This window comes from Pedobacter mendelii, assembly GCF_014635725.1.
GTDB lineage: Bacteria > Bacteroidota > Bacteroidia > Sphingobacteriales > Sphingobacteriaceae > Pedobacter > Pedobacter mendelii.
In genome coordinates this window covers 173,015-213,674 of the sequence record NZ_BMDJ01000010.1, presented here as the reverse complement: position 1 = coordinate 213,674, position 40,660 = coordinate 173,015, and the positions used below count along the sequence as shown (strand labels likewise).

The window sequence follows — 40,660 nt, the reverse complement described above, 5'->3', positions numbered from 1 at the left end:
CATCATTCAATATAACGAGGGTATTGCGGTAAACGACAATACACCAATGACATTAAGTTTTGTGGTATCTGCTCGTAAGCTAAAGCTCGGCAACGCAGAACACGAAAATGATTGGCCAAAGGCTTAATTATTCCATTTGTTATTAGTTGCTGGCTGCAAAGCTGGCACTAATAACTTTTTTAGAGTAATATAATGAGCTAATTATGGCTACCGATTTAAAATACATTAAGCTGTTTAATTCTTGCACAATTTCTCAAGTAAAATCTGTTGAGATTAGCCAGATTGTTGACGATAAAATCTTAAATAACAAATCGAGATATACCGCAGTTAAGAATAAATTATTAAACTTAACGGAATACAATTTTCGCAGTATTTGCTTTGTAACCGAGCCTGATGATTTTTTCCTTAAAAGAAATCCGAAAATCGGGAACAGTTTTTTTAGCAGAACATTTTTAGATAATAGTGTTTTCTCTGAAAGTAGTGGGATTAATCAATATACCAAGGCAATAGTATGAAAATAGCAGGCATTTTATTTTTTTCTCTGGTATTTCTATTTTTTTCATACAGTTCAAAACATGAAGATGAAAGACAAAGTAAAGCATATAAGGCTGATTCTCTTATACAAGATAATAAAAGCATTGGGCCCACTGAAACAGATTCACTTGAAAAATTAGCGGCTAAAATGCTTGCCTCAAGAGAAAGTTATCTTAATGATGGGAATACCGAAGCTGAAGAAATTTTTATTAAAGGACTCATCAGTGCGCTCGAAAAGCCTAATGCTTTTGAAAATGATTTTGCCAGGTTAAAAGCATATAAGATTAATATATTAATTGCCGATGATAAAAAGCTTAAGGTATTTTACTGGCTTTCGCCCTACTCGGGCTCTATGTGGCATGTGCAGAACATTGTTCAGTATAAAAAAGAAAATAATGTACTTACCGCAATCTCATTTAACAATCTTTATAAAGATAAAGACGATGAAGGGAGCCCAACTCCATTTTTTGAACATATATACAGTTTAAATACTGCTCCTCAAAAAACATATCTCTTTACGGGGTATGGCCAAATGAGCGGAACGGAACCCTATAGCGTAAGCCATACATTAGTAATCAATCATCCAGAATTTAGCATTGAGAAGCCATTGTTTAAACTGGGTAAAGCCGTTAAAAATCAATTGTTTGCTTCTACCGATCTTAAAGAAGGTGATTATAAAGAGAAGTTGCGGCCCAATTGGCCATGAAATATAATCCTAAAGATAAAACCATCAACTATCCCGAGGTTAACGAAACAAAAACGAATCTGTTTCTAATGGAAAAAGAAACGTTTTAACCTTTCGTGATGGAATGTTCAGGTAGTCATAAACTATTATTGAGTTGATATGGAAAAGAAATTAATAACCGAAATTAACATCGAAGATAAGGCCATAACGCATTTTGCTTCATTCAATCTGCAGCAACAATTTAATGATCATCATTATTTCGAATTGCGGTTTAATCATGATCAAATGGGTGCACCAGGAATGATCAGCTTAAATGATAGTCGTGATTTTGTAGGCAAAACCCTTTCCGCTTCATTTGGCTATGATTTGAGTAACTTACAAGAGTTTGCCGGTTTGGTAACTAAGGTAGAATTGGCTCAGAGCCATGGCTATCATGGCGTTTTGATTGTGAGCGGCTACAGCCCAACCATTCTAATCGATCGTGGTCCTGATTTGGGCTCTTATTTAAATAAAGATTTAAATGCAATTGTAGGTCTTGCAACTTCAGATGTTCCACAAAACGACCTTAAAATTGTAGCAAAAGCTTCCAGAAAAGCAACCATTGATTATTTAATACAATATAGAGAAAGTGATTTTGATTTTCTTAATCGTCTATCAGGAGAGTACCACGAGTGGTTTTTTTATGATGGTAAGCAGTTGAATTTTGGTAAACCAGATGAGCAGAAGGAAATAGCCCTTTTTTATGGTCGTGACGTACAAAACCTACAATATGCCATGGAAATTGCGCCTATAAAAAACAAACGCTTTGCTTATAACCCAAAACAGGATGAGATGCTGCACAGTGAAAGTGCTGCTACAGCGAACGGTTCTCCAGATTTGGATCACGCTATCCAGGCTTCCAATACAACATATAGTAAAATATATAATCAGCCCTCATTAATTCGGGTTGATAATAGTATCGATATTAAAAGGCATGTAGATAATGAAGAAAAGGCAAATATTAGTGAACTATTAAAAGTTACAGCTAGTGGCGATAATGCATCGCTTGGAGTAGCTAGTATTGCCGAAATTACCATGAGCATCAGAAAAGAACTCTCTTTTGATACCGAAAGTTTAGGCAAATTTTTAATCACCAATATTAACCATAATATAGATGGCACAGGAAAATACTACAATACCTTCGAAGGTATTGTGGCTACAACCGAACGTATTTTAGTTAAAAATTTTACTAAGCCAAGCCCTGATATGCAACTGGCGGATGTGGTAGATAATGCAGATCCGAAAGGGCAAGGTCGTGTTAAAGTGAAATTTAAGTGGGAATGTTTAACTAATGATGTAACAGAATGGCTGCGGGTAATTACACCCGATGCCGGAAGCAGCGATAAGGTAAGTAAAAACAGAGGCTTTTCTTTTGTTCCCGAAGCTGGCGACCAGGTGGTTATTGCTTTTGAAGAAGGGAATGTGGCCCGACCGATTGTATTAGGTAGTGTCTTTCATGGCAAATCGGGTTCGGGTGGTGGCGATACCAACAAAACCAAATCATTAACTACTAGAAGTGGAAATACCATCATCATGAACGATAGCGATGGTAGTATTAATGTTAAAGATCCAAGCGGTAATGTAATTACCATGCATGGCAATGGGCAGGTTACGCTAACTGCGCCTAATTCATTTACCATTAATACCAAAGATTTTATTGTAAACGCAAGCAATAGTATTGCGATTAACGCACAACCGGGCGAGCAAGGAGGTGGCGAAGGAACAATAGCCATAAGTGCAAAGAAAACAATTGCAGCAACAGCTGATACAGAGGGTATTACCATTGACGCAACCACTATGGGCGTTGCAATTACAGGTAAAACCGATGTAAGCCTGAGTAGTAGCGATGCTTCGGCAAGTGTACTGGCAGGAACTGAAAATATTACCACTGGAACAGATATTGTTGTGGTTGGTGGTTCTACCATCCGAATGAGTTCAGCAGATACCGATATCACTTAATTTGTATCTTTTATGGAAGAGTTAGAGTATATCACCGCCAAAGCCATGATCCAGTGCACCGAAGGAAGTGTACCAGGATTGTTTACGCCTACTTATAACGCAACCACAAAAATCAACAGTTGCCTGGTTTCTACTAAAATTGATAAAATTTCGATAACCAATATCCCGACTTTTATCGTTTGTAAAAAAACACAAAAACCATGTGTGCCTTCGAGTACGGAGTGGCAGGACACTTATCCGGTAAAAATTAAAGGTGCCCAAACACTAATAGGAAAAAGCTGCATGAATTGTGGTGTTGGTGGCAAAATTGAGTTTTTAACCAGCGGACAAATCCCTTTATCACCTGAAGAAGAAGACGAGTTAAATGGCATGCGTGATGATGCTCAAAAAGCATACGATAAAGAGCAGGAAGAGAAAAATAAACCCTGGTGGAAAAAAGCCGGAGAATTTGTTGTGGATTGTGTTCCAATAGTTGGACCAATTGTAAGTTTGGTTAAAAATGTTAGTGAGGGGAATTGGGGAATGGCATTATTGGATGTTGGTTTCCTTGCCTTAGATGTTGTTGGTGTTGCTGGTGCCCCATTTACCGGTGGTGCTTCGCTTGCAGGCAGTACGGTTGCTAAGGTTGGCATTAAACAAGCTGTAAAAGCTGGTGCAAAACAAGTTGCCAAAAAACTAAGCAAAGAAGCCCTTGAAGCTGCAGCTAAACAAGCAGCCAAACAGATAGAAAAGCTAAGCTTAAAAAGTTTAACAAGAGGTAAGCTTTGTGTTTTCGCTTGTTTTCCTGCAGGTACGCCCGTAGCTGTTAAAGACGATTTAAAAAATATAGAAGACATTAAACCGGAAGAGGAAATTTGGGCCTGGAGCGAGAATACAGGCGAATACGCATTAAAAAAGGTTTCTAGGATTATCGAAAGTGAAACAGATGTACTGGTTAGGCTTAACATTGGCGGGGAAATAATTGATACCACACCAACGCACCCTTTTTACAGCGACGGGGAGTGGGTAGATGCTGGTGCACTTGAAGCCGGAGATAAAGTGATGTTGTTTAGCAATAAGGAAGAGACGGTCATTAATGTAGATTATGTTATCGAAAACAGTAATTCTGAGACTTCAATAAGTAGTAAAAAGACAAAAGTTTATAACTTTGAAGTAGAAGACTTTGAGACTTTCCACGTAGGCAACATTAAAGTGTTGGTGCATAATGGTGCGAAAGGCATGTGCATTAAAGAAACTATAAAAAAAGTTAGTAAAAGGCTTCAATATTTGGGTCGTACTCCTGGCAAAAATTCTAAAACCGGACGTGAGGTTTTTGAAAGAATGAAAAGTGAAGTACCTCCTACGGCAAGAGAATTGCCTAATGGGCAAAAAATATTTAAAGATTCTAAAGGCGATTGGCATGACATTAGCAAAGCAGATATGGCTCATCAAACTGATGCGGTAAGTTGGTGGAACAAAACTGGGAGAAATTATGGCGCTAAATCTAAAGAGGTAAGAGATTGGATGCTTAATTCTAAAAATTACAAATTGGATCATTATTCTATTAACCGATCCCAAGGTGCTCAAATTGGAGAAACTTATTTAAACCCATTAAAAAAATAAAATTATGATTGAAGAAAAAATATTTGAAATATTGAATCTTGCAGATGGATATCAAAAAATGGATAATTCATCTAAGAAAATGTCATTAGAGTTCATGGAGAAAGAATGGGATAATCTTCCAGATGAAAAATATATCACATCCGAAACTAGTATTATTGCGCTGATGATGATTAATGAATATATGTATTTTAAAGATTTCGAAAAGGCAAAAAAATGGGCAGATATTTTATCAAAAAATAGAAAAGGGTCAAATACAGGAGGTAATGAGATGATACTTGGTAAAATATATTTTGAAGAAGGAAATTTTGAAACCGCCAAGCACTATTTTAATGATGCTTATGAAAAGTCTAAAGGGAGGGAGTTTCAAGACGAAGACCCAAAATACCTTGATTTTTACCGCAATCCTGAAAAATACATGAAATAGCTACCATGAAATTACCAGATTAAATGTGCGTAAAGATTACTACGTTTTCAGAGAGAAGAAATGTCAAATGGGTAGAAAAGTACATCTTCCTCCTTTATAATCTAATTATACAATGAACATGGATGTAAACGAAAAAATTTTTGAACTATTTGACCATATTGATCAATATGCTCTTGAAAACGATACAGTCCTATTAAAGGAGCTAACACATTTAGATAATGAGTGGGACAAACTTCCCGAAGATAACTGATAGAACCCTTTTAGCCATATCTATGATGGATGTAAGTTAAAAATTTTGACCTAGCCACAAAGTGGAAATATATCTATTTATATAAAGAAACACACCAAGAGATGATTGATCTATATCTTGGTGAGCTTGCTTTTTTGAAGAAAAAGATGAGGATGCTTTTGAAAAATTCAAGAATGCAGATAAATTAAGCAATGGTAGTGTATTGAAAGAGCCTCCTGAATTTTTAGATTTGTTAAAAACCCAGATAAATATATTAAATAAGAGACCAATTGAAAAAAAATCACCTCTTAAATCAATATTATGGAATTACCAGACGAAATATACGATAAGATTACTACCCTTTCAGAAAGAGGAGATGATTACGCAGAAAAGGAGCAATTCACATCCGCTATAAACCAGTACAATGAGGCTTTAGATTTGTTACCTGAACCTAAAACTGACTGGGAAGCTGCCACGTGGTTATATGTTGCGCTGGGTGATGCTCTGTTCAACAAACAAAAGTTAAATGAAGCAATGGATGCCTATCAAAAAGCATTAATGAGCCCCGATGGAACGGGTAATCCATATATCTGGTTTTCTATCGGTCAGGTTTATTTCGAAGAAGACAATCTAGACAAAGCCAAGTCTAACTTTATGAGTGCTTATATGTTGGATGGAGATGAAATATTTAAAGATCAAAACCCTGCCTATTATCAACTCATCAAAGAAGAAGCGGAGAAAGGGTTAACTTCAAATACCCATATTCAAACAGATCAACCCCAGAAAGGGTGGCTACCACCAGATTGGAATAAAAATTAACAAAAAAGCAACCAAGGTTGCTTTTTTGTTAGAGGTTATAAGTGCACATAAAATTAGAAATAAGTAAAGTTGAAGTTTGATAGATAATTATACATTGTAAGAATTACGTCCCTGAAGATCCGGCGCTAACATGCCATATCCGTGGTGGTAGATGTGATTTAATCAGGTAAAAGAATCAAATAATATCAGAAATAGAAAGCAGTATAAAAACGAACAATCACCAAAAATAATTATAAGGAATACATCACTTGATTTACCATATTCAAAGACAGATCGTTTTGAAACACAATCAAACAGGTTTTCGATGTCAAAAAAAACCTGCAAATGTTTGATTTACAGGTTTTTGTAATCATTTGATGTTGATGTTTGTAGCCCGCAGGGGAATCGAACCCCTATTTCCAGAATGAAAATCTGGCGTCCTAACCGGTAGACGAGCGGGCCATTTTGATACACGAATTACAATTTTGGACTTACGATTTACAAGTAATCTAAATTCGTCAATCTACAATCGTATTTCAATTTGGTAGCGGGGACACGACTCGAACGTGCGACCTTCGGGTTATGAGCCCGACGAGCTACCAACTGCTCCACCCCGCATTATGTTGTATTTTTAGGGAATACCAACCCTCACTGTTTACAGTACTGAAACTGATTATAAACCTGCCAAACTTAATAAAGGCGGTTCGTAGCCCGTAGGGGAATCGAACCCCTGTTTCCAGAATGAAAATCTGGCGTCCTCACCCCTAGACGAACGGGCCATTTTGATTTACGATTTACAATTTTGTATTTACGATTTATATGCAATCTAAATTCGTAAATCTACAATCGTAATTCAATTTGTAGCGGGGACACGACTCGAACGTGCGACCTTCGGGTTATGAGCCCGACGAGCTACCAACTGCTCCACCCCGCACTCTATACAACTCGTTTTTTCTATTGAATTAAATCCTTAACTCTATTTCCGAATTGGAATGCAAAGATATAATTCGTTTCTTTGTGCTGCAAATTTTTTTTAATAAATATTTTAATGACGCATAAAGCAGGTTTTGTTAGTATAATAGGCAAGCCAAATGTTGGTAAATCAACACTCATGAATGTGCTTGTGGGCGAGCGACTTAGCATCATTACGCCTAAAGCTCAAACCACCAGACACCGCATTTTAGGCATTGTAAATGAAGATGATTATCAGATAGTTTTCTCTGATACACCAGGTATAATTAAGCCAAAATATAGTTTGCAAGAGAGTATGATGAGCTTTGTTAACGGATCTTTAACCGATGCAGACGTACTTTTGTTCGTAACCGACATTAACGAAGCCCATGATGAAGAGGATGTTTTGGAGAAAATCATTAACAGAAACATCCCAACAATTGTACTGATAAACAAGATCGATAAAGCTTTGCAAGAACAGGTTGATGAGAAGATTGCTTACTGGCAGGAAAAGCTAAACCCCGTTTCTATTTATGCAATTTCTGCTTTGCACAAACATAATGTAGACGGATTATTAGAAAGAGTTTTAGAAATGCTGCCTGAACATCCACCATATTATGATAAAGAAGAATATACAGATCGCTCAGAACGTTTCTTCGTTTCTGAAATTATCCGCGAAAAAATCTTCCTTAATTATCAAAAAGAAATTCCTTATAGCACAGAAGTTATTGTTAAAAGCTTTAAGGAAGAAGAAATGAAAAATGGAAAAGGTTCCATGATAAGAATTACTGCCGAAATTGTAGTTGAAAGAGATTCTCAAAAAAATATCCTTATCGGTACAGCAGGCAGCATGCTAAAAAAAGTTGGTACCGAAGCCCGCATAGAAATTGAGAAATTTTTGGATAATAAAGTTTTTCTGGAAATGTTTGTAAAGGTAATTCCAGACTGGAGAAGTAAAAAGAACTACCTAAAAAGCTTTGGTTACGATAATTAACCGTACCTTTGCAGCCCGAAATAAATCGGTTAGTAGTTGATAGTCAATGGCTGATAGCCAAATAGTTTAAGCAGCTTGCCTAAACATCCCGACCATTAACTATAAGCCATTAACTATCAATAAACAATACCATGAGTAACATTATAGCCATCGTAGGCAGGCCGAACGTAGGCAAAAGCACACTTTTTAACAGATTAACGGAAAGCCGTAAAGCTATTGTAGATGATATTAGCGGTGTAACCCGCGACAGGCATTATGGTACTGCCGAATGGACAGACAGACAATTTACTGTGATTGATACAGGTGGTTATGTTGCAAATTCTGAAGATGTTTATGAAGTAGCCATCCGCGAACAGGTTATAATTGCTATTGAAGAAGCAAGCGTGCTTATTTTTATGGTTGATGTAACCACTGGCATAACAGATTTAGACGACGACATAGCGCAAGTACTACGTCGTAGCAATAAGCCCGTTTTTGTAACAGCCAACAAAGTTGATAATACTGCTTTACATAGCGAAATAAGCACTTTTTATGGGTTCGGTTTAGGAGAAGTTTTTCCGCTATCGTCAATGACGGGTTCTGGAACAGGAGAGTTATTAGATGAAATAGTAAAGCATTTTGAAGATATCCCTGAAGAGGAAAACCAGTTGCCAAAAATTACCATTGCTGGTCGCCCAAATGTTGGTAAATCATCTCTAGTAAATGCTTTAGTTGGCAAAGAACGCAATATTGTTACGGCAAATGCAGGTACAACCCGCGATTCAATTAAAATTCATTACAACCAATTTGGTCATGAATTTATGCTGATTGATACTGCGGGTTTGCGTAAGAAAACAAAGGTAAAAGAAAACCTGGAGTTTTATTCTGTAATGCGTACCATTAAGGCTATAGAAGAGGCTGATGTTGTTATCTTAATGATTGATGCTGTCGAAGGTATTGAAAGCCAGGATATTAATATTTTCCACCTTGCAGAGAAAAATAAAAAAGGCATTGTTATTTTGGTTAATAAGTGGGATTTGGTTGAGAAAAACACTCAAACTATGAAAGCATTTGAAGAAGAAATACACGAACGCATTCGCCCATTTACCGATGTGCCAATTGTATTTACTTCCGTATTAAACAAACAACGTATTTTTAAAGCAATTGAAGTAGGTTTAGAAGTTTATAAAAACCGAGGTAAAAAAGTGCCTACATCGAAATTAAATGATGTAATGTTACCTTTGATTGAAAAATTCCCGCCTCCGGCATTAAAAGGCAAGCACATTAAAATTAAATACATTACCCAAATTAATGCGACTTCACCAATGTTTGCCTTTTTCTGCAATTTGCCGCAGTACATTAAAGATCCGTATAAACGTTTTATTGAGAATAAATTAAGAGAAAATTTTGATTTTTCAGGAGCCCCAATCCAGATTTATTTCAGACAGAAATAAGTTAAAGCTGAAGGACTAAAAGTCAAAGCAAAATTTAGGCGTAAAAATAATTAGAGCAGGGCTGCATTCCATAAGGAAATGCAGCCCTGCTTTTTTTGTTAAGTTATTTGCATGGCACGAAGGATCCCCACCTTCTGACGGAAGGTTTTTCCTTGCTCTTATAGAACTTTTACCTGCCAATGATAACATTCCAATAATCACCGAAATTAAACACCATCAACAAACGGTCTTCACCCTGAATTTATTTCAGGGTCTTAATAATAAGGCGGCATAGTATTTAAGATGCTAAACTAAATTCAGCATGACGAGCGCAAAACCTGAGGTGCGTAGGTCCAAATAATTCAACGCTGAATTCTTATATTCGCGGCATGCAAATCCAGGTTTTAAACAGTCAGCATTCAGATTTAGATACCATATTTCAATTTTACGATATGGCGGTAGAGCATCAGAAAAAAGTTTTCAATAAACACTGGCAGGGTTTCAATAAGGAATTAATCGAAACTGAAATTACAGATAGCAGGCAATATAAAATACTTGTTGATGATGAAGTTGCTTGCATTTTTGCTATAACTTTTGATGATAAATTGATTTGGGGCAATAGAGATAAAGATTCCATTTACATCCATCGGATTGTAACACATCCTGAGTTTCGTGGTTATTCTTTTGTAAAAGAGATTATCAAATGGGCAAAAGTATTTGCTGCTAAAAACGGCATAAAATTCATCAGGATGGACACTTGGGCTGATAATGATAAACTTTTAGAATATTATACAAGTTGCGGGTTTGATTATGTTGGCGTTGTAACAATGGAGCAAACTGAAGGCTTACCAAAACATTATGAAGGCATCAGTTTAAGTCTTTTTGAGATTAAAGTCTAAGTGCTTCGTCTAACCTTCAATTTCCAGTTAAACATTCCTTCACCTTTGGCAACTTTTACAAAAGTATTCTTATCTAATATGGAATAAGATGCTAAGTTACCAATTGCAATAGATACCGAAATGGTTTTAACTTCGGGTTGGTCGATTGCCCATTTTACGATTCTGCCAACGGCCTCTGTCAGGTAACCTTTTCCCTTAAAACCTTCATAAGTCCCATAACCGATTTTGATCTCTCCATTGGCTTCAGGTTCACCGGTAAAACATAAATCGCCAATTATTTTATTTTCTATTTTTGATATTAATGTCCAAAGTGTGTTGAACAAATAATTTTTATTTAGATTGAAAACTTTGGGTAAAATGGATTGTTCTAAAGCTTCTTTAAGTTCAGTGGAGATGATATTAGCTGAAGCTTCTAATCTTAATTCCTCTTCCAAAGAATTATCATTCTCAATGCTTTTTACGAGTTGATTGTGAGGCTAAGGTTGCAGAATTAATCTTTCTGTTTCTAACGTACGCTGTTGGCATGAAGTCGAAGCGAACATAGGTTTTTCATTTAATTTCTAACAAATCATGTCTTATCTATCCAAAATTATATTCATAAAAAAAGCCTCAACAAGTTGAGGCTTAAGAATTCTGATTTACATCAGAATGCACAGTATAATTTAAACCGTTTCTTCCGAAGCGAATTTTGCTGAAGCGAAATCGCGATTCATGCGTGCAATATTTTCTAAAGAAATGCCTTTAGGACATTCGGCTTCACAAGCTCCTGTATTTGTACAGTTTCCAAAACCTTCTGCATCCATCTGTGCAACCATACTTTGTACACGACGGTAACGCTCTGGCTGACCTTGAGGTAATAAAGCTAACTGAGATATTTTCGCCGAAACAAAAAGCATTGCAGAAGCATTTTTACAAGTTGCCACACAAGCACCGCAACCAATACAGGCAGCAGCTTCAAAAGCAGCATCAGCTTGCATTTTAGGAATAGGTAAACTGTTTGCATCTTGTGCATTACCAGTGTTTACCGAAATAAAACCACCAGCGGCAATAACTCTATCGAATGCAGAACGATCAACAGTTAAATCTTTAACTACCGGAAATGCCGCAGCTCTCCAAGGTTCAACAACAATGGTATCGCCATCTTTGAAAGAACGCATGTGCAACTGGCAAGTGGTAACCAAATCTTTTGGTCCGTGCGGACGGCCATTTATAAACATTGAGCACATTCCGCAAATACCTTCACGACAATCATGATCAAATACAACCGGTTCTTCACCTTTATTGATGAGTTGCTCGTTTAATACATCGAACATCTCTAAAAAAGACATATCTGGTGAAATTTCGGCCAATTTATAATCAACCAAAGCACCTGCGGTTTTGTTATTTTTTTGACGCCAAACTTTTAGCGTTAAATTCATATTTCCTGTACTCATGATATTGAGATTTTAGGCATCAACCACTAGAATCAAGTAGTGAGTATCAAATATCAAGACAGTTTGCAATCTTGATATTTGATACTTAAATCTTGATACTCATGTATTGATACTATTTATAACTTCTTTGTGCTACTTTAATATTTTCGAACTTTAACTCTTCTTTATGAAGCTCAAAGTTTACACCTTCTTTAAATTCCCAAGCTGCAACGTAGGCATAGTTAACATCGTCACGTAATGCTTCGCCTTCTTCAGTTTGGTATTCTTCACGGAAGTGGCCACCACAGCTTTCGTTACGGTCTAATGCATCAATACACATTAACTCACCTAGTTCGATAAAGTCGGCAACACGACCAGCCTTTTCTAACTCTGTGTTTAATTCATCAGCAGTTCCCGGAACACGAACATTACTCCAAAACTCAGCACGTAATGCTCTAATATCTTCTATCGCCTCTCTTAAACCTTTTTCACTACGAGACATTCCGCATTTTTCCCACATAATATGGCCTAAACGTTTATGGAAATGATCCACCGTTTTAGTTCCTTTAATGTTGATTAATGTATTTAAAATGCCTTTTGCTCTTTCTTCAGCCTCCACAAATGCAGGATGATCTGTCGGAATTGCTTTAACAGAGATTTCTTTTGACAAATAAGCTCCGATAGTGTAAGGAAGAACAAAATAACCATCAGCTAAACCTTGCATTAATGCAGACGCACCTAAACGGTTAGCACCATGATCAGAGAAGTTAGCCTCGCCAGTACAATATAAACCAGGAACAGATGTCATTAAATTATAGTCAACCCACAAACCTCCCATTGTATAGTGAACTGCAGGATATATACGCATTGGCGTTTCATAAGGATTTTCTCCGGTAATTTGCGCATACATATCGAACAGGTTACCATATTTCTCCTTAACCACAGCAGTACCTAAACGCATGCAAGTTTCCTTATCAGGATTGTGAATACCGGCTTTTGAAGCTTCAATTTTACCGTAACGTTCTGTGTTTGCTTTGAAATCCAGATAAACAGCTAATTTAGAAGCCCCTACACCATAACCAGCATCACAACGTTCTTTAGCTGCACGAGAAGCCACATCACGAGGTACTAAGTTACCAAACGCAGGATAACGACGCTCCAAATAATAATCTCTTTCATCTTCAGGAATTTCTGAAGCTTTACGGTTATCATCTTTCTTTTTCGGAACCCAAATACGTCCATCGTTACGTAACGATTCAGACATTAGGGTTAATTTTGACTGATGATCACCAGATACAGGAATACAAGTAGGGTGTATTTGCGTGTAGCAAGGATTTGCAAAATATGCTCCTTGTTTGTGCGCTTTCCAGGCCGCGGTAACATTACTTCCCATTGCATTAGTAGAAAGATAGAAAACGTTTCCATATCCACCTGTTCCTAAAACTACCGCATGACCAAAATGCCGCTCAATTTCGCCTGTAATTAAGTTACGGGCAATAATACCACGGGCTTTACCATCGATCTTAACAATCTCAAGCATTTCATGGCGAGTATACATTTCCACTTTGCCCATGCCAATTTGGCGTTCTAAAGCAGAGTATGCACCCAATAATAATTGCTGCCCAGTTTGACCTGCAGCATAAAATGTACGTTGAACTTGTGTACCACCAAATGAACGGTTATCTAACAAGCCACCGTATTCGCGGGCTAAAGGAACCCCCTGAGCCACACACTGATCTATAATATTTGTACTTACTTCTGCTAAGCGATGTACATTTGCTTCTCGCGAACGGTAATCACCACCTTTAATCGTATCATAAAACAAACGATAAGTGCTGTCACCATCATTTTGATAGTTTTTTGCAGCATTAATACCACCTTGAGCTGCAATAGAGTGGGCTCTTCGCGGAGAATCCTGGAAGCAAAAACACTTAACTTTATAACCCATTTCGGCTAAAGTAGCAGCTGCTGAAGCTCCTGCTAAACCTGAACCAACAATGATTACTTCTATACTTCTTTTATTTGATGGATTAACCAAAGCCACTGATGACTTGAATTTGGTCCACTTGCTGGTTAATTCGCCTTCCGGTATATTTGAATTAATATCTGACATATCTTTCGTGCTTAAAATTATTGAATAAAACCGAAGTGAAATGCGATCGGCATCGCTGCGAATAAAATCGAAATAATAATCGAATACCAAATACCTGCACCCTTAATTATACCGTTATATTTAGAATGATTCCAACCCATTGTTTGGAAAGCAGAAGCAAAACCGTGTAATAAGTGGTAACATAAGGAAATCATTGATAAAACATACAAACCAACAATTAATGGATTTTGAAAGGTAGCTTTCATAACCGCATATAAATCTTCATGCCCATTTGCATCAACAGTTGGTATGCCTGTGAAACGAGAAACAACCCAAAAGTTTGATAAATGAACAATTAAGAAGATAAGCAATAAAGTACCAAGTAAGCCCATTGAACGGCTATACCATTTACTATTTGCTTTGCCATCATTTACTGCATACTTAACCGGCCTTGCTTTATTATTTTGCAACGTTAACCTTAATGCCTGAAAAATGTGCGCAAGCAGGCCAATCATTAAAACAACTTCACCAGCTCTGATAATCCAATTAGTAGCCATAAAGTGTGCACCAATATTAAACGTTAAACCACCATCGTTAAGGAAAATTAACGCGTTAATACCACAATGTACAATTAAAAAGAGTATCAGGAATATACCTGTAGCACCCATAATAAATTTCTTTCCAATAGAAGAGGAAAAAGCATTTCCGAAACCACTCATTTGATTAGGATTTATATCTAAATTTCTTGCAAAAGTATCTAATTATGAGTTTAATTTATAAAGGATTAGGACAAAACGTCGATAAAAAATTTATTTAGAAACATTCTAAAGCAATGCAGAATAACAAATGCAAATTATTCCTATATTGAGTAAAAAATTTTAAAAGAAACATTAAGGTATTAAAATATTTGAATTGATGAATTAAGAATAGCGTTTTATAAAAAAGATCTTAATGCCTTAATGTTAAAAATTCAGATCCAATAAAGTACATAGAAATTTAACTTAATTAATATAGCCTTTTTTTATAAAAAAATTTTAATGCTTTAATGTTAAAAAAATGAACTCAAGCAAAATTAATGAACGCTATGACTAAAAGACAAGTAAAACAATTATCCTACGATATTACGGGCTATGCTATAAAGGTTCATAAGGCATTAGGACCAGGACTACTAGAAAGCGTTTATGAAAAATGTTTAAAGTTTGAGCTGGAAAGAAACGGTCATCATGTAATACAAAAGGCCATTGTACCTATTGAATATGATGGATTAGAATTAGATATTGATTTGAAGGTAGATTTATATGTTGATAATTGCATCGTTATAGAACTTAAGACCGTTGAAAATATCCTTCCAATTCATGAAGCACAGATATTGACTTACATGAAATTACTTTGTGCACCACAAGGTCTTATTATTAATTTTTATACAGATAATATTACAAAATCCTTAAAGCCTTTTGTTAGCAATTTCTACAATATTTTACAAGATTAAAACACACGGTCAAAAATTTAGGCACAAAAAAAGTCCCGATTTACATCGGGACTTTTTACGATTTATGTGTTCGAGTTTTCTTAAGCTACTTTAACATTTACCGCGTTTAGGCCTTTTCTACCTTCTTCTACATCGTAGTTTACGGTATCATTCTCGCGAATGTTGTCGATTAAGCCTGAAGCATGAACAAAAATTTCGGCATCGCCATTAGATGGAGTGATAAATCCGAAACCTTTAGTTTCATTAAAAAATTTTACTGTTCCTTGTTGCATTATATTGTATTTTAATTTGTTTCAAAGATAAACTTAAATCCCTATAAATCAATTTTTTATTTTCTAAATAAGTAAAATATGTTAAATATATTGATTAACTGGCCTTTAGAGGCTATTTAGCTGGCCAATTTAATATATCTGCACCTGAGAATCGCCTGGTTTTATGAGCAATAATAAATCAATTCCTGGCTTTTCTCATAATTTATTAATAAATCATCAGTTATCTTAACCATAAAAGTTTCATTATAATTACCTTGAATATCATAACTCAAAATCAGCAAATCGCCAACAATTTCATGTAAAACCAATTTCGGACTTATATAGTCAATCGAAACTACGTGACCAGCTTTATTCAACAAATCTGAGGCGTAAATATGAAATTCAGCCCAATCAAATAAAATTGAATTTCCATTCATATCATTTAGTACAGGTATTTTATTATCTAAAGATTCAATTGTATTTATCACTGCATAATGCACTTTTTGATGTAAAGAATTAGCTTTTTCGTTCGCTAAACACATTTGCGAAAACGTATGCAAGCTTTGTCCTAAACTATATAATTTTGATTTCTTTTGAAATTCCTTGTAAGTATCGTGAAAAATTCTGCGCTCAAAATCTGTTCTGCACATAAAGTTAAAATACTGTTTCGAGCTGAGGTTAATATAAGCTAAAGCCATAATATTAGGTTTTAATTGCTGATTCAAATATGCTTAATAAAAATTTTTAAGTGTTTAGAGTGTCGGTAAACACACTTAATCAATCGGTAAATGCAAAACTAAATTGTTATTAAGAACTTAGAATGAACATCTCTACATACAAAACGAGTTAATTGTTCAAATCGCTTCATACTGATGAAATAAAAATGACCTGAAAGGCAAATTTATTCGCTTTTCGGTTCTTAATATACTCCATAAGCCTTATCAGCTGGGGAAAACACTGTGCAATAAGCAAGCATATCAACAACAAAATAAAGACAGATGCTTAAGTCGGGTTTAATACTCGCTACTGTCACGCTTATATAAATCAGAATAGTTCTAAGAACCAACTAACAAGTTGCAGAATTATTAATAGAACGGTCGTCAATTGCGAGGTATGTTATTCCATTGAATTTAGAACTTTCGTGGCAAGAAAGATGAAATGAATTCAGCATGAGGCGTAGGTAAAGAAAAGTTTAAAAATAAAAAAGCTTCCTGATTTTACACCAGGAAGCTTTTTTAAACTATTTTTTTAATTAATTACTGCGCAGGGAAACTAAAGTTAAAAGTTCCTTGTTCGCTGACACCAGACATATAAACCATATTGTTCCTAGTTTGTGGCAAAGCTTTTTGCACATCGCCAACTGAATTTACTGGCTGACCATTTACCTTGGTAATAATTAAGCCTTTCTCAACACCGATGTTATCAAAGGCTTTTCCGGTAGTTACCGAATTTACAACAACACCACTGTTAACACCATATTTAGATTTCTGCGCTTGCGTAGCAGGTATAAACGTTGCACCTAATTTAGATACCTCTACGCTCTTAGTTGCCGCAGTTTTGGTGTTTCCACCTAAACTTGCTTCATCTTTTAAGGTAATACTAAAATCTCTTAATGTTCCATCTCTAAGCACGCTTAACTTAACCTTATCACCAGGATTCAACCTTCCTATTCTCTCTTGTAAATCAGGTGAATCGTTAATTACTACACCATCAACCTTTTTAATTACATCACCAGCTTTAATGCCTGCCGCAGCACCGCCACCACCTTCTACAACATCATTAACATATAAGCCGCTAACTTCTTTGCTATTAATTTCTGCAGGATTATCTGCACTTAATGGAACGAAACTCACACCAATATAACCCCGTTTTACTGAGCCATATTTCATAAAATCATCAACAACTTTACGAGCTAAATTAACAGGAATTGCAAAACCATAACCTTGGTTATAACCACTTTGCGATGCTATTGCAGAGTTAATTCCAACCAATTCGCCATTTGCATTAACTAAAGCACCACCACTGTTACCTGGGTTAATGGCAGCATCTGTTTGAATAAAGGATTCTATACTTGTATTTGCTGGGCGGTCTGGTCTTTTACCAGTACGTTGGTATTCACGATACTCTTCTTCAGTAATCTCACTACCCTCCTGCTCACGACCAATAATACCAATGCTTCTGTTTTTAGCACTTACAATACCTGCAGTAACTGTTGTATTTAAATCTAATGGAAAACCAACTGCTAAAACCCATTCTCCTACCTGAACATTGTCTGAATTACCGAATTTCACAACTGGTAAATTGGTTGCATTTACTTTAATTAAAGCTAAATCCGTATTCGGATCACGCCCGATAACTTTAGCCTCAACTTTGCGTCTATCGGTTAAAATTACTTCAACTTTGTCAGCATTTTCAACAACGTGGTTATTCGTAACGATGTAACCATCCTGACTGATAATTACGCCAGAACCCGACGCTGCTCTAGGCTGGCGTTGCATTTGGCGCCCTCCTCCACCAAAAAAATCTTCCATCATATCCATTGGAGAAGACCTTTGACTCTTGCCTGATGATGAATAAGTTGTTTTAATGTGAACAACACCCGGTGCAACTGCCGCTGCCGCTTGAGTAAAATCGGCAGTTCCTGCAGATGAAACTTTTAGTGGGTTATTGGCAAAGTATAAATTCTGTTTTTCTGAAATTGTACTTCCTATTTGGTTACGCTCAAATAGTTTGTAACCTCCAATAGCTGCTGCTCCACCTATAAAAGCAGCTAATACGGTAATTCCTAATATTTTTTTCATGTGTTTAATAATTGTTTTTAAATCCCCTATTATATTTTAAGCCATATTGCTGGCCAATTGTTTGCTTATAATATTTTATTGCTAATTTATAATGGTTGCGAAGGCATTTATTCATTTTGATTTTAGCAGGATGCCCAGGCAGTTTTTATCTGCTCAAATTTTCTTTTACTTGTTTACTCAAATTTAATACCATATAAACGATATTTGTATCTCCAAAGCACCTCATTCTATGTTAAAAAATGTTAAATTAAAAAACATTAGGTATGAAGTAGCATTTGCAACTCAAATATTGCATTAAAAAATGAAGGTTTCATGAAAATTAATTTCTTTAAATATCAAGGCGCAGGCAACGATTTTATTTTGATAGACCACACTATGAGTCCTTTAAAAAATATCGATAACAATTTAATAGAGCAGCTTTGTCACCGCAGATTTGGTATTGGAGCCGATGGATTGATGTTTATTACCAAGCATAAAAACTATGATTTTGAAATGCATTATTTTAATGCTGACGGTAAATTAGGCAGTATGTGTGGCAATGGTGGAAGATGTATAGTTGCTTTTGCTAAATACTTAGGCATAATCCAAAAGGAAACTACCTTTTTGGCAGTTGATGGTCCTCATTATGCCAGAATTTCAGAAAGTGGTGATTGGGTAGATTTAAAAATGATTGATGTTGATACTATAACCAATGATGGAGATGCATTCGTTTTAAATACTGGCTCTCCTCATTTCGTAACATTGCAAAGCGATTTAAAAGATTTTGATGTATTCACCAATGGAAAAAAAATTCGTTACAATTCTACTTATACCGAGAAAGGTATCAACGTAAATTTTATAGAAGATAAAGATGACCATTTATTCGTTCGAACTTACGAGCGTGGTGTTGAGGATGAAACTTATGCATGTGGAACTGGCGTTACAGCTGTAGCAATAGCGATGGCAAAATATAAAAATCAAATTGGCCACCTTGAAACAGATATTAAAGTTTTAGGTGGCGATATAAAAGTAGAATTTGACTACGATGGACATAATTTTACCAACGTATTTTTATGTGGCCCAGCCAAATTGGTTTTCGAGGGAAAAGTAGATTGAAGTTTTAAACATTATCTAAATTAGCCATGTTCATTGCTAATAAGGCAATGGGCAATGGAGAAATTTTTGACCTAGATTTACAACACTTACATAGATTTTGCAACTTCGCTTGAGATGACTTTGATAATCACTGTGGTAAACAAAGCCTCGGCTACTGTGTACTTTTCACACTTACAAACTCATAATTGCCTAATTTCCTAAACAATTATTGATAACAAAACTGTACAAAACAATCAATTTTAACAGGTTTTAACATCTGTCGCAATTTATTTACACATCATTTACAGACCATAAAATCACCCTAAATATCTTTAAAACAACTGTTTACAAGTGTTTCGAACTAATTTTTAATCAAAAATAAATCAATCGATTGATTAAATGACAGAATTTGGACAGAACTATTTTTATTTAGGCTTTATTTTTGGTCACAAATAGCGAAAATCAAAAATAAAATTTTGACTACTTTATTAAAACCTGAAAATTAAATTTAAACACACACAAATAGTCCATGAGAAAAGTAACAACTCTCTTTTTTAGCATGAGCATTGGTATGCTTTTAGCATCCTGCGGAAATAATGATGATGCAAAAAAAGCAGCTGCTGCAGCCGCTGCCGGCCCACAAGCTTACCCCGTTTTTACAGTTAACGCACAAACAACAGAATTAAATTCGGATTATCCTGCAACAATCGAGGGTATTCAAAACATCGATATCCGCCCTAAAGTTGATGGTTTTATTCAAAAAATATTAATAGATGAAGGTGCAGTTGTTAAAAAAGGGCAACTGCTTTTTACCATCATGGCTCCTCAATACGAGCAAGAAGTTAGAACAGCAAGAGCAGCCATCAGTAGTGCTGAAGCAGATGTTAATTCAGCTCAATTGCAGGTTAATAAAACCAAGCCTTTGGTTGAGAAAGACATCATCAGCAAATATGATTTAGATGCGGCTCAACTTACTCTACAAAGCAGAAAAGCTGCATTGGCACAAGCTAAAGCATCTTTAGCAAATGCACAGGTAAATTTAAGCTACACTTCAATTACTAGTCCGGTTGATGGCGTAGTTGGAAGTATCCCATTTAGAAATGGAAGTTTAGTAAGCAGTTCGAGTACGGAGCCGTTAACTACAGTTTCAAATACATCTAAGGTTTATGCTTATTTCTCGCTAAACGAAAAACAGCTTTTAGATTTTTCAAGTACTTATAAAGGCAATACTTTAGCACAACAAATGAAAAACATTCCTCCAGTTAGTTTAGTATTGGCAGATGGAACAGTTTATGCTCAAAACGGAAAAATTGAATCAATCAACGGCCAGATAAATACAGCTACAGGCTCAGCTAGTTTAAGGGCAACTTTTCCCAATCCAATTTCATTATTGAAATCGGGTGCAAGTGCATCGGTTAGAATTCCTCAGAAAGTTGAGAATGCTATTTTGATACCTCAAAAATCTACTATTGATTTACAAGGCAAAAAATTCGTTTATGTTTTAGGTGATTCAGCAAAAATTATCAGTACTGAAATTCAGATTATGGATTTAGCTAAAGATAAATTTTATGTAGTAACTAAAGGTTTGAAAGTAGGAGATAAAATTGTTTTAGAAGGTTTCCAATCGCTAAAAGATGGTGTTAAAATCAAACCTGAAGAAAAAAGTGCCGATTCAGTTTATGCTGATATAAAAAAATAACAAATAATCTTTGTAATCACACTTGTAATCGTTATTAATTATGTTTAAGAAATTTATAGAAAGGCCGGTGTTATCAACGGTTATATCCATCATCATCGTAATTCTCGGTGTTTTAGGTTTAGTTACGTTACCGGTTTCACAATATCCAGAAATTGCACCTCCAACGGTACAGGTTTCTACATCATACCAAGGTGCCAATGCTGACGTAGTAATGAGCAGCGTTGTTGTTCCACTTGAAGAACAAATAAATGGTGTGGAAGACATGACTTACATGACTTCTACAGCCAGTAATGACGGTACAGCTACCATAACCGTAAATTTTAAATTGGGCACAAATGCCGATTTAGCGGCTGTAAACGTACAAAACAGGGTTGCCAGAGCAACTAGTTTATTACCTGCCGAGGTTACAAAATCGGGTGTAATTACCGCTAAAAGACAGGCAAGTAATGTGTTAATATTTGGTCTGTATAGCGATGATCCGTCTTACGATCAAAAGTTTTTACAAAATTATGCCAACATCAATATTATTCCACAAATTAAACGTATAAATGGTGTAGGTGATGCAAGTGCATTCGGTACTTTAGATTATACCATGCGTTTATGGTTAAAACCAGATGTAATGGCAACCTACGGTTTGGTACCAAGTGATGTAAATGCTGCATTGGCAGATCAAAACGTTGAAGCTGCTCCAGGTCAGTTTGGTGAGTCGGGCGACCAGGCATTTCAATACACTTTAAAATATACCGGTAGATTAAAAGATGAAACACAATTTGGCAATATCATTATCAAATCTGATGCAAACGGACAAATTCTTCGTTTAAAAGATATTGCAAGGATTGAATTGGGTGCACAAAGTTATGCTAGTAGTGTTAAATTTAATGGCAAGCAAGCTTTAGGTATCGCAATTAACCAAACTGCTGGTTCAAATGCGAAAGAAGTAATCGAAAACTCTATTAAAACTTTAGATGAGGCCCAGAAATCTTTTCCTAAAGGTGTGCATTATTCAACTTTGGTTAACGTAAACGATTTCCTGGATGCATCAATTGAAAAGGTAATCCATACCTTAATCGAGGCATTTATTTTAGTTTTCCTAGTTGTATTTATCTTTTTACAAGATTTCCGCTCTACTTTAATTCCAGCAATTAGTGTTCCTGTAGCAATTATAGGTACATTCTTCTTCTTGAGTTTGTTCGGTTTTACAATTAACTTACTAACCTTATTTGCACTTGTACTCGCTATAGGTATTGTTGTAGATGATGCGATTGTGGTTGTAGAGGCCGTCCATGCGAAGCTGGATGAAGGTTATACCGATGCCAAGAAAGCAACCATTGATGCAATGGACGATATTAGTGGTGCAATTATCTCCATCACTTTGGTAATGGCAGCGGTATTTATCCCAGTGAGTTTTATTCAGGGTTCATCAGGTGTATTTTACAAACAGTTTGGTTTAACGCTTGCGATTTCGATTATTTTGTCAGCGATTAATGCATTAACTTTAAGTCCGGCTTTATGTGCATTATTTTTAAAACCGCATACCGAAGATCATGAAAAAAAGAAAAATTTCTTAGAGCGTTTCTACTCCGCTTTTAATACTTCTTTCGATGCGGTAACGAGAAAATACAAAAAATCAGTTGGTTTTCTTTCTCACAAAAAATGGATAGTTGGTTTAGGAATTGCTTTTTTTACCATTGTGTTGGTTTGGACAATGAATACCACACCTAAAGGTTTTGTACCAAATGAGGATTTAGGCACCGTATACTCTGATATTTCCTTACCGGCAGGAACATCACAGGAAGAAACGGATATTGTTATTTCTAAAATTGACAGTATAGCGCATACTATTCCTGAAATTAAGAACTCTTTAAGAGTTATTGGTAGAAGTTTAATTAGTGGCTCAGGAAGTTCTTACGGGATGGTTATTGGGAGGTTAATTCCTTGGGATGAACGAAAACGCGATGTAAAAGCCATTATTGGCGAGCTTTTTGCCAAAACTGCAAATATTAAAGGTGCTAAAATTATCTTCTTTGCGCCACCAACTATTCAAGGTTTTGGTACTAGTGGAGGTTTCGAATTCCAATTGCAAGATAAAACCGGCGGTGATATTAAAAAATTTAATGATATTGGTAATGGGTTTTTAGCTGCTTTGAGTAAACGTCCTGAAATTCAATATGCTTCAACTTCATTTAACCCTAACTTCCCTCAATATCAAATTGATGTTAATGTTGCGAAAGTAAAACAAGCCGGCTTAACCGTTGCCGATGTTTTAGGTGTAATGCAAGGTTATTATGGTGGTGTTTACGCATCAAACTTTAATAAATTCGGTAAGCAATTTAGGGTAATGTATCAGGCAGATGCACAATATCGTGCAAATGAGCAAACCTTAACCCGTGTTTTCGTTCGAAATAGTTTAGGACAAATGGCTCCGGTTTCTGAGTTTATCACATTAACCAAAGTTTATGGACCACAAGCAATTTCACGTTTTAACTTATTTACATCAATTGCAATAACTGGTAACCCTAATGCGGGTTTCAGTTCTGGCGATGCATTAAAAGCAGTACAGGAAGTAGCTGCACAAAGCTTGCCTGCTGGTTATGGGTATGAGTTCTCAGGATTATCCCGTGAGGAAATAAGCGGAGGAAGCCAAACGGTATTCATCTTTTTATTATGTATAATCTTCGTTTATTTCTTATTAGCTGCACAATACGAAAGTTACATTTTACCATTGGCCGTATTAATTTCATTGCCAATCGGTTTGGCTGGCGTATTCGTTTTCGATAAAATTTTTGGCGTAGACAATAACATTTACACTCAAATAACACTCATTATGCTCGTTGGTTTATTAGCAAAGAATGCAATTCTGATTGTAGAATATGCTGTAGATAGGCGTAGAAAGGGAATGAGCATTGTTAACGCAGCTATTGATGGCGCAACTGCACGTTTACGGCCAATTTTAATGACTTCTTTCGCCTTTATTTTAGGATTATTACCATTGATGCTTTCATCAGGCGTTGGTGCGTCAGGTAATAAATCAATCGGTACAGGTGCTGTAGGTGGCATGCTTGTAGGAACATTATTCGGTGTATTTGTAATTCCTGCTTTGTTTATTGTTTTCCAAAGTCTTCAAGAAAAAATAAGCAATAAATCGCCTTTTGAAGAGGGTATTGAAAAGGAACAAACGGCTGAAGAATATGAATTAGCCACTGCTAACAGTAAACATTAATTTAACAGAACATGAAATTCAGATATAGGTATTCAATTATAATCGGTTTTACCATACTAACGTTAAGTGCCTGCGTAACAAAAAAATACGAGCGCCCACAACTTACAAGTGATGGTTTATATCGGGACAACAACACTACAGATACAACTACCATTGCAAATTTGCAGTGGAAAAGTTTGTTTTCTGATACAACTTTACAATCGCTGATTCAGCAAGGAATTAATCAAAACTTAGATTTAAAGCAAGCGATTGAACGTATTAAAATTGCCGAAGCTACTTTAATACAAAGTAGAGGAGCATTATTGCCAAGTTTGCAGGCCGATGTAAACGTAACAGATAATAAAGCATCGGCTGCTGCACAAAACTTTCCTGCAGGCATAAATATTAACCTCGAAACGCAAACTTACAAAGCGCAGTTAAGTACCAGCTGGGAAGCTGATATTTGGGGTAAATTAAGCAGTGCAAAACGCAGCGCCTTCGCAACTTTATTACAAAGCGATGCGGCAAAAAGAGCCGTTCAAACCCAGCTAATTGCTACCATTGCCAATAACTATTATACCCTTTTAGCACTTGATAAGCAATTGGTAATTACCGAGCAAACCATTAAAAACAGAATGCAGGATGTAGAAACAATGAAAGCTTTAAAAGAGGGTGCAGTGGTTAATGGTGCGGCAGTTGTTCAAAGTGAGGCGAATTTATACGCAGCTCAAGTAACCCTTCCCGATTTAAAAAGAAGTATAAAAGAAGCTGAAAATGCTTTAAGCATAATTTTAGCTAAAGCACCAGGAAGCATCAATCGTACAACATTAGACCAACAAATGCCTTATAGCAATTTACAAACAGGTATTTCGGCACAGCTTTTACAAAATCGACCTGATGTTATTGCCGCAGAATTTGGCTTTAGATCTTCATTCGAGGATACTAATGTAGCTAAGGCTTATTTTTATCCTGCATTAACCTTAACAGCTTCAGGTGGTCTTTCTAGTTTACAATTGCAAGACTTTTTCAGCAAATCTATCTTCTATAATTTGGTTGGAGGTTTAACGCAGCCAATTTTTGCTAAAGGTGCAAACAAAGCTCGTTTAAAAACTGCAGAAGCAAATCAGCAAATAGCATTTTATACTTTCCAGCAAACATTACTAACCGGCGGACAAGAGGTTTCTAATGCATTATACGCATACCAAACGGCAGCAGAAAAAGAAGAAACACGAGCTAAACAAATTGCATCATTAACCAAAGCAGTAGATTTTACTAAAGAATTATTACGCTACAGTTCTGCAACAAATTATACTGATGTTTTAACATCAGAGCAAAGTTTGCTAACGGCTCAGCTAAATGGCATTAACGATAGATTACAAAAACTACAATCAGTAGTTGAATTATATCGTGCTTTAGGCGGCGGCTGGAAATAAAAGTTCAATAATTAAACAGCAAAGGAGGATGTCTCATAAATCAATTTATCTCTTTACCTTGTCAAGTTGAGCTTGTCGAAACGCCTTAAAAGGCAGTTTTGCAAGTCCTTCGACAAGCTCAGGATGACACTTCGTATTTATGAGACAGCCTATTTTATTTTAATGTGGACTAAATCTAACACATAAAATATCGATCTGTGTTTATGTGGCAAAACAAATTGAAAACCGATTGCCACAGAATCTCAGAAAACAAAGAAGTCAGATTCATTTTAAGCTGTATCTATATTGTCATAAATACAGCCCAAACTGAATTTTTTATTCCTATTTCAGCTACTTCTTTTGATGTAACATTAAAATATTGTAAGTTTAAAGTTTTTCAAGCGGGTAGCTTGTAAAAAATTTTAACTCAATCAATGTTACGCGTCGATAGCTCTAAAAACTGTAAAGTTGTTTACTCTTTGTGCAAACATGAGTATTTAGGCTATTTAATTGAACCTCATGTTGTTCAACTAAATCCACAAGGCGATTTCTCTTTTACTTATCAAAGAATTTTTACGCACACAGCCGAAGAATTTAACGCCTGTTTAAGCGAAACCGATTATAAGCTGATTAAAATTTTAGATGATATTGAACAAGATTCGCTCATCAAAAAACATTATAAAAAATTAATCAGACCAACAGAATTTTTCACTAAAATTTTCGACAATAAATTTTATGAAAGCGTTCGGCCTAAAATTGAAAAAAAGCTTGCTGAAGCCTTAGAAATTTTAAAGATTAAAGATGAGCTTTATTTGATGGATAAAGATGGCTGGCCTGTAGAGCGTAAAATAACATTAGCATCAGAACCAGCTTCAATACTTTTCCATTTCCGTAGAAACGAAACAGAAACACGTTATTTTCCAACAATTAAGTATCAGAATTTGCGAATCGAGTTTATGTTTAAAGAAGCGCAAATCATCAGCAATAAACCTGCCTGGCTTTTGCTAAATGATATTTTATACTTTTTCGATCAGGATATTGAAGGCAAAAAATTACAACCTTTTTTAGCCAAAAGATACATCGCAATACCAAAATCTACAGAGGCAACTTATTTTGAAAAATTTGTTGCCCCATTAATAGAAAAGCACCACGTTTACGCAGAAGGTTTTGAAATTAAAACCGAACAATTCGAAGCAATTCCGGTGTTAAAAGTTTTCTATGTCGATGGTGGATTATCGCAAATACAACTTTATTTTAAATATGGAGAATATGTTTTTCCTTTAGAAAATGCTCACAAAGTTACCGTTCGACTGGAAAAAAAAGATGATAATTACATTTTCCACCGAATAAAACGTTCTGCCGAATGGGAGAAAAAACAACTAAACTTACTTTTATCGCTTGGACTTAAAAAAGCAAGTGCTTTGTTTAGTAATCTAGAGGTAATTTCTGCAGATGAAAATCCAAGTTATGCTGCCATAAACTGGGTAAATGAACACATTGAAATTTTAGAAGCATCGGGATTCGAAATTGAGCAGGCAACAGGACAAAAACGTTTTGTTTTCGGTGCCAGCAAAATTGATTTAGAAGTAAAGGAAAGTAACGACTGGTTCGATATTAATGCTGTGGTTTGGTTTGGAAAATATCAAATTCCATTTCTCTCATTAAAACAACATATTTTACATAAACGCCGAGAATTTATGCTGCCTGATGGTGAAGTGGCAATTATTCCCGATAAGTGGTTTACGCAATATGGAAGCTTATTCAGTTTGGCCGAGACTGGAAAAAACTTAAAATTAAAGAAACATCATATCGGTTTAATTAATGATTTGGCTGAAGATAGTTTAGCAAACGTAACTTTAGAGCGTAAACTTCAACGACTAAACGACTTCGAAGATATTGCTGATACACAAATGCCAGTTCATTTTAAAGGCAGCTTACGAGAATATCAAAAAGCAGGCTACAACTGGTTCAGCTTTTTACGCGAATATAATTTTGGTGGTTGCTTAGCCGATGATATGGGTTTAGGTAAAACCATTCAAACCTTGGCAATGTTGCAAAAAGTTAAAGAAGACGATCAACTTATATCAATACAAACAACATCATTAATCATTATGCCAACCTCACTAATCTATAACTGGTTAACAGAGGCAAAAAAATTCACACCCAAACTTAAAATTTTAGCCCATACTGGCACAAGCAGAAATAAAGACGTTGCAAATTTTGCAAACTATGATATTGTAATTACCACTTATGGTGTTACCCGGGTTGATGTAGACGATTTGAAAAATTTCTATTTTAACTACATTATTCTTGATGAAAGTCAGAACATTAAAAACCCAGCTTCAAAATCATTTAAATCAGTTAGAGCGTTAAAATCAAGACATAGATTAATACTGAGTGGTACACCTGTAGAAAATTCGGTGGGCGATTTATGGTCGCAACTTACTTTTTTAAACCCTGGTTTATTAGGCACGCAAGCTTTTTTCTATGAAGAGTATGTTCAGGCAATCGAAAAGAAAAAAGATGAAGAGAAAGCACGTAAACTTCAGTCGATTATTAAACCATTTGTACTGCGCAGAACAAAAGAACAAGTTGCAGCCGAGCTTCCTCCAAAAACAGAACAGGTAATTTATTGCGACATGAGCGAAGATCAGGCAGCGTACTATGAAAAAACAAAATCTGCTTATCGGAACGATCTTTTGCAAAGTATGGATGATGGAACTTTCAAACAAAAGCAGGTTCAGCTTTTGCAAGGTTTAACTGCGCTACGCCAGCTGGCAAACCACCCTGTAATGATAGACGGCAGCTATATTTCAGATTCAGGTAAGTTCGAAAATGTAATTCATACTTTAGATAATGTACTTAAAGGCGGACATAAGGTTTTAGTTTTCTCTCAATTTGTAAAACACTTATATATTTTTAAAAAACACTTTGAAGCAGAAAATATTCCTTTTGCCTATTTAGATGGATCTACACGAAACCGAGGTGAAATTGTATCTGAATTTCAACAGAATGAAGATTTAAAAGTTTTTTTAATTTCGATAAAGGCTGGCGGAGTGGGTTTAAACCTTACTCAAGCAGATTATGTTTTCATTTTAGATCCTTGGTGGAATCCTGCTGTTGAGCAACAAGCAATAGATAGAACGCATCGCATTGGTCAGGATAAAAAAGTATTTATTTATAAATTTATTGCTAAAGATACTGTTGAAGAAAAAATTCTTGCCCTACAGAAGAGAAAAAAATCTCTTGCAAATTCTTTAATCACCACAGAAGAAAGTTTCTTTAAATCCTTAAGTAAGGATGATATAAGAGATATTTTGAGGTAAGTTAGTCTGATGTAAATAATTTGTTATTTACATTGAAAAAAGTTTACCACAGAAACACAGATTTCCACAGAAATTAAATACATTTAATACTCAAAATAAATTGCCACAGAAGCACAGATTTTCACAGATTACATTTGTGAAGAAGTAATTTACACATAATGAAGTACTCCCTATTAAATCAATAACATCCAGGTTTGAAATTTAATAATAATATATGAGTACAAATGATTACGATTTCCCCTTAAAAAAAGAAACGGATTTAATAATTGGAGCAGCGTTTGAAGTTCATCGAAACCTTGGCTGTGGATTTCTAGAAATCATTTACAAAGATGCCCTTTGCTTGGAATTAGATAGTAGAGGCTATTATTATGAAAGAGAAAAACTATACCCTGTTTATTACAAAGGTGAACGATTAGCCCATCATTTCTACGCAGATTTAATAATATTTGATTCCGTTATCTTGGAAATAAAATCTAAAAGTGGAATTGCAAATGAAGACTTAGCACAAACATTGAATTATCTAAAATGCTCAGATTGTAAAGTAGGCCTAATTTTAAACTTTGGGAAAGCAAGCTTAGAAATTAAAAGGGTTATTTTGTAGTCATTTCTATCTGAGTTTAACAGTTTGTTCAATTACATATTCCGTGAAAATCTGTGCTTCTGTGGCAAAAGAAATAATTCATTTTAATTTATTCAACATATAACTAAACATCAATATTCCTGTGGTAAAAGTTTTTTCAATTACATATTCCGTGAAAATCTGTGCTTCTGTGGCAAAAGAAATAAGTATTTAGCATCTCTGCAAAAATCATTGTTCCTGTGGCAAAACAATTCCAATCAATAACTTCAAAACTTTTTAATTAACGTAAAACTCATTTACTTTTAATCTGTTATACTATTAAATAAAGATTACTATCATGACAAACGAAGATTTAAACAACACAATACACAACGTGAAAGAAGCTTGGAAATATCCAGAACTTTATCAAAATGTTAGTCGCTCTGAACGTTGGCTTTCGGGTGCTGCAGGCACTTATCTATTGTATAAAGGCATAACAGGATTATTTTCGCATCCGGTAATTGGTTTAACTGGTGCAGCAATTGGTGCTGGCTTATTATATAGAGGAATTACTGGTTATTGCCCTGTTCGTGATTTATCTCAACAAGAGGAAGAAGGCTTAATACCAGACGAAGTTGTAGTAACAGAAACCTATGTGGTTGATGACCTTGCATAAAAATTGCTCACTATATTTTAGTTTACTGATAAATCGGTTAACTTTATAAAAGTTAATTTATACTTATGAGCAAATACGCATTATTGTTTATTCCAGCATTCTTTTCAATGCGAGCTATGGCACAGGATAAAAAAATCGACCCAGCCAAAGATCCTAAAACTACAGAAGTATGGGAACCTATTCCGAAAACTGTAACTCCTGGGAATTTCCCTCAGGATGCACCTTCTGATGCAATCGTTTTATTTAACGGTAGAAACTTAGATGCATGGCATTCGGTAAAAGATGCAACCAAACCCGCTGCATGGACAATCGACGATGGTTTTTTTACTGTTAAAAAAGGGACAGGAAATATAGAAACCAACAAAAAATTTACTGATTACCAGTTACACATGGAATGGAAAATTCCTACTAATATTTCAGGAGAAGGGCAAGCACGTGGAAACAGTGGTGTGTTTTTAGCCTCAACTGGTAGTGGTGATGATGGTTATGAAATCCAAATTATGGATGCATACAATAACAAAACTTACGTAAACGGACAAACCGGAAGCGTTTACAAACAAGCAATTCCATTGGCTAATGCAAATAAAAAACCAGGCGAATGGCAGTATTACGATATCATTTGGAACGCTCCCCGCTTTAATGAAGATGGTAGCCTGTTAAAACCCGCAAGTGTTACATTATTTTTAAACGGTGTACTACTTCAAAATGGATATATTTTAAAAGGCGAAACAAGATACATTGGCGCACCAGAGTATAAAAAACATGGTCCAGCAGCAATTAAATTGCAAGATCATGGCGACCCCAGCCCGGCAATAAGCTTTAGAAATATTTGGGTTAGAGAACTTTAACCTTAATTACAATATAAAAACCCTGCAATATTTAAAATTGCAGGGTTTTTATGTTTTAGAGGTTAATGAGTATTTTTAATAATTTCCATATAAATATCTCTACTTATCATTTCAGCACCTAAACTCATTAAATGCTCGTTCGGCAATTGACAGTCAATTAAATCTATATCCGTTTTACTTAAATAAATCAGCGCAGCTTTAGATGCATTACTTACATGGCTAAACATACTTTCTCCGCAAAAAACACGGTTAATTTTTAATCCGTACAAACCTCCAACAAGTGTATCATTATGCCAAACTTCTACACTGTGAGCAAAGCCATTTTTATGCAAATTAACATATGCATTCTGCATCTCGTTTGTAATCCATGTTCCGTTTTGACCTTCCCTTGGCGTTGATGCACAGTTTTTTATCACTTCAGTAAAAGCTTTATTAACCGTAACTGTAAAAACTTTTGTGTCAATTATTTTTTTCATGCTTTTGCTTATTTTAATCCTTTTCGGATAGATTACGCACCGAAGATGCGGCGAATACCAAAGAATTGGCTCTCCATCATTAAACCAAGGAAATATTCCGTTTGAATAGGCTAAAAGCAATCTTTCTAAACTCAAATCGCCGCCAATTGCAAGCAAACCATCCTCTTCTGCCAAGGCAGGATTTGGGAAACTGAAGTCATTATCAAGCAATTGAAAAAACATATGTAAAAGTAATAAATCAAATAAATATTAAACCACTGCGTTTTAAATAAGTCATACTATTAAAACAGTCATTATGAGCCCGAAAGATAATTTCTATAAAGTAAAACATCTTTACAACCGTGCTGGCTTTGGTATTTCTTACACCGATTTACATAAACTGAGCAGAAAAAACATCACTAAAGTTATTGATGGTTTACTCAAAGAACAGAAAGAAACCGATGATATTACATTAATTGATTCAGTTGCCTCAAAACAACAACTTTTAATGCAGGCAGGTTTATATTCCAAAAAGGATTTAACCGACGATGAAAAGAAACAACGCCAGGAAATTGTTCGCATGCAGAACGAAAAAAGCCGTGATTTAAATGTTGCTTGGGTTGAGAAAATGATTAATACACCAAATCCGCTTCGCGAGAAGATGACACTTTTTTGGCATGGTCATTTTGCATGTAGAAGCAACAACCCAATGTTTGCACAACAGCTAAATAATATCCAACGAGCTAATGGATTGGGGAGTTTTAAAACTTTGTTGGTAGAGGTATCGCAATCCCCGGCAATGCTTCAGTATTTAAATAACCAGCAAAATAGAAAAGGAAAACCGAACGAAAATTTCGCCCGGGAACTAATGGAATTATTCACTTTAGGCAGAGGAAATTACACTGAACAAGACATAAAAGAATCAGCCCGTTCGTTTACCGGATGGATGTACGATAAAGATGGCTCATTTATTTTTCGACCAAATTTGCATGATGCAGGAACAAAAACCTTCTTTGGAAAAACCGGCAATTTTGATGGCGAAAACATTATCGATATCATTTTGGATAAGCCTGAAACTGCAGAATTTATATCGCGAAAGGTGTATAAATTTTTTGTAAATGATAATCCGAATGAAGCACACGTTAAAGAATTAGCAACACATTTTTTTAACTCGAAGTACAATATAGCTGAGTTAATGAAAAAAATGTTTACATCCGATTGGTTTTATAACCCCGAAAATGTGGGTTCAAAAATTAAATCGCCTGTCGAGTTTTTGGTCGGTTTAAGCAGAGAATTTTATGTCACTTATAATAAGCCTCAAGTATTAATTCAACTGCAAAGTAGTTTAGGGCAATATTTATTTAATCCGCCAAATGTAGCAGGCTGGCCGGGCGGACAAAGCTGGATTGATAGTTCTTCATTGATGTTAAGAATGCGTATTCCATCTTTGGTTTTGAATGATGGCGAGATTGATTTTAGCGGAAAAGCAGACCCTGAAGATGAAGCTGTTATTGCACAAAGCAGAACGGCTACCATTAATGCAAATACCAAAATCAAACCAAAATCTTATGTAGATGCAAAAGCAGACTGGCCTAAATTTTTAAGCACACTACCAAAGGGAATTAAGCCCGTAGAACTTGCCGAATTTTTGCTTCAGCCAAAGCTAAATGAAAAAATAAAAGGGATGGTTGGTGATAACAAAGGTTTAAAAAGCACATCAGTTGAGTTAACCAGCATGCCCGAATATCAACTTTGTTAGTTAATTGTTAGTATACCATTAGAAGGATAATTGATTTTTAGAATAAATGCCCCTTCAATCAAATACATAAAAAAATGGATAGAAGAAGTTTTTTAAGAAATACAGGTTTTGTTGCAGCAGGTTCATTGTTTGTTCCTGCGTTTATGAAACCGCTCGAAGCAATGGCGCTTGATGAATTAAGTTTGTATAAAAATTTAGTGGTTGTACAGCTTTCTGGTGGTAATGATGGTTTAAATACTGTTATCCCTTATGGTAATGATATTTATTATCAAAAAAGAAAAAGCATCGCCATTAAGCCTGAGCAAATTATTAAGCTTAATGATATGCAAGGCCTAAATCCAAATATGGCAGCTTTACAAGAAATTCATGACCAAGGATGGATGACGATTATTAACGATGTTGGCTATCCAAATCCCGATCGCTCCCATTTCCGTTCGATGGATATTTGGCAAACAGGTAGCGAAAGCAATCAGTTTTTATCTACAGGATGGATTGGCCGATATTTAGATAGCAACTGTCAAACGTGCAAGTTTCCATACACAGCAATTGAGGTAGATGATTCGCTATCGCTTGCAATGAAAGGACAAACAAAAAAAGGAATCGCACTGAAAGATCCCGCAGCTTTATTTCGCAACACAAACGACCCATTTTTTAAAGCAATGCTGCAAAATGATAAGGAACATTTAGATGAAGATAATTTAGGTTATTTGTATAAAACAATGATCGAAACTTCATCGTCGGCAAGCTATATCCAAAATACTTCCAAGGTTTATCAGAGTAAAGCTACATATCCTCAATCGGGTTTCGCCAATCAATTAAAAACTGTTTCTAAATTCATTTCATCAGGTTTAAAAACAAGAGTTTACTATGTTTCGCTAAGTGGTTTTGATACGCATGTTAATCAAATTCAACAACAAGGAAATTTGCTTAAACAATATAGCGAAGGCATGGCGGCTTTCTTAAAAGACTTAAAAACCAACAATAAACTGGAGGATACACTTGTGGTTACATTTTCTGAATTTGGTCGCCGTGTTGAGCAAAATGCCAGTAATGGAACAGACCACGGTACTGCAAATAACATGTTCATTTTCGGCGGACGATTAAAAAAACAAGGCATCTTTAATGATGCACCAAACTTAGGCGATTTAGATACCGGCGACTTAAAATACCAACTGGATTTTAGGCAGGTTTATGGAACCATTTTAGATAAATGGCTTGATGTAAACAATGCAGATATATTGAATAAGAAGTTTAACACGCTCGATTTTATTTAGGCTTGTAGTTGTTCCCGCAGATTTTCGTAAATAAAAACGCAGATTTTTGCAGAAAGAATTCGGCGAGAATAGATTATTTCAACGTATCTGCGGGAAATGAGTAATCTTGCTATTTTCTTTTTAGCAGGTATTTTGTATAGCTAGAATCCTTTCCATTTTGAACTTCTCTTGCCTGAAAAATTTCATATCCATAATTTTTCATTTTATTTGCACAATCTAGTAAAGAATTAAATTCAAGCTTTTTCCCTTTGTCATCCCTAATTAACGCATCATCTTCATATTCGATTTTCTGCCCATATTCTAAAATTATTCCTGTTTTTCGGCTAAAATATTGTCGGTCAGCAGAAATTTCTATGTATGGAGTATTAATTTCAGTTAACTTAACTTTATTAACATTTTGAGCTTTTGCGCTGGAAAAAGCAATGCAAGCGACCGCAGTCGTTACGAGAAGAAATTTTTTCATTATAAGGTTTTCTTTTGTGTGTACCTAAATTATAAAATAATATCCTTTGCTTATTGTGTCGAAATGTAACAAAATCAACTTCACTCAATCTTAACCTAAAAGCATAATGAATTTTTTAGGCAACATCATTTGGATTATTTTCGGAGGCATTTTTATTTTTTTCGAATATATTATAGGCGGTTTAATCCTTTGTCTTACTATAATCGGTATTCCTTTTGGCATTCAGTGTTTCAAATTTGCAATAGTTGGCCTTGCTCCATTTGGTGTTAAAATAACAGATACTTCATCCAATACCGGTTGCCTTTCTACAATAATGAATATTATATGGATTTGCTGCGGAGGTTTTTGGATAGCTTTAACGCATTTCTTTTTTGGAATTTTACTTTGCATAACCATTGTAGGCATACCTTTTGGCCGGCAGCATTTTAAATTGATGAACCTGGCTTTTACGCCTTTTGGCAAATCAATATCATAAGCAAATTATATTACAAAGGCAGCCATTATTCATTAAAGATAATCGCTACTTTTCTTGTAAAAATTCATTCTAACTTCTAGAGAAATACATTTAACCACAAAGTTTGTAGCCATTACACTCAAAGTGTAGAGAAATTCCCCAGTTTCTTTTTTATGGCACAAAGATAAGCTACTGTAAAACAATTGTTTAATATTAAATATCGCTTTGGCATCATTATGAAACTTAAGCAAATATTATTACACATTAAAATTTTTTAAAAATCATACCATGAAAAAGTTCATTTTATCAGCTACATTTTTAGCATTCGCAGGATTCTCAGCAGTACAAGCAAGTGAAGTAAAAGATTTAAAAAATACTGCAGTTGTTGCGGTTCAAGATAGTGCAGTAAAAACACCAGTTAAACTAGAAGAATTACCAGAGGCAGTTTCAACCGCGTTAAAATCTGATGCATATAAAGGTTGGTCAGCTACAGAGGCTTGGTCTGTAAAAGAAGGAGCAAAAGAATACTACCTAATCAATATTAAAAAAGAAGCAGAAACTGGTTCAGTAAAAATTGATAAAGATGGTAAACCTGTTCAATAATTAATAATCTTTATAAGACATAATCTGGGCTTTAGAGTCCAGTATAAATTAAATAGAACCATGAAAATACCATTGGTAATTTCATAACATTAAATAAAAACAACCATGAAAAAGTTAATTTTATCAGCTGCGTTCTTAGCATTTGCAGGATTCTCAGCAGTACAAGCGAGTGAAGTAAACCCAATGAAAAATGCTGCAATTGTTGCAGTTCAAGATAGTGCAGTAAAAACTCCTGTAAAATTGGAAGAACTTCCTGAGCCAGTTACAACCGCATTAAAATCTGATGCATATAAAGGTTGGTCAGCTACAGAAGCTTGGTCTGTAAAAGAAGGAGCTAAAGAATATTACTTAATCAATGTTAAAAAAGAAGCAGAAACTGGTTCTGTAAAAATTGATAAAGACGGTAAACCTGTTCAATAAATCCCAATATTACATCTACCTTAAAAGAATGGCCAGACTTTGTCTGGCTTTTCTTATTTTTGTTGTATGGCAAAAATCCTGATTTTAGAAGACGATACAACATTTGCTCAGTTACTTGAAGGTTTTTTAACTAAAAACAGCCATGAGATTACACTCGTAACTCATGTAAAGCAATCATTTAAATTAATCGAAAATCAAAAATTCGATTTACTTTTAATTGATTATCGCCTGCCCGATGGAATAGGTTTTGAAATAATTACGCATTCCCGAAATCTTAGTCTTTCTACGCCAATCATCATCATGACCAGCTTTAACGACGTTAGAACAGCTGTAAAATCGATACAAATGGGAGCTTTCGATTACATTACGAAGCCTGTTAACCCCGATGAACTTTTAATGGTGATTAAGAATTCGCTTAATAAAAAAGATGCTAAAGACATTAAAACTGAAGCTATCGATTCTGATTTTATAAAAGGTAAAAGTACTACGGCTGATAAATTATATGAACATATTGCATTAGTTTCACCAACGGATATGTCGGTAATTATCCAAGGCGAAAGCGGAACAGGTAAGGAGTTTGCAGCAAGAACATTGCATCAGCAGAGTAAGCGGGCATTGAAACCTTTTGTTGCAATAGATTGCGGCGCACTATCTAAAGATTTAGCTGCAAGTGAGTTATTTGGGCATGTTAAAGGTGCTTTCACAGGTGCTTTAAATGATAAAAAAGGTCAGTTTGAAGCCGCTGATGGTGGAACTTTATTTCTGGATGAGGTTGGGAATCTGAGTTATGAAGTCCAAATAAAATTACTTAGGGCTTTACAGGAAAGAGTTATTCAACCTTTAGGAAGCACCAAACAAATTCCGGTAGATGTTAGAATTATTACAGCTACAAATGATGACTTGCTAAATAGTATTGCGGAAGGGGAATTTAGGGAGGATTTATACCATCGCTTAAACGAATTCAAAATTCAATTACCTGCCCTGAGAGAAAGAGGCGGAGATTTAGAATTATTTATCAATCATTTTATTGGTTTATCAAATCGTGATTTAGACAGAAATGTTAAAAGCATTTCTGCTGAAGCAAAATCGCTTTTATTAAATTACGACTGGCCGGGGAACTTACGTGAGTTAAGCAATGTGATAAAAAGAATGGTTCTGCTAACACCAGGTGATGTTGCTCAGGTTAGTGCATTACCCGATGAAATGATGATTTCAGTAAATCAGCAAACGCTACCTGGAAATTCATCAGATTTAAAAGCGGTAAATGAGCAAAATGAAAAAGCCATTATCACAGAAACGCTAATTAAGGCGAAGCACAACAAATCTAAAGCTGCAAAAATGTTAAATATAGACAGGAAAACGCTATATGCCAAAATGGAAAGATATGGGATTGAGTAAAAAGTAACTGCCTCTCCCTATTAAAGAAAGTGATTAGTAACGGGTTATTAAGCCCTATCCTAAAAAAAGTAAAATTATAGGCTGTGGTTTGAATTCAAATGTAAAACCTTAAATATAATTCTTAACCAACCGGTTTTGCAAGTTGGTTAAAAGCAGTCATTTTTGTTTCTTTATCCACTTGGGGAGGAGTTTCGATGAAATAACAGCTAGCTTAGGCTTATACAGGGAGAGGTTCCATAACTGATATCAAAGCATCTAATTTTTTTAACTGCATTAAAACTTCAGTTTCAACATTTCCATCCAACCCTTTTTGGGCAATTTCAATTTCCAATAATCTAAATGCCGTAGCCAAAGTTTTTGCACCCATTTGCGCAGTTCTGCCCGCAAGGCGATGAACAATTAATCTGCATTTATCCTGATTATTTTCTTCGAGATATAATTTCAACTCCTTTGCATCGTCAACGCAATCTTGTTTAAACCTATTTAGTATTTTTTCCAATACTTCTTTATCGCCAAAAGTCATTTTTTCGATAGAAGAAAAATCATATTCAGGTTGTTCGGTTAAGATTTCAGTTTTATCGAAAATAGATAGTAAATCTTCAGCACGAAAAGGCTTCATTATCAGTCCGTCGAAACCTTCGCTTAAAACTATTTCGCGTTCCTCTGGTAAAACCTGGGCGGTAATGGCATAAAATTTAATATTTTCGGGTAGTTTTTTCTTTAAAATATGGCATAGTTCTAAACCTGTCATTTCAGGTAAACGCATATCAACCAAAACATATTTAAGGTTGGCAGTTGTTTCTTCTTGCAAAATATCAGCAACCTGACTAAAGCTTTTATATGGAATTTTATTCTTCTCGAAAATCAAACCACATAAGTTTAGAATTAATTTGTCATCATCAATTATCCAAACTGTACCCGGATTAATAATTGCATAATGCTCTAAATCCAAAGCATCATTTATACGTTCTGATGTTTCTAGATAGGTTAAATAAATATTAAATGTTGTACCAACACCAGGTTTGCTTTTAACATGAATTCTTCCACCTTGCCCCTCTATAAGCGATTTAACAATGGGCAAACCTAATCCAGTTCCGGTTTGGTTAAGCACATATCTTTCTGAAGATTCAATTTGCTCAAACTCATTGAATATTTTGGAAACGTCTTTTTCTTCGAAACCAATTCCCGTATCTTTTATCTTGAAATTGAAATGCAAATTGTCTGCTTGTTTCTTACAAGAAACTTTCAATGAAATTTCGCCCTTTAAAGTAAATTTCACAGCATTTCCCAATAAATTAAACAAAATTTGTTTTAATCTGAAAGCATCACCTTTTATGAATTCAGTACCAGGTAAATCTAAATCTACAATTAATTTAAGCGATTTTTGCTCTGCAAGAGGCCGCATTACCGAAATTACTTCATCCAACACTTTCTTTACATCAAAAACCTGATTGTTAAAACTGAATTCTCCTGAAATAATTCGGTTATAATCCAACACCTCATTAACAATTTGAAGCAAGTGAATGGAAGATTGATAGATTGCATCAACATCTTTCTTCTTTGGATTATCTTGCTGCGAAATTAATTCTGCATAGCCTAAAATAGATTGTAATGGCGTTCGTATTTCATGGCTCATATTCGATAAAAATCGCTGTTTCGCCTTACCATGATATTCCGCCTCGTCTTTTGCCAATTCAAGTTGCCTACGATATTTATTACTCCTGGTAATATCTGTCAAAATCAAATAAAGTAATATAACAGTTATTAAAAAGAAAGTTATAATTATAGCTGTAATTTGGGTTATACCATCATTTACAACTTCTTTAGCCTGAATGCCATTCAAATCAACCTGTGCCACCGCCTGTCCCTCAACTTCTCTCAAAATTTGCAGCATTTGATTGGTTAAAGCATTACTGGCATTGGATAAATCGGCCTCGCGTTTTAAAAATTTCTGGCTTTTCTGGCGTTGTTCTATTTCTATATTCTTCAAAGAGCCAGTCATACTTTTCATAACACTATCTTCTGCCTTGGCATTCAGTGTATCACGTTTAACCTTAAATTCTTCGTTAATAATTTTATAAACATCAGCCTTTTTTTTTCCGAAAAGTTTACTCAAAAATCCTCTTGATTTTTCGTCTTCTTCAGGTGCAACTGTTGTGGTAGAGGTAGTTGTTTCGGTAGTTAAAACAGCACTATCAGTTTTTCTGCCACGAGTAGCTACCAATTCGTTCAACTTTTTAACTTCATCAGAAAAAGACTTTGTGTTAACCAAAGTTTCTCGGACCTGCAAATAGGAAACAAACTGCTTATCTCTTTCTACAAGCAAACTTTTAATAGATTTTATCCGGACAAGCTGTAAAGAATCGCCGGTATAAAGTTTTCGCAGGGTATCTAAACTTAACCTCAACTTTCGAGATTCTTTTAAAAAACTATAATTCCCTTGTTTATTAAAAGCCTCATCTCGCTGCAA

36 protein-coding genes and 4 tRNA genes (1 of these 40 only partly in view) are annotated in these 40,660 nt (G+C 35.2%); 26 read left to right on the top strand and 14 right to left on the bottom strand.

Annotated features, from left to right (window positions below; translation table 11 throughout):
* Position 1: 1 nt before the first annotated feature.
* From tssD to IEV50_RS16435, 8 genes are all read left to right on the top strand, one after another.
* On the top strand, positions 2 to 127 hold the full coding sequence (tssD, locus tag IEV50_RS19790) for a type VI secretion system tube protein TssD (RefSeq protein ID WP_308785483.1): 126 nt from the start codon (positions 2 to 4) through the stop codon (positions 125 to 127).
* A 76-nt stretch (positions 128 to 203) separates the two neighbouring features.
* Entirely contained in the window at positions 204 to 515 is a 312-nt protein-coding gene (locus IEV50_RS16460) for a hypothetical protein (protein ID WP_188416400.1), read from the top strand.
* The gene (locus IEV50_RS16455) at positions 512 to 1,240 is read left to right on the top strand and encodes a hypothetical protein (RefSeq protein ID WP_188416399.1); all 729 of its coding nucleotides are present in this window, start codon (positions 512 to 514) and stop codon (positions 1,238 to 1,240) included. The genes IEV50_RS16460 and IEV50_RS16455 overlap by 4 nt, the downstream gene beginning before the upstream one ends.
* A gap of 138 nt (positions 1,241 to 1,378) precedes the next feature.
* Positions 1,379 to 3,217, top strand: coding sequence for a type VI secretion system Vgr family protein (locus IEV50_RS16450; RefSeq protein ID WP_188416398.1), 1,839 nt, complete (start codon positions 1,379 to 1,381; stop codon positions 3,215 to 3,217).
* 12 nt (positions 3,218 to 3,229) lie between these two features.
* Complete coding sequence (locus tag IEV50_RS16445; RefSeq protein WP_229746772.1) at positions 3,230 to 4,819, top strand: polymorphic toxin-type HINT domain-containing protein; 1,590 nt, start codon at positions 3,230 to 3,232, stop codon at positions 4,817 to 4,819.
* 4 nt (positions 4,820 to 4,823) lie between these two features.
* Positions 4,824 to 5,243, top strand: coding sequence for a hypothetical protein (locus IEV50_RS16440; RefSeq protein ID WP_188416397.1), 420 nt, complete (start codon positions 4,824 to 4,826; stop codon positions 5,241 to 5,243).
* Between the two features lie 118 nt (positions 5,244 to 5,361).
* The gene (locus tag IEV50_RS19785; RefSeq protein WP_262890416.1) at positions 5,362 to 5,493 is read left to right on the top strand and encodes a hypothetical protein; all 132 of its coding nucleotides are present in this window, start codon (positions 5,362 to 5,364) and stop codon (positions 5,491 to 5,493) included.
* 300 nt (positions 5,494 to 5,793) lie between these two features.
* Positions 5,794 to 6,291: a tetratricopeptide repeat protein gene (locus tag IEV50_RS16435; protein ID WP_188416396.1), complete on the top strand. Its 498-nt coding sequence runs from the start codon at positions 5,794 to 5,796 to the stop codon at positions 6,289 to 6,291.
* Between the two features lie 369 nt (positions 6,292 to 6,660).
* Here the strand turns inward: IEV50_RS16435 and IEV50_RS16430 are convergent.
* From IEV50_RS16430 to IEV50_RS16415, 4 genes are all read right to left on the bottom strand, one after another.
* Positions 6,661 to 6,732, bottom strand: a tRNA-Glu gene (locus IEV50_RS16430).
* Positions 6,733 to 6,812: 80 nt separating this feature from the next.
* Positions 6,813 to 6,888: transfer RNA gene (locus tag IEV50_RS16425), tRNA-Met, on the bottom strand.
* Positions 6,889 to 6,977: 89 nt separating this feature from the next.
* Positions 6,978 to 7,049: transfer RNA gene (locus IEV50_RS16420), tRNA-Glu, on the bottom strand.
* 82 nt (positions 7,050 to 7,131) lie between these two features.
* Positions 7,132 to 7,204 (bottom strand) — tRNA-Met (locus tag IEV50_RS16415).
* A 114-nt stretch (positions 7,205 to 7,318) separates the two neighbouring features.
* Between IEV50_RS16415 and era the strand changes: the two genes are divergently transcribed.
* From era to IEV50_RS16400, 3 genes are all read left to right on the top strand, one after another.
* Positions 7,319 to 8,215 carry a GTPase Era gene (gene era, locus IEV50_RS16410; protein ID WP_188416395.1) on the top strand — a complete coding sequence of 299 codons (897 nt, stop codon included), beginning with the start codon at positions 7,319 to 7,321 and terminating at the stop codon, positions 8,213 to 8,215.
* A gap of 131 nt (positions 8,216 to 8,346) precedes the next feature.
* Complete coding sequence (der, locus tag IEV50_RS16405) at positions 8,347 to 9,648, top strand: ribosome biogenesis GTPase Der (protein ID WP_188416394.1); 1,302 nt, start codon at positions 8,347 to 8,349, stop codon at positions 9,646 to 9,648.
* A 368-nt stretch (positions 9,649 to 10,016) separates the two neighbouring features.
* Positions 10,017 to 10,526 (top strand): GNAT family N-acetyltransferase, encoded by a 510-nt coding sequence (locus IEV50_RS16400; protein ID WP_229746771.1) that lies wholly within the window; start codon positions 10,017 to 10,019, stop codon positions 10,524 to 10,526.
* Here IEV50_RS16400 and IEV50_RS16395 read toward each other — a convergent pair.
* The 4 genes from IEV50_RS16395 to IEV50_RS16380 all read right to left on the bottom strand — a co-directional run bounded on the left by IEV50_RS16395 (position 10,523) and on the right by IEV50_RS16380 (position 14,749).
* Positions 10,523 to 10,960 carry a GNAT family N-acetyltransferase gene (locus tag IEV50_RS16395; RefSeq protein WP_229746770.1) on the bottom strand — a complete coding sequence of 146 codons (438 nt, stop codon included), beginning with the start codon at positions 10,958 to 10,960 and terminating at the stop codon, positions 10,523 to 10,525. The genes IEV50_RS16400 and IEV50_RS16395 overlap by 4 nt on opposite strands.
* Positions 10,961 to 11,188: 228 nt before the next feature.
* Positions 11,189 to 11,959 carry a succinate dehydrogenase/fumarate reductase iron-sulfur subunit gene (locus IEV50_RS16390; protein WP_188416392.1) on the bottom strand — a complete coding sequence of 257 codons (771 nt, stop codon included), beginning with the start codon at positions 11,957 to 11,959 and terminating at the stop codon, positions 11,189 to 11,191.
* 112 nt (positions 11,960 to 12,071) lie between these two features.
* Positions 12,072 to 14,051, bottom strand: a complete 1,980-nt coding sequence (locus IEV50_RS16385) for a fumarate reductase/succinate dehydrogenase flavoprotein subunit (RefSeq protein ID WP_188416389.1) — start codon at positions 14,049 to 14,051, stop codon at positions 12,072 to 12,074.
* A gap of 17 nt (positions 14,052 to 14,068) precedes the next feature.
* Positions 14,069 to 14,749 (bottom strand): succinate dehydrogenase cytochrome b subunit, encoded by a 681-nt coding sequence (locus IEV50_RS16380; RefSeq protein ID WP_188416387.1) that lies wholly within the window; start codon positions 14,747 to 14,749, stop codon positions 14,069 to 14,071.
* A gap of 365 nt (positions 14,750 to 15,114) precedes the next feature.
* Between IEV50_RS16380 and IEV50_RS16375 the strand changes: the two genes are divergently transcribed.
* The gene (locus IEV50_RS16375) at positions 15,115 to 15,519 is read left to right on the top strand and encodes a GxxExxY protein (RefSeq protein WP_188416385.1); all 405 of its coding nucleotides are present in this window, start codon (positions 15,115 to 15,117) and stop codon (positions 15,517 to 15,519) included.
* 80 nt (positions 15,520 to 15,599) lie between these two features.
* On the opposite strand, the gene IEV50_RS16370 is transcribed toward IEV50_RS16375, so the two are convergent.
* From IEV50_RS16370 to IEV50_RS16360, 3 genes are all read right to left on the bottom strand, one after another.
* A complete protein-coding gene (locus IEV50_RS16370; protein WP_010599638.1) occupies positions 15,600 to 15,791 on the bottom strand; it encodes a cold-shock protein in 192 nt (63 codons plus the stop codon).
* Between the two features lie 161 nt (positions 15,792 to 15,952).
* Complete coding sequence (locus tag IEV50_RS16365; protein ID WP_188416383.1) at positions 15,953 to 16,468, bottom strand: hypothetical protein; 516 nt, start codon at positions 16,466 to 16,468, stop codon at positions 15,953 to 15,955.
* A 558-nt stretch (positions 16,469 to 17,026) separates the two neighbouring features.
* Entirely contained in the window at positions 17,027 to 18,571 is a 1,545-nt protein-coding gene (locus IEV50_RS16360) for a trypsin-like peptidase domain-containing protein (RefSeq protein WP_188416381.1), read from the bottom strand.
* A 312-nt stretch (positions 18,572 to 18,883) separates the two neighbouring features.
* Here IEV50_RS16360 and dapF point away from each other — a divergent pair, with 312 nt between their 5' ends.
* The 8 genes from dapF (at position 18,884) to IEV50_RS16320 (ending at position 31,364) form a co-directional block, all read left to right on the top strand.
* Positions 18,884 to 19,666, top strand: a complete 783-nt coding sequence (gene dapF / locus IEV50_RS16355; RefSeq protein ID WP_188416379.1) for a diaminopimelate epimerase — start codon at positions 18,884 to 18,886, stop codon at positions 19,664 to 19,666.
* A gap of 508 nt (positions 19,667 to 20,174) precedes the next feature.
* Positions 20,175 to 21,344: an efflux RND transporter periplasmic adaptor subunit gene (locus IEV50_RS16350; RefSeq protein WP_229746769.1), complete on the top strand. Its 1,170-nt coding sequence runs from the start codon at positions 20,175 to 20,177 to the stop codon at positions 21,342 to 21,344.
* Positions 21,345 to 21,384: 40 nt separating this feature from the next.
* Positions 21,385 to 24,564: an efflux RND transporter permease subunit gene (locus IEV50_RS16345; RefSeq protein WP_188416377.1), complete on the top strand. Its 3,180-nt coding sequence runs from the start codon at positions 21,385 to 21,387 to the stop codon at positions 24,562 to 24,564.
* Between the two features lie 11 nt (positions 24,565 to 24,575).
* Positions 24,576 to 25,976, top strand: a complete 1,401-nt coding sequence (locus IEV50_RS16340; protein WP_188416375.1) for an efflux transporter outer membrane subunit — start codon at positions 24,576 to 24,578, stop codon at positions 25,974 to 25,976.
* A 413-nt stretch (positions 25,977 to 26,389) separates the two neighbouring features.
* A complete protein-coding gene (locus tag IEV50_RS16335) occupies positions 26,390 to 29,281 on the top strand; it encodes a DEAD/DEAH box helicase (RefSeq protein ID WP_188416373.1) in 2,892 nt (963 codons plus the stop codon).
* 214 nt (positions 29,282 to 29,495) lie between these two features.
* A complete protein-coding gene (locus tag IEV50_RS16330) occupies positions 29,496 to 29,882 on the top strand; it encodes a GxxExxY protein (protein WP_188416371.1) in 387 nt (128 codons plus the stop codon).
* A gap of 316 nt (positions 29,883 to 30,198) precedes the next feature.
* The gene (locus IEV50_RS16325) at positions 30,199 to 30,516 is read left to right on the top strand and encodes a YgaP family membrane protein (RefSeq protein ID WP_123203931.1); all 318 of its coding nucleotides are present in this window, start codon (positions 30,199 to 30,201) and stop codon (positions 30,514 to 30,516) included.
* Positions 30,517 to 30,581: 65 nt separating this feature from the next.
* Complete coding sequence (locus tag IEV50_RS16320) at positions 30,582 to 31,364, top strand: 3-keto-disaccharide hydrolase (protein WP_188416369.1); 783 nt, start codon at positions 30,582 to 30,584, stop codon at positions 31,362 to 31,364.
* 62 nt (positions 31,365 to 31,426) lie between these two features.
* Here IEV50_RS16320 and aat read toward each other — a convergent pair whose 3' ends face one another.
* Positions 31,427 to 32,062 (bottom strand): leucyl/phenylalanyl-tRNA--protein transferase, encoded by a 636-nt coding sequence (gene aat / locus IEV50_RS16315; protein WP_188416367.1) that lies wholly within the window; start codon positions 32,060 to 32,062, stop codon positions 31,427 to 31,429.
* A 73-nt stretch (positions 32,063 to 32,135) separates the two neighbouring features.
* Between aat and IEV50_RS16310 the strand changes: the two genes are divergently transcribed.
* Both IEV50_RS16310 and IEV50_RS16305 read left to right on the top strand, forming a co-directional pair.
* Positions 32,136 to 33,578: a DUF1800 domain-containing protein gene (locus IEV50_RS16310; protein ID WP_188416365.1), complete on the top strand. Its 1,443-nt coding sequence runs from the start codon at positions 32,136 to 32,138 to the stop codon at positions 33,576 to 33,578.
* 74 nt (positions 33,579 to 33,652) lie between these two features.
* On the top strand, positions 33,653 to 34,852 hold the full coding sequence (locus tag IEV50_RS16305; protein ID WP_188416363.1) for a DUF1501 domain-containing protein: 1,200 nt from the start codon (positions 33,653 to 33,655) through the stop codon (positions 34,850 to 34,852).
* Between the two features lie 109 nt (positions 34,853 to 34,961).
* On the opposite strand, the gene IEV50_RS16300 is transcribed toward IEV50_RS16305, so the two are convergent.
* Positions 34,962 to 35,315 (bottom strand): hypothetical protein, encoded by a 354-nt coding sequence (locus tag IEV50_RS16300; RefSeq protein ID WP_188416361.1) that lies wholly within the window; start codon positions 35,313 to 35,315, stop codon positions 34,962 to 34,964.
* A gap of 106 nt (positions 35,316 to 35,421) precedes the next feature.
* On the opposite strand from IEV50_RS16300, the gene IEV50_RS16295 reads away from it, so the two are divergent.
* From IEV50_RS16295 to IEV50_RS16280, 4 genes are all read left to right on the top strand, one after another.
* Positions 35,422 to 35,790 (top strand): YccF domain-containing protein, encoded by a 369-nt coding sequence (locus IEV50_RS16295; RefSeq protein WP_188416359.1) that lies wholly within the window; start codon positions 35,422 to 35,424, stop codon positions 35,788 to 35,790.
* A gap of 267 nt (positions 35,791 to 36,057) precedes the next feature.
* On the top strand, positions 36,058 to 36,372 hold the full coding sequence (locus IEV50_RS16290; protein WP_188416357.1) for a hypothetical protein: 315 nt from the start codon (positions 36,058 to 36,060) through the stop codon (positions 36,370 to 36,372).
* A 105-nt stretch (positions 36,373 to 36,477) separates the two neighbouring features.
* Positions 36,478 to 36,792: a hypothetical protein gene (locus tag IEV50_RS16285; protein WP_188416355.1), complete on the top strand. Its 315-nt coding sequence runs from the start codon at positions 36,478 to 36,480 to the stop codon at positions 36,790 to 36,792.
* A gap of 66 nt (positions 36,793 to 36,858) precedes the next feature.
* Positions 36,859 to 38,190: a sigma-54-dependent transcriptional regulator gene (locus tag IEV50_RS16280; protein ID WP_188416353.1), complete on the top strand. Its 1,332-nt coding sequence runs from the start codon at positions 36,859 to 36,861 to the stop codon at positions 38,188 to 38,190.
* 217 nt (positions 38,191 to 38,407) lie between these two features.
* Here IEV50_RS16280 and IEV50_RS16275 read toward each other — a convergent pair whose 3' ends face one another.
* A protein-coding gene (locus IEV50_RS16275) for a hybrid sensor histidine kinase/response regulator (protein WP_188416352.1) crosses the window boundary here: on the bottom strand, positions 38,408 to 40,660 show its 3' portion. Its footprint extends 213 nt past the window's final position; 2,253 of the gene's 2,466 nt are visible here — the last part of the coding sequence; the start codon falls outside the window, past its right edge; it ends in the stop codon at positions 38,408 to 38,410.

Excerpts from the sequence above, each read along its gene's own strand:
- IEV50_RS16460 (WP_188416400.1), top strand. The coding sequence starts at position 204 with ATGGCTACCGATTTAAAATACATTAAGCTGTTTAATTCTTGCACAATT.
- IEV50_RS16455 (WP_188416399.1), top strand. The coding sequence starts at position 512 with ATGAAAATAGCAGGCATTTTATTTTTTTCTCTGGTATTTCTATTTTTT.
- IEV50_RS16450 (WP_188416398.1), top strand. The coding sequence starts at position 1,379 with ATGGAAAAGAAATTAATAACCGAAATTAACATCGAAGATAAGGCCATA.
- IEV50_RS16445 (WP_229746772.1), top strand. The coding sequence starts at position 3,230 with ATGGAAGAGTTAGAGTATATCACCGCCAAAGCCATGATCCAGTGCACC.
- IEV50_RS16440 (WP_188416397.1), top strand. The coding sequence starts at position 4,824 with ATGATTGAAGAAAAAATATTTGAAATATTGAATCTTGCAGATGGATAT.
- IEV50_RS19785 (WP_262890416.1), top strand. The coding sequence starts at position 5,362 with ATGGATGTAAACGAAAAAATTTTTGAACTATTTGACCATATTGATCAA.
- IEV50_RS16435 (WP_188416396.1), top strand. The coding sequence starts at position 5,794 with ATGGAATTACCAGACGAAATATACGATAAGATTACTACCCTTTCAGAA.
- era (WP_188416395.1), top strand. The coding sequence starts at position 7,319 with ATGACGCATAAAGCAGGTTTTGTTAGTATAATAGGCAAGCCAAATGTT.
- der (WP_188416394.1), top strand. The coding sequence starts at position 8,347 with ATGAGTAACATTATAGCCATCGTAGGCAGGCCGAACGTAGGCAAAAGC.
- IEV50_RS16400 (WP_229746771.1), top strand. The coding sequence starts at position 10,017 with ATGCAAATCCAGGTTTTAAACAGTCAGCATTCAGATTTAGATACCATA.
- IEV50_RS16390 (WP_188416392.1), bottom strand. The coding sequence starts at position 11,959 with ATGAGTACAGGAAATATGAATTTAACGCTAAAAGTTTGGCGTCAAAAA.
- IEV50_RS16385 (WP_188416389.1), bottom strand. The coding sequence starts at position 14,051 with ATGTCAGATATTAATTCAAATATACCGGAAGGCGAATTAACCAGCAAG.
- IEV50_RS16380 (WP_188416387.1), bottom strand. The coding sequence starts at position 14,749 with ATGAGTGGTTTCGGAAATGCTTTTTCCTCTTCTATTGGAAAGAAATTT.
- IEV50_RS16375 (WP_188416385.1), top strand. The coding sequence starts at position 15,115 with ATGACTAAAAGACAAGTAAAACAATTATCCTACGATATTACGGGCTAT.
- IEV50_RS16370 (WP_010599638.1), bottom strand. The coding sequence starts at position 15,791 with ATGCAACAAGGAACAGTAAAATTTTTTAATGAAACTAAAGGTTTCGGA.
- IEV50_RS16365 (WP_188416383.1), bottom strand. The coding sequence starts at position 16,468 with ATGGCTTTAGCTTATATTAACCTCAGCTCGAAACAGTATTTTAACTTT.
- IEV50_RS16360 (WP_188416381.1), bottom strand. The coding sequence starts at position 18,571 with ATGAAAAAAATATTAGGAATTACCGTATTAGCTGCTTTTATAGGTGGA.
- dapF (WP_188416379.1), top strand. The coding sequence starts at position 18,884 with ATGAAAATTAATTTCTTTAAATATCAAGGCGCAGGCAACGATTTTATT.
- IEV50_RS16350 (WP_229746769.1), top strand. The coding sequence starts at position 20,175 with ATGAGAAAAGTAACAACTCTCTTTTTTAGCATGAGCATTGGTATGCTT.
- IEV50_RS16345 (WP_188416377.1), top strand. The coding sequence starts at position 21,385 with ATGTTTAAGAAATTTATAGAAAGGCCGGTGTTATCAACGGTTATATCC.
- IEV50_RS16340 (WP_188416375.1), top strand. The coding sequence starts at position 24,576 with ATGAAATTCAGATATAGGTATTCAATTATAATCGGTTTTACCATACTA.
- IEV50_RS16335 (WP_188416373.1), top strand. The coding sequence starts at position 26,390 with ATGTTACGCGTCGATAGCTCTAAAAACTGTAAAGTTGTTTACTCTTTG.
- IEV50_RS16330 (WP_188416371.1), top strand. The coding sequence starts at position 29,496 with ATGAGTACAAATGATTACGATTTCCCCTTAAAAAAAGAAACGGATTTA.
- IEV50_RS16325 (WP_123203931.1), top strand. The coding sequence starts at position 30,199 with ATGACAAACGAAGATTTAAACAACACAATACACAACGTGAAAGAAGCT.
- IEV50_RS16320 (WP_188416369.1), top strand. The coding sequence starts at position 30,582 with ATGAGCAAATACGCATTATTGTTTATTCCAGCATTCTTTTCAATGCGA.
- aat (WP_188416367.1), bottom strand. The coding sequence starts at position 32,062 with ATGTTTTTTCAATTGCTTGATAATGACTTCAGTTTCCCAAATCCTGCC.
- IEV50_RS16310 (WP_188416365.1), top strand. The coding sequence starts at position 32,136 with ATGAGCCCGAAAGATAATTTCTATAAAGTAAAACATCTTTACAACCGT.
- IEV50_RS16305 (WP_188416363.1), top strand. The coding sequence starts at position 33,653 with ATGGATAGAAGAAGTTTTTTAAGAAATACAGGTTTTGTTGCAGCAGGT.
- IEV50_RS16300 (WP_188416361.1), bottom strand. The coding sequence starts at position 35,315 with ATGAAAAAATTTCTTCTCGTAACGACTGCGGTCGCTTGCATTGCTTTT.
- IEV50_RS16295 (WP_188416359.1), top strand. The coding sequence starts at position 35,422 with ATGAATTTTTTAGGCAACATCATTTGGATTATTTTCGGAGGCATTTTT.
- IEV50_RS16290 (WP_188416357.1), top strand. The coding sequence starts at position 36,058 with ATGAAAAAGTTCATTTTATCAGCTACATTTTTAGCATTCGCAGGATTC.
- IEV50_RS16285 (WP_188416355.1), top strand. The coding sequence starts at position 36,478 with ATGAAAAAGTTAATTTTATCAGCTGCGTTCTTAGCATTTGCAGGATTC.
- IEV50_RS16280 (WP_188416353.1), top strand. The coding sequence starts at position 36,859 with ATGGCAAAAATCCTGATTTTAGAAGACGATACAACATTTGCTCAGTTA.